This window comes from Frigoribacterium sp. CFBP 8766, assembly GCF_014841435.1.
In the GTDB taxonomy this organism is placed as follows: domain Bacteria; phylum Actinomycetota; class Actinomycetes; order Actinomycetales; family Microbacteriaceae; genus Frigoribacterium.
In genome coordinates this window covers 1-57,139 of record NZ_JACYTX010000009.1, presented here as the reverse complement: position 1 = coordinate 57,139, position 57,139 = coordinate 1, and the positions used below count along the sequence as shown (strand labels likewise).

Here is a 57,139-nt window from a genome sequence, read left to right as displayed (position 1 = left end):
TCTGAGCCACTCCCCCACGCACCCTCGTCGTCCGCGGTCAGGGCAGGGGACGGGGAGGCGCGAGGAGCGTTCCGCGTATGACGCTGCCGTGGAAGGTGCGCACGGCGACCGTGACCCAGGCCCCGACGAGCCCGATGTAGAACACGACCGCCAGTACCTGCAGCGCGACGAGTCCCGTGTGCAGGGCCAGACCGTTCAGGCCTGTCACGCAGGTGCCGACGGGGAAGGTGAACGACCACCAGGTGAGTGAGAACGGGAGCCCCTGGCGGATGGTGCGGCGGGTGATGGCCGATGCCAGTGCCGCCCACATCAGGGCGAATCCCAGAGTGGGCACACCGTAGACGAGCCCGAAGACGAACAGGGCGTGCGAGGTTCCCTGGTCGACGGCGAGGTGGGCGTTGCCACCGAGCAGGTTGGCCGCGGTGATCGACTGCCCCAGGGGGCCGAGGACGATCCAGAGGGTCGGGACCATGCCGGCCGGGCCGATCTTGTGCTGGGCCAGGCGTGACCAGATCAGCGTGATGATCACGATCGACGCCAGCAACGACAACCCGAACATCGCGTAGCACCCCCAGAGCATGTTCTGCCTGGCCTGCCCCGCGGGCAGGAAGGGCAGCAGCAGCGCACCGGTCGAGGCAGACACCATCGGGGGAACCACGGGCATGAGCCAGCCGCCGAACGCACTGTCGGGGGCCGTGTCGTGCCGGGTGAACGTCAGGTACGGGACCGCGATCGCGCTGACGAGGCCGAGCACCGTACCGATGGTCCACAACACCCAGTCGATGCCGACCGCCAGGGGCGTACCGAGGACGTCTCTGCCCAAGAGCAGGGTGCCCGCGCCGACGGTCAGCAGCGCCATGGGCGGTGCCCCGTAGAAGTGCGCCATCACCGGATTGAGTCGATGCCCCCGCGCGGTGGCTCGGTAACGCACCCAGTGCATGACGGTCGCCGTGCTGAGAGCGACCAACAACACGCTGGCCAGTGCCCAGACGATGGTCGCGGCAGGGCGCAGCCCCGGGAACTGCAACGGCAGGGTCGCCGCGGCGTTGGCGACGATGCCGGTCCCCATGATCGACGCGAACCAGTTCGGGGTCAGGTTCGACACGATCTGCCCGCGGTGCTCGAGCTGGCGGAACAGACCGTGCGTGCGGGGAGGGGCGACAGTCGGTGTGATCGCGGCAGGCATGCCTCGATCTTCGTACGTGCGTCCGGCTGCCGATACGGGCGGATGCTTGTGGTGTCACAATCGATCCTTGTGACCGGACTCCCTGTTGATCTCGAGACGCTCCGACTGCTGGAGGCGATCTCGAGATCGGGCAGTCTGGGCCGGGCCGCGACATCGGTGGGCATCAGCCAGCAGGCGGCGTCGTCTCGCATCACGGGCGCCGAGCGGCGGCTGGGTCGTACGTTGCTCGTCCGCTCTCGGGCGGGCTCGGCGCTGACCGAGCACGGACTCCTGGTGTGCGAGTGGGGCCGACCCCTGCTCGAGGCGGCGACCACCTTCGAACGATCGCTGCACACCCTGATGACCGGCGCCTCCGACGCTCTCCTCGTCGCGGCGAGTCAGACGGTGTCAGAGGCGCTGATGCCACGCTGGATGACAGCGGCAGCGGATCGTGTCCGGGTACGCCTGGAATCGGGCAACAGCGACTGGGTCGTCGACGAGGTCCGTTCGGGGCGCGCGCACCTCGGGTTCACGGAGACCCCTGATGAGGCCGACGGGCTCGCCACGACCGTCCTGGGTGTCGACGAACTGCTCGTCGTCGTCTCGCCGAGGCACGCATGGGCATCGAAGTCCGAACCCGTGACGGCAGCGGATCTCGCATCCACACCGCTCGTGTCTCGGGAGTCGGGCTCGGGCACCCGCCGGACCCTCGAGCTCGCCCTGGGGATCGACCCTGCCCTGATGGCAGAACCCGCTGCGCAGTTGTCGTCGACGGGCGCCATCCGGGCGGCCATCGCCGGCGGTGTGGGTCCGGGAGTCATCAGCTCGTTGCTGGTCGAGGACGACCTCCGTGCCGGGCGCCTCGTCACCGTCCCGGCAGCCGTCGACCTGAGGCGCCCGTTCCGCGCCGTGTGGTCGGCCGGTCTGAGCGCCGGGGCGCAGGATCTCCTGGCCGTGATCGCCGCGTCGCAGCACAGCCCCGACTCCTCGCCGAGATGATCAGAGAAGCGAAGCGTGCCGTAGGGCCGTGACGGCCCGCAGGTGCTTCTCGCCGGCGCGGGTGGCGTTCGCCGGCGACAGATGGGGTGCCGCGAGCACGGGCACGACCCTCGCACGCGGTTCCAGGGTGAAGTACCTCATCACGCCCGTCAGGGCCGGAGTGCCGAAGGTCACGATCGCCCGCAGCTGCGGCAGAGAAACGAGCAGCTGAGCCAGGGCAGGGCGTGCCTCGTCGAGATCGGTGACGGTCGGCGCCCGACCAAGGGCCCACGGGACGATGTTCCATCGCAGGTAGACGTTCCTGCCCAGACCCGACTCGATCCGTGCTCGCCTGAACGCAGACGCCGTCGGCCCCGGGTTGTCCTCACTGCTGATCGCGTCCTCGCCCTGCTTGATCGTGGCAGGACCGGGTGATTCCATCAGCACGAGAACTGTCGCCGCTGCTCCTCCACCTGATGGGTCGAAGCCCGGCACGAAGCGCGCACGTCCTGGTCCGGAGCTCCGCCATTCCGATACGAGCTGATCGAGGCCCCTGGGCTGCTGCATCCCTAGACGCTACGACGTTAGGGACCGTTTCCGCCCACGCTCACCGACGACACGGAACGACCACGACGGCGTCCTCTCCGAGTGCGCTCGCCCCACAGCAAGTGATCCAGTGGGGGATCCCCTACTGAGACGATGCGTACAGCATCTCTGCGTGCTCTCGCGGCATGAACTCCTGGGCGAAGTCGCGTTCATTCGGAGCCCAGACGTCGGTCCACAACGCCTCGTGGCGTCGGCCTAGTTCCCTGTCGCGGGCCATGCCGCGGCTGACGGCGACGTCGAGCTCGACATCGCACCAGACCGTGACGTCGAGGGAAGGCAGGGCCTCAGGGTGGAAAAGGCCGATGAGATCGACGACGAGGATCTCGGCGCGAGGAACCGGCTCCGGAGCGCCGAGGGCCCCTACCGCCCAGTCATACCGTCGGAACTCGCCCTGCAGCTCGCCGCGGAAGGGCTCCAAGACACTCGAAACAAGACGTTGCCGATCCACTCCGTCCCAGTCTGCAGAGCGAAGGTGAGAGCGTGCGGGATCGAGAAAGTCGTCACCGCGCATCCTCACTGCGCCAGGCAGAGCCTCGACCATCCGGCGCGCAAGCGTGGACTTCCCCGACCCGCAGAAGCCCGAGATACCGACCACAACCGGGCGGCCTGCCGACCGGGCCCTAAGCGCGACATGCTCGACAACTTCGCCCTGATCCATGCAACGACCCTACGAGGTCGCCCCCGGTGGCCGATGGGCTAATGGACCAGTGTTGGGTCCTACAGGCCGTCGAACACGAAGCGTAGGAAGCGTTCAAAGAACCGCAGGACGGGCCGGACAAACCACCTCCACAGCCACAATGACGATCGAGGCCACCAGGCAGGAGCTCCACTGTTGGCGCGAGCCCGTCGCCACTCGTCTCGTTCAGCGCGTGTCCGCGGTGGCGCTGGACGGCGGCGGCCGTTCCTCAGCCGCTCTCGGCGGGGCGGTTCCGTTCTTCCGGGTGCCATCTAGGCCTGCTCTGCTCTTTGGATCGCTCGATAGACCGTCGACCGGGCAACGCCGAACAACTCGGCAATGTCGCTCGTGGTGTGCGCACCGGTGCGGTGCAGCTGCACGAGGTGCTTCTCCTGCGAGGCGGTGAGCTTGGGCTTGCGACCACGGAGCTTGCCGGCGGCCTTGGCGATCGCCATGCCCTCGCGGGTGCGGGCGCGGATGAGGTCGGCTTCGAACTCGGCCACCATGCCGAGGACGTTGAACAGGAGCCGACCGACGGGGTCGGTGGGGTCATAGACCGCTCCCCCGAGGTTCAGGGCGACGCCTTTTTTCGTCAGCTCGTCCGCAATGTCCGTCGCGTCGCGCAGCGACCGGGCAAGTCGATCAAGCTTGGTGACGACCAAGACGTCGCCGGCACGGCATGCCGCCAGCGCTTCCCGGAGGCCCGGGCGGGCTCGAGTTGTTCCCGACAGCCCGTGGTCCACATGCACGTGTTGATCGTCAACACCCAGTGCTGCAAGACCGTCACGTTGTGCTGCGAGATCTTGTCCCGAGGTCGACACACGCGCGTATCCGATGAGCATTCAAGGACTGTAGCGTTTGTACCCCCTTCACCGGGCATTTTTGCGGGACAGGCATACGCGAATCCGCAGGCCAGGCACCACTTGGCCTCAGCCGGCCGAACATGGTCGCGCAAAGTGTCCCGATGAACGACCGGCTGCCGGGCACTCCGGGCAGCGTCATGCCCCGGCAGGCCAGCGCACCGGGACGGGGAGGCGACGCTGTGCGCGCTCCGTGCCCGCGCCTCCTCGGCCGTCGACCAGGTCGAGCAGCAGGCCCGTCGCGACGCGGCCCAGCTCGTCGCCGTCGACGTCGATCGCCGGGACCCCGACGAGGCCGAGCGAGTCGACGACCATGCGCTCCGAGCTGACGACGACCCGGGAGGAGGCGGGCCGGTCTCCCAGCGCGAACATCAGCCCCAGCCCGATCGCGGTCGCGTAGGGCACGACGGCCGTCGCTCGCGCCTCGAGCACCGCGGGCAGCACCGAGACCCCCGCCGCGAACGTGGAGGGGAACGGCCCGAGCCGCACGAGCGACGCGCGTCCGTGCGCGGCACGGGTGACGGCCTCGGTGCGCTGGGCGTCCTGCCACGAGCCCTCCGGTCCGCCGACGTAGACGATGCGATCGTGGCCGTCGTCGATCAGGCGCGTGACGAGCGAGCCGAACGCCGCGGCGGTGTCGGCCACGACCGACGAGAGCCCGGCGACCTCGCGGTCGACGAGCACGGTCGGCTTCGAGGAGGCGGCGGCCGCGACGACCTCGTCGGGCCCGCGGGGCGCCACCACGATGAACCCGTCGACCTGGGCCGAGAGCCGCTCGAACGCGACGAGCTCGTCCGGGTGCGCCAGCGGGTGCACGGCGACGGTCAGCTGCACGTCGTGCTCGCCGGCCAGCGCCTGCGCGCCCGCGATCACGGGCGTGAAGTACGAGTTCTCGAGCGTCGGCACGACCAGGGCGATCAGCCCGCTGCGACCCCGGGCGAGCTGGCGCGCAGCGCGGTTCGCGACGAAGCCGAGCTGCTCGGCGGCGGCGAGCACACGGCCCGCGGTCTCGGGCAGCACCAGCTCGGGACGGCTGAGGGCGCGGGAGGCGGTCGCCTTGGAGACCCCCGCGAGCGCGGCGACGTCGGCCAGTGTCGACATGCGCGTCCCCTCCGTCTTCGTGCCTGCAGCGAGCCTAGGGGCACGGCCAGACCACGTTTCACATGATCGTTACACGCGGTGGTCGTGCTGCCCCCAGGGGGACCCTATGGTTGATGAGACCGGTTGCACAACCGGTTGCACCGCCTCCTCGACTCCCCTGTCGCCGCCCCCCTCGGCGACCTGGGCGCCGACGAGGCGGCCCCGTACGAACGTCGTACCCCGACCGCCACGAAAGGCTCGTCGTGACCACTCGCAAGACCGCCCTGCTGCTGTTGCTGCCCGGGCTCGCCTTCCTGCTCGTCGGATTCCTCGTCCCGTCGCTGGCGATGCTCGTCGCCCCTCCCGGCGTGGGCACGGGCGAGGTGCTGGGCCGCGTCGGCCAGATGCTCACCGACCCGTACGACCTGAGGATCATCGGCCGCACCGTCGGCCTCGGGCTGATCGTCACCGTGGTCTGCGTCGTGCTCGGGTTCCCGATCGCGTACCTGCTGGCCCGCTCCACGTCGCGCTGGTCGAGCGTGCTGCTCGCCCTCGCGATCTTCCCGCTGCTGCTCAGCAACGTCGTCCGCACCTTCGGGTGGCTCGTCGTGCTCGGCTCCCAGGGCGCGATCGGCCAGCTGCTCGTCGGGCTCGGCCTCGTCGACCGCGCCCCTCAGCTGCTCTACACCGAGCTCGCGATCGTCCTCGGCCTCACGCAGCTGTTCCTGCCGCTCGCGATCATCTCGTGCTACTCGGCCGTCGCCCAGGTCGACGCCGGCCTCGACGACGCCGCCCGCGGCCTCGGCGCCAGCCGGTCGCGGACCTTCTGGGGCATCGTCGTCCCGCTCTCGAGCCCGGGCATCGTCGTCGCGGCGACGCTCGTCTTCGCCGGCTCGGTCACCGCGTACACGACCCCCTACCTGCTCGGCGGGTCGAGCCAGCGCATGCTCAGCACCCAGCTCTTCTCGTACTCGAGCGTCACGATCGACTGGGCAGGCGCCTCCGCCACAGCCCTGATCATGACCGTGCTCGTCTTCGTCGTCTCGGGCCTCTCGTCGCTCGTCGCTCGCAAGGGAGCCACCCAGTGACCCGCACCAGCACGCCCCGCACCAGCACGACCGCCGACAGCAGCGCGACCGTCGGCGCCGATGCCGTCCGCGACAGCAAGCCGGCCCGCAGCAGCAAGACCCCGGGCACCGGCCGTCCCGTCGCCGGCACCCTCGCCGTCGCGGGCTACGTCGTCATGATCGTGCCCATCCTGTTCGTCGTCGCGACGGCCTTCACGGGCGGCCGGACCCTGACGTTCCCGCCGCAGGGCTTCTCGCTGCAGTGGTTCGAGAAGGCCGTCACGTACGCGCCCTTCACCGGCGCCCTCGTCTCGAGCCTGCAGCTCGCCGTGCTCGCCACGGTCATCGCGCTGGCGGTCGGCGTGCCGGTCACCCTCGCGATCCACCGCGGACGCCTGCCCGGCAAGGGCCTGATCGAGGGCATGTTCCTCTCGCCGCTGATCGTGCCCGAGCTCGTGGTCGGCCTCGCGCTCTACCAGCAGCTGATGATCGGCTTCGGGCTCGCGAACTTCCCCACGCTGCTGATCGGCCACACCGCGCTGATGATGCCGTACGCGGTCCGGGTGACGGGCGCCTCCCTCGCCCTCGCCGACCCGTCGCTCGAGGAGGCGGCCCGCGGACTCGGCGCCAGCCCGGTCCGCGCCTTCTTCACCGTGACGCTGCCGCTGCTGCGGCCCGGCATCTTCTCGGCGGCGCTGCTCAGCTTCGTCACCTCGTTCAACAACGTCCCCCTGTCGCTGCTGCTGCAGAGCCGCGACTTCCGCACCCTGCCGGTCACGATGCTCGACTACGTGCAGCAGAGCTACGACCCCATGGTCGCGGCGATGGCCACGCTGATCCTCGCGGCCACCGTCGTCGTCGCCGTGGTCGCCGAGCGCACCGTCGGCTTCGCCAAGATCTTCGGAGGCATCAACAAGTGAGCACCCCAGACCCCGCCGGCACCCGCCCCGTCACCGAGCACGCCAGCGCCGAGCACGCCGCCGCCGAGCGCCCCGCCGCCGAGCTGCGCGGCGTCAGCCAGGTCTTCGGCGACTTCACCGCCGTCGACGGCATCGACCTCTCGATCCGCCGCGGAGCCCTGACGACCCTGCTCGGCCCCTCGGGCTGCGGCAAGACGACGACGCTGCGCATGCTCGCGGGCTACTCGGCCCCGACGAACGGCACGATCCTGATCGACGGCGACGACATGACCCGCACGCCGCCCGAGAAGCGCGGGCTCGGCATGGTGTTCCAGTCGTACGCGCTGTTCCCGCACCTCTCGGTCGCCGAGAACGTCGGCTACGGCCTGAAGCTGCGCCGGGTGCCCGCCGACGAGCGCACCCGTCGGGTCGCCGAGACCCTCGACCTCGTCGGCCTCGGGCACCTCGCGGCGAGCAAGCCGAAGAAGCTCTCCGGCGGCCAGCAGCAGCGCGTCGCCCTGGCCCGGGCCATCGCGATCCGGCCGAAGCTGCTGCTGCTCGACGAGCCGCTCTCGAACCTCGACGCCCGCCTCCGGGTCCAGATGCGCGCCGAGATCCGCCGCATCCAGGGCGAGACCGGGCTCACCGTCGTCCTCGTCACGCACGACCAGGACGAGGCCCTCGAGATGAGCGACGACATGGTCCTCATGCGCGCCGGACGCATCATGCAGCAGGGCGCCCCGCAGAGCGTGTTCCCTGCCCCCGCGAACCGCTTCGTCGCCGACTTCCTCGGCTACGAGAACTTCGTCGCCGCCGCCGACGGCACCTCGCTGACGGTGCGGCCCGAGCACCTGGTGGTCGAGCCGACCGCAGGAGGCGCGGGTCGGGCGGCGGCACCGGCCGCGGCCGGCCTGCACCTCCCCGGCACCGTCACCGACGTCGCGTACCGCGGCGTCGACCTGCTCGTCACCGTCGCCGCGATCGACGCCTCGGGCGCTCGCGTGCGGCTCGTCTCCGACGTCCGGGCCACAGGAACGTCGTCGCTCGCGCCCGGCGACGACGTCGTCGTGACCGCGCCGGTGTCCCGGCTCGTCGCGCTGGCCGACTGAGCCGGCCCGCGCCTCCTTCACCTGGCCCCTCCGCTCCGCCCCTCTCCCCTGGACCGCTCCCGCGCCTCCGGCCCTCCGCGCCTCCCGCACCTCCTCTGCCCTTCCTCGAAAGGACCACCATGACCCGCACCTCCCGCACACGGCCCCTGGCCCTCGCCGCCGGCCTCGCCGTCTCCGCCGTCGTGCTCGCCGGCTGCTCGTCGGGCGACGCCTCGTCGTCGGACGCCGAGAGCATCGTCGTCAGCACGTTCCCGTTCGGCGTCGAGGAGTTCCAGGAGGCGGTGGTCGACCCGTTCACCGAGGCCACCGGCATCGAGGTCGAGATCGAGACCGGCTCGAACGCCGACCGGCTGTCGAAGCTGCAGCTCGCCGACGGCGACCCCGGCATCGACGTCATGCTGATCAGCGACTACTACGCGGCCCTCGGCCAGGAGGACGACCTGTTCCAGCAGGTCGAGGCGGCCGACGTGCCGAACCTGGAGGCCATCGCCGACTTCGCCACCGAGGACGCCTACGTCGGCCCCGCCTACAGCTACCAGCTCAACGGCACCCTCTACTCGACCGACGAGCTCGACGCCGACGAGGCCGCCGACTGGTCGCTGTACGGCGACTCCGACCTCGAGGGCCGCGTGGCCCTGCCCGACATCTCGGTGACCGCCGGCCAGCTGATGGTCTCGGGCGTCGCCTCCGAGTTCGGCGACGGCCCCTACGACATCGACGCCGCGCTCGAGCAGCTCGGCGAGTGGTCGCCCAACGTGCTGCAGTTCTACAGCTCGTCGACCGAGGTCACGAACCTGCTGACGCAGGGCGAGATCGTCGCCGCCGACGCGCTGAGCGGCTTCGCCACCGACCTGGTCGCCTCGGGCGAGCCCGTCGCCTGGACGCCGCCCGCGACCGGCAAGTACATGGCCACCAACCGCGCCATGATCCCGACGGGCGCCGAGAACGTCGACGGCGCCTCGCAGTTCATCGACTACCTGCTGTCGGCCGAGGCGCAGTCGTCGTCCGCCGAGATCGTCGGCGACCTGCCCGTGAACCCCGACGCGACCGTCCCCTCGACCATCCAGGACGTCGTGGGCGACATCGCCGCCGACCCGATCGCCGCCGGCTACGCCACGCTCGACCCGACCGAGCTCGTCCCGACGCGCGCCGAGTGGGTCGACCGCTTCGCTCGTGAAGTGACGTCGCGCTGATGGGTGCCGACGCACGCCTCCTGACCTCCGACCCGGTGCCCTCCGGCTCGCGGACCGCTGGTTCGCCTGCCGCCGGCTCGCCGACCGCTGGCTCCTCGACCGCCTCCTCGCTGCCGGGGTGGTACCTCGACCGGATGCCGAAGACCGACCTGCACTGCCACCTGATCGGCACCGTGCGGGCGTCCACCTTCGCCGAGCTCGCCCGGCGGGAGGGCCTCGCGCTGCCCGCCGAGCCCGAGCGGATCTTCGCCGACATCAACTCCCTGCCGCCCGACCCGGCGCTCTACCGCGACACGCGGATCCCCGTGCCGCAGGGCCGCAGCGAGGGCGAGCCCGACGTGTCGTACTCGCTGTTCCAGGCGTCGGAGTGGGTCGTCGAGGTGCTCCGCGACGCGGACGACCTGACGCGCATCACGTACGAGGCCTTCGAGGAGGCGCACCGCAGCAGCGGGACCCGTCACCTCGAGCTGTTCTTCGACGCCGTGCCGCCGCACCTCGAGTCGCTCGGCTACGCCGGCTCCGTCGAGGCGTACGCGGAGGGCATCCGCATGGCGGAGCGCGACTTCGGGATGACGGGCCGGATGATCCAGGGCATCGACCGCAGCCAGTCGGGCGAGCACGCGCTCGCCCTCGTGCAGCAGGTGGTGGACCACCCGCACGAGTACGTCGCCGGCATCGGGCTCGACAACCTCGAGACCGCAGGCCCGCCCGAGCGCTTCGTCGACGCCTACCGACTCGCCGGGGAGGCCGGCCTCGGCCGCACCGCGCACTCGTCGGAGCACTCGCCGACCGCGGTGAACACGATCACCTGCCTCGACCAGCTCGGCTGCGACCGCATCGACCACGGGTACTACGTGCTCGAGGACGACGACGTCGTGGCGCGGATGCGCGACGAGCAGGTCGCCTTCACGGTCGTGTCGACGACGTCGCGTCGCTCGTGGCGGCCGTGGCGCCGCGCGTCGATCGCCGCGATGCTCGACGCCGGGCTGAACGTCGTCCCGGCGTCGGACGACCCGGGCATGTTCCCTACCTCGCTCGCCCAGGAGTACCGCATCGTCGCGGAGCAGATCGGCGCGAGCGCCGACCAGGTGCGCGGCATGGCCCTCGCCGGCGTCGACGCGTCGTGGCTGCCCGCGGCGGAGAAGGCGGCGCTGCGCGAGCGGTTCGTCGCCGAGCTCGCGGCGCTCGACTCGCAGCTGGGGTCGGAGCTCGGCGCCAGCGCTCGCTGAACGTCGGCGGCCGGGGCCTCGGTAGCGTCGGGGGATGTTCCTGCTCTTCGGCACCTCCGTCCGCCAGGCCCTGCTGACCGTCGTCGTCTTCGCCTGCCGGTTCTGCGGACGCACCGTCGACCAGCAGGTCGCCCGCCGCTCGACGCGCTTCACGCTGTTCTTCGTGCCGCTGTTCACGGTGTCGAAGCGGTACCACGTGCAGTGCACGAACTGCGGCGGCGTCACCGACCTCACGCGGGAGCAGGCCGAGCACTCGCAGGAGTGGGCGGCGCGGCAGGGCTGACGGGCACCTCCTCGGGGGCTCGCGCCGCGCCTCCCCGGGGCCCGCGTCGCGCCTCTTCCTGGCCTGGCCGGCGCATTCCGTGCCGTCTGCGGGACCGCCGCGTGGCACCCGGGTTGGGGGCGCGGAGGGGGTGGTCGGGACCGGCTGCCTGCTCCAAGCTGGGGACACGGACGACAGGCGGGGACTCACCCACCCGCCGCGGCCGCCAGCCACCGAGGAGACCGCGTGAGCACCATCACCGCGCACCACGAACCGAGCGCGTTCGAGACGAGCGTCGCGGACCGCAAGCGCATCGTCGCCGCCACCGTCGAGACGCTCGACGCCGTCGGCTGGGACGCGACCGACGTCTCCGCCGTGGCCCGGACCGCGGGCATGTCGCCTGCCTGCGTCGAGCGGCACTTCCCGTCGTGGGAGGGGCTCGTGCTCGCCGCCGTCGACCGGTGGAACCTCGACCGCTTCGAGCAGGTCGCCCGCGAGACGGCGGGCGCGGCGACGCTCGGCTTCGTGCGCGGACTCGTCGCGCACAGCAACGTGCACCGCGGGCTGTCGCGCTCGCTCATGACGCTCTCGATCGGCTCGGCCGACGCGGGCGACCTCTCGGGACGGTTCGTCCGCGACAGCTACCGCGACTTCCACGCGATGGTGTTCCAGGGGCTCGCGTTCGACCTCAGCCAGGGCGAGGTGCCCGCGGGCACCGACGTCGCCGCGCTGTCGACGAGCGTCGTCGCGCTGTACATGGGGCTGCAGCTGCAGATGCTGCTCCAGCCCGACCACGACGTCGTCGTCGCGTTCGACCTCGGGCTCGAGGGCCTCACCCGCGGCTGGTGACCGCCGGCTGCCCCACGGTTCTCTCCTCATTCAGGAAGATCTGTCCTGCGTTGCGCGGCGGGGGGAGCGTGGGTCCTGAGTCGTGCACGGATCAGGAGTCCGCGATGCCCGCCTCCTGAGTTGCGCTGCGGCGCGGCCGACGCGGCGTGCGCGACCGACGCGGCGCGCGCGTCGACCTCAGCCTGCCGAGCGAGCTCGACGAGCGAGACGAGCTCGGCGTGGAGACGAGCGCGGCTGCGGCACGACGTGTCGAGGACTCAGGCGTGCCTGTCGTCGAGACGCCGCCTGCCCGGCAGCGGTCACGCGTCACGACGCCGACACCTGATCCTCGACACGAGGAGGCCCGGGCGAGCGCCGAGGACCCCGGACGTGACAGGCTCGGTGCATGCGCATCGACGAATGGTGGTCCGAGCTCGTCCCCTCGACCCGACAGTGGCTGATCGACAACGCGGGCGAGGTCGTCCCCGCCTGGGTGCTCGAGCAGATCACCGCCGTCACGGGCGAGCCGACGGCCGACGACGACTGGGCCGCCGACGTCGACGCCGAGGAGTTCTACCTCTCGGACCACGCGACCGACTGGATCGAGGCGGCCGGCAACGACGAGCTCGACGACACGGACGAGAGCGAGCTCGTCACGGACGACGAGGAGGCGGCGGGCACGTCCGCCAGCTGACTCGCGACCGTGTCGGCGACCGCGTCGCTGAGAGCAGCAGGAGCTCAGAGGGCGGGGACCTGCGCGTCGTCCGCCGAGTCGAGCAGCACCCGCGGCGCGGCGCTGACGCCGAGCGCCTCGCCGAGGTGGTCCGCCGTGCGGCGGGCGAACGAGCGACGGGCCGAAGCGGCGAGCGCACGCCGCTCGGCGGCCGCCTCCCACACGCCGGGGTCGGTGACGTCGTCGACGAACAGCGGTCGGCGTCGTTCCTGCTCGGTCATCGTGGCCTCCTCGGGGTCGCGTCGGGTCTGCACGATGTTCGCAGCCCGAGGCCCCGGGGAGGGAATCGAGGACGCCCCCAGTTCTGGTGCTTCGTTCGACGGCCAGGCAGCCGTCCGGGGTCGAGGTACGGCGAGGCGGGGCGCGAGCCGAGCGGGACGCGACCGGTCAGGGGGTCGTGCGCGCCGCCTCCTGCGCGACCACCTCGTCGAGGTCGTCGAGCCGGCGGAGACCCTGGAGCGGACGCATCATGCGGGGGTTGCCCTGCAGCGCCGGCTCGACCCGGTCGAGGAACGCCCAGTAGCCCGCCGTGAACGGACACGCCTTCGGCCCGACCCGGACGGTCGGTGAGAACGGGCACGAGCCGCAGTGGTCGCTCATCGAGTGGATGTAGCGGCCCCCGGCGGCGTAGGGCTTGGTCGCCACCACTCCCCCGTCGGCGTGCTGGGACATGCCGACGATGTTCGCCGGCATCACCCACTCGGTACCGTCGACGAAGACGTCCGTGAACCAGTCGGTGAGCTCGGCCGGCCGGTAGCCGCGCTGCAGCGCCCAGTTGCCGAGGATCATCAGCCGCTGGATGTGGTGCGTCCAGCCGTGCTGGTGCACCGTGTCGAGGGTGCTGCGCAGGCACTCGGCCTGGACCTCGGTCGCGTCGACCTCCCGCCACCACCGGGGCAGCGGCTCGGTCGCGCCGAGGGCGTTGTTGTCGGTCGTGTACGACTCGCCCAGGTGCCAGTACAGGTGCCAGACGTAGTCGCGCCAGCCGGCGATCTGCCGGACGAAGCCCTCGACGCTCGTGAGGGGCGCGCCTCCTGAGGCATGGGCCTCGAGCACGCGCTCGATCACGTTGCGGGGGTCGAGCACGCCGAGGTTCATCGGCACGCTGAGCAGGGAGTGCGACATCGTCCAGTCGTTCGAGAGCATCGCGTCCTCGAAGGGGCCGAAGTCGCCGAGGCGGGTCTCGACGAAGTCGTCGAGGGCGGCCTCGGCCTCGGCCGGCGTGACCGCGAACCGGCGCCGGTCGTCGGCCCCGACGAACACGACGCTGCCGTCGGCTGCCCACGCGTCGAGGTCGGCGCGGACCGCGTCGTCGATCTCGTCCTCGTCGGGCCAGACCGGGTCGGGCAGGCCGAGCGTCGTCGCGCCCTTCGGCGGCGGGTTGCGGTTCTGCTCGTCGAGGCTGAACTTGCCGCCTGCCGGCCCGTCGCCCTCGATCAGCCAGTCCTCTCGACGACGGACGGTCTCGTAGTGGTTCTCCATCAGGAGGCGCCCCTTGCGGGAGGCCGCCCAGGTCGCGAACTCCTCCTCGCTCGTCACGAACCCGCGGCTCGGCAGCACGCGGACGTCGCGGCCCTCTCGGCGGACGGCCGCGCGGAGCTGGCGGTCGGGCGGGTCGACGACCTCGAACGGGCCGAGCCCGGCAGCGTCGTCGAGCACCTCGTCGAGGGTCTCGACCTGCACGTGGGTCGCCCGGTCGCCGAGCGCGGCGACCCGGTGCCGCAGCGCGGAGAGCCAGAGGTGCGCCTTCGCGCGGTGCATCGGCCGACGGGTGAAGGCGTCGCGCGCCTCGACCACGACGACGGGGCCGCCGTCGTCGAACTCGTCGCCGTACTGCCCGGGCAGGATCAGCCGTGCGCGGGCGGGGACGTCGGCAGCAGGCGTCTCGGACATGCTCGGAACCTACGCCCCGCCTCCGACAACGCCCTCGGCTGTGCGTCGTCTGACGCCGCCGCCTCGCCGGGTGGTCAGGAACTGTCGTCCAGACGGCCGACAGGGCCCGATGCGGACCACTCGCCAGCCGCCGCCGGGCGTCTCGACGCCCAGCCCGGCCGAGTGGTCAGGAATGGTCGTCCAGACCACCAGCAGGGCCGAATTCGGACCACTCGGTGGTGACAGGGGCGGGAGGAGCGACGGGAGGGGGAAGAGGAGGCCTGGTGGCAGGAGGCGCGGCGGCAGGAGGGAGGGCACGGCGGCGGCAGGAGGGACAGGGGCTAGCGCTGGCGGGCGGCGCGGCCGCGCCAGAGGAGCCAGACGAAGTACGGCGTCCCGATCAGCGCCGTGAGCAGCCCCGCGCCGAGCTGGGCCGGGGCGATGACGGTGCGGCCGAGGACGTCCGCGAGGCCGACGAGCGCCGCGCCGAGCACGACGGCGACGGGCAGCACGCGGGCGTGTCGGGCTCCCACGAGCGAGCGGGCGGCGTGCGGGGCGACGAGCCCGACGAACCCGACCCCCCCGACGGCGGCGACCGCGGCGGCGGTCAGCAGCACCGCGAGCGACAGGAAGAGCAGGCGCGACCTCGACAGCGAGACGCCGAGCAGCCGGGGGGTGTCGTCGTCGAGGGCGACGAGGTCGAGGGCCCGGTGGCTCGTCCCCGCGACGACGAGGCCGACGACCAGCGCGAGGGCGACCGGCACCGAGTCGGCGAACGAGCGACCGTAGGTCGACCCCGACAGCCAGGTCAGGGCCTTCGCGCCGTTGAAGGGGTCGGTCAGGACGATCAGCAGGCTGATGGCGGCGGCGGCCGCGGCGGCCACCCCGACGCCGATCAGCACGAGCCTGTTCTGCGGGAACCCGCCGCGTGCGGCCAGGCCGAAGACGACCACCGCCGCGACGACGGCCCCGGCGAACGCGGCCCCGGCGACGCCCCAGCCCGAGATCGCGGGCACGCTCGTCACCGCGACGACGGCGCCGAGCCCGGCTCCCCCGGAGACGCCGAGGATGCTCGGCTCCGCCAGCGGGTTCCGCGTCACCGACTGCACGAGCCCCCCGGCGAGGGCCAGCGCCGCGCCGGCCAGCAGGGCGGCGACGACCCGCGGCACCCGGGTGTCCAGCACGTAGCCGACGACCGGCCCGGCGCGCCCGGTCGCCCAGTTGGCGACGTCGCCGAGCAGCAGCACGGCGTCGCCGAGCAGCACGCCCGCGACGGCCACGCCGACCAGCACGACCACGAGCGCGGCGAGCACGAGCGCGAAGCGACGCCGCGAGACCACACGGTGCTGCTCGGTCGGGGTCGACCCGCCGTGGTCCGCCGCCCGGAAGGCCAGCACGACGAGCACGAGCGCGCCGACGATCGACGTGACGATGCCGGTCGGCACCTGGACCGACGCCTCCGCCCCCACCACGGCGCGCAGCAGCACGTCCGAGGCGAGCACCACGACGGCGCCGGCGAGCCCGGCGAGCGACACGAAGACCCAGGTGCGGCGGACGCTCGGCACGAGCCGCCGCAGCGGCCGCACGAACGCAGGGGCGCAGAGCCCGACGAAGCCGATCGGCCCGGCGACGGTGACCGCCCCGGCCGAGAGCAGCACCGACGCGACGACGGTGACGACGCGGGTGGTGCGCACGTCGACCCCGACGCTGCGGGCCGCGTCGTCGCCGAGGCCGAGAGCGTCCAGCCGGCGCGTCATGAGCAGCACGACGACGAGGCCGACGAGCACGACCGGGGCCATCTGGGCGACCGACGAGAAGCCGTTCTGCCCGACGCTGCCCTGTCCCCACTGGTAGAGCCCCGCGGTCTCGCGGGGGAAGAGCAGCAGCAGCGCGCTCGTCACGCTGGCGAGCCCCAGCGCGAGGGCGCTGCCCGCGAGCACGAGCCGGACCGACCCCGAGCCGAGGCCCGACAGGGCGAGGACGACGCCCGCGGCGAGCAGCCCGCCGACGAACGCGATGCCCGAGGAGGCGACCAGCGGCAGCGAGAGGCCGGTCACCGACGCGACCGCGAGGGCCGCGTACGCGCCGGCGTTCACCGCGAGGGTGTCCGGCGACGCGAGGACGTTGCGGCTGACGGTCTGCAACGCCGCCCCTGCGGCGCCCAGGGCGACTCCGACGAGGATCGCCGCCGCCATCCGCGGCAGGCGCGACGCCACGACGACGGAGGCGTCGCCCGCGGTCGCGGAGCCGGTCAGGGCCCGCCACACCTCGCGCGGCCCGACCGCCGCGGTGCCCTGCGTGACGTCGACGAGGGCGAGGAGCACGACGACCGCCGCCAGCACGACGACGACCGCCACGGCGCCGAGGCCGGCACGGGGCAGGGTCGTGACCCGCACCTCCTGCCGGTCCGCAGCGACGGGTGCCGCGTCGGCGACGGGCGCCGGCTCCGTGACGGTCACCGGATCAGGCCGTCAGCGTCTCGACGAGCGCGTTCACGTAGGCCGTCATCGAGGCAGGTCCGCCGAAGACCCAGACGCCGTCGGGCAGGCGGTGCACGTCGCCCGACTGCACGAACGGCAGCGACTGCCACACGGCGTTCGACGAGAGCGTGTCGGCGAACGGGTCGCCGTCCACGGCGTTCGAGAAGTAGAGGAACTGGGTGTCGGCGGGCAGCTGCGTCAGCCCCTCGACGTCGGTCGAGGCGAGGCCGTAGGCCGGGTCGCCCTCGAGCGTCCAGGCGTTGAGCAGCCCGAGAGTGGTCGTGACCTCGCTGATCAGCGAGCCCGGCGCGTAGGGACGGATGCTCACCTGGCCGGCGTCGACGTAGCCGTCCGCGAACGCGAAGCTCGTCCCCGCGAAGCCGGCGTCGGCCAGGGCCCGCTCGCCGTCGAGCACCGCCTTCGTGTAGGCGTCGAGCACCTGGTCGGCCCGTTCTCCGGTGCCGGTCGCCGTGGCGATCATCCCGAAGTTCGTCTCCATCTGGCCGATCTGGTCGGAGGCGTCGGCCGAGACGACCTGCAGCACCGGCGCGATGTCGCGCAGCTGCTCGACGGCGTCCGCGGGCAGGTCGGTGGTCGCGACGATCAGGTCGGGAGCCAGGGAGGCGACGGTCTCGACGCTGGGCTCGCCGCGGGTCCCGATGTCGGTCGGGTCCCCGGTGAGCGGCACGGCCGACGACCACGCCTCGTAGCCCTCGACGTCGGCGACGCCCACGGGCTCGACGCCGAGCGAGACGAGGTCGCCGACGACGTTCCACTCGGTGCCGACGACCTTCGTCGCCGGGCCGTCGAGCGTGATCTCGGTGCCGGTGCCGTCGGTGAGCGTGATCTGCTCGCCCGAGCCCGAGCCGGTGGTCGAGCCGCCGGCCGCCTCCTCGGTGGTGCCGCAGCCGGCGAGCGCGAGGGCGGCCGAGGCGGCGAGGGCGGTGACGGCGAGGACGCGTCGTCTGCTGGTCATGGGTGGAGCCTCTCGGTTCTGGTGTGGTGACGGGCGACCGCACGGGTGCGGAGCCGGCCGGTGGAGGGATCGGTGTCGACCTCGATGTCGATGCCCCAGACCTCGGAGAGGAGGTCGGGGGTCAGCACGTCGGCGGGCGTGCCCGTGGCTCGGACGCGGCCCTCGTGCAGCAGCACGACCGTGTCGGCGAGCGCCGCGGCCTGGTCGAGGTCGTGCAGCACGACGCCGACGGCGATCTGCGACTCGTCGGCGAGGTCGCGCACCAGGTCGAGCAGCTCGACCTGGTAGCGCAGGTCGAGGTAGGTGGTGGGCTCGTCGAGCAGCAGCACCCCGGTCTGCTGCGCGAGGCAGCTGGCGAGCCAGACCCGCTGCAGCTGCCCGCCGGAGAGCTGGTCGACGCCGCGCTCGGCCAAGCCCTCCACACCCGTGAGCTGCAGGGCCCGGTCGACGGCCGCCGCGCCTCCCGGGTCGGCCCTGCCCCAGCGCCCGCGGTGCGGGTAGCGGCCGAACTGGACGACGTCGCGCACGCTGAGGCCGCTCGGCACCGGGCGTCCCTGCGTGAGGAGGGCCACGTGCCGGGCGAAGTCGCGGACCGAGAGCGCCAGGCCGTCGGTGGACGCGGCGGCGTCGGGCTGAGTCGTCTCGAGCGACAGCGTCCCCGCCCGCGCCCGCTGCAGCCGGGCGGCGGTGCGGAGCAGCGTCGACTTGCCGCTGCCGTTGGGGCCGACGAGCGCCGTGACCCGGCCGGGACGCAGCTCGAGCCGGGCGTCGNCGGTCGCCTCGGGTCGCCCGACCGTGGCCGGCAAGACGTCCGCCGACGCTTCGGCGGACGGGGCCGAGGAGGCGGGCGGCACGAGGGCCGTGTCGGTCGGGGTCACGAGGACTGAGGTTAGCCTACCCTTAGCGATCGCTCTCAACCCGGTGCCTCGACGCCGAGACAGCCGGTCGTCAGCCGGTCGTCAGCCAGGGTCGGCCTGCAGCGCGACCACCATGCTGCGCAGCAGGCGGCGAGCCTCGGGCCGGTCGGCCTCGCTCATCCCCGAGAGCATCCGCAGCTCGACGCCGCGCACCGCCGCGGTCGCCGCCGCGAGGCGTCGCCGCCCCGCGGGAGTCAGGCGGGCGGGCAGCGCCTTGCCGACCGGTGCCTCCGCGGGCCGGGTCACCGACCCGTCGCGCTCGAGCGCCTGGAGCAGGACGTTCATCGACTGCCGGGTCACGAAGGCCCCGCGGGCGAGCTCGGAGTTCGACAGCCCCGGTCGCTGCGCGAGCAGCTCGAGGCACGAGTAATGCGTGACCGTCATGCCGAGCGGCCGGAGCACCTCCTCCATCGCCGCCCGCAGGGCGCTCGACGCCTTCTTGAGGAGGTAGCCCAGCGACGTCTCGAGGTCGATGCCTTGACTCATGTCAGCATTCTGACATAGGTTCACGTGTGTCAGCAGACTGACACAAGCGATACCGCCACCTCACCTCGATCAGCACAGGAGCACCAATGCCCGTCACCGGCCCCGACTTCGTCTCCCTCCAGGTCCGCGACCTCGACGCCTCCCGGGCGTTCTACGAGACCCACCTCGGACTCGTCCGCTCGCCCGCCGGCCCGCCGCACGCCGTCGTCTTCACGACGACGCCGATCGCCTTCGCCCTGCGGGGCCTCCTGCCCGGCACCGACCTCGACGCCGTCGCCCAGCCCGGCCTCGGCGTCGCGCTCTGGCTGCACGCCACCGACGTGCAGGCGATCCACGACGCCCTCGTCGAGGCCGGCGTGACCGTCGTCGCCGAGCCGATCGACGGCCCGTTCGGCCGCACCTTCACCTTCGCCGACCCCGACGGCTACCACGTGACCCTGCACGACCGGGCCTGACGCGCCCCTCGCGGTCAACGCACGACCCGACACCAGGCCGAGCCGAGGAGGCGCGCCCCGCGACGTGCAGAGCGTGCACCTCGCGCACGTTCGAGGTGATCTCCCGGCCTGCGTCGCCAGACTTCCCGCATGGACACGGACACCCTGCTCAACATCGGCCTCGTCGTTCTCTTCGTGCTGATCGGCGGGGTGTTCGCGGGCACCGAGATGGCGATCGTCACCCTGCGCGACAGCCAGGTCAGGGCGATCGAGGCCAGCGGCGACCGCGGCCGCAAGATCGGCCAGCTCGTCCGCAACCCGAACACGTTCCTCTCGGCCGTGCAGATCGGCGTCACGCTCGCCGGCTTCTTCTCGTCGGCCTACGGCGCCTCGACGATCGCGCCCGACCTCGTGCCGGGGCTGACGACCCTCGGGCTGAGCGAGAGCGTGGCGTCGACCGTCGCGCTGATCGGCATGACGCTCGTGGTCGCGTACCTCTCCCTCGTGTTCGGCGAGCTGGTGCCGAAGCGGCTCGCGATGCAGAAGTCCGTCGCGTTCACGAAGGCGCTCGCACCGCCGCTCAACGCCCTCGCCCGGCTGATGCGGCCGGTCATCTGGCTGCTGTCGGTGTCCACCAACGCCGTGGGGCGCCTCCTCGGGCTCGACCCCGACCAGAAGGAGGACGAGGTCTCGGCCGACGAGGTCCGCGACATCATCTCGAACACGAGCGAGATCGACCGCGACAGCCGCAGCATCCTCGCCGACGTCCTCGACGCCGACGACCGCCGGGTGGCCGAGGTGATGAGGCCGCGCCCGGACGTGTCGTTCCTCGGCGGCGACTCGTCCGTCAGCGACGGCTACCGCGCCGTGCTGGCTCTGCCGCACTCGCGCTACCCCGTGGTCGGTGTCAGCCGCGACGACGTGCTCGGCTTCGTGCACGTGCGAGACCTGATGGCGTCGGTGCCCGCGGCGGGCGGCGACCAGGCGACGACCGTCGCCGACATCACCCGGCCGATCCTCGCCCTGCCCGGCACGACCAAGGTGCTGGCGGCGCTGAGCACGATGCGCGACGACGGCCACCAGATCGCGGTGGTCATCGACGAGTACGGCGGCACCGACGGCATCGTCACCCTGGAGGACCTGCTCGAGGAGCTCGTCGGCGAGATCTACGACGAGTACGACACCGGCGACCGCGGCGAGGGCGCGCTGGAGGCAGGCGAGAGCCGCGAGGTCGAGGGCGGCCTGATCGTCGAGGAGCTCGAGGAGCAGACCGGCGTCTCGCTGCCCGACGGCCCGTACGAGACGGTCGGCGGCTGGGTCTTCGACGCTCTCGGACGACTGGCGGTCGTCGGCGACACCCTCGCCGTCGACGGCGCCACGCTGGAGGTGGTCCGCATGGAGGGCTACCGGATCGCGACGGTGCGCGTGACGCCCCTGGAGCACCACGCCGAGCCGCCTGCCGAGCCGGCCACGACGGCGGGGCCGGCCGCTCCGACGGGCCCGTAGACGGCGCGTCGAGGTCTCTCGTCATCGAGCCATGTCCGTTCTGCGAACTCTCTCGCCCATCTAGTTAGAGTGACTAGCGAGTCTGTGTAACCATTCGTACGTACCGATTCACGGCGGTACGAGGCCGAGGAACAGGGCCTCACGAACACATGCACCTCGAGGTCAGCGCAGGGCTGGCAGGAACGAGCAGGACATGACCACCACGCACCACTCCCCCTTCTCCGAGATCCGGGACGCCGACCGGCAGCTGACGCTCTTCGTCGTCGCGACCTCGGCCCTCGCCGCCTGCGGCACGCTGATCGCCGGCATGCTGTTCGCGATGGGCGCTGGCGCATGAGCGCCTCGACCTCCGCGACCGCAGCCGTGACGGACGCCGGCCACCACCTCCTGGCCGAGACCCAGCCGCTCGACCTCGCCGAGCTCTTCGACTCGGAGGCGCTCCGATGAGCGTCGACCTCCGTCGCCTCACGCACGAGGGCCTCGTCGCCGCCGTCAGCGGTCGAGTGGGCGCTGCCGTGCGCCCCACGGCGACCGAACTCGACAGCTTCTACGTGCGCGAGCGGTCGGTCCCCGCGGCCCGCATCGAGACCTACCCGCGTCGCCGCCGCGTCCGCGACGTCGTGGCCTCGATGGCCGAGTCGGTCGAGACCGGCGCCCGCTCCCTCGACGCCGTTCGGCCCCTCGAGGTCAGCTACGCCAGCTTCTTCGTCGACCCCGAGGCCGTGTCGGCCCGCGACGACCGCGAGATGGCTGTCGCCTCGTGACCTTCGCCGACCGCATCCTCGGCTCCGCGCCGGACGACCACGTCGCCTACTTCGACACCTCGATCGACGACGACGACCTCGACTGACCGCGACGACAGCCTCTTCCTGCCCCTCCTGACCCCGACGACCTGACCACTCAGAGGACACGACCCCCGCATGCCGCACAAGATCCAGGCAGCCCGCCTGCACGCCGCCCTCGAGGCCTGGCGCATCACCGAGCAGCGACTCGACCGCCGTGGCTCGGCGGGTGCGCTGCCACGGACCGAGCGTGACGCACTGGCCCTGGTGCTGGCAGCGGAGCAGACCGACGAGCCGATGACGCCCAGCACGCTGGCCGCGACCCTGGGGTTCTCGACGCCTGCGGTCTCGAACCTGCTGCACCGCCTCCAGGACGCCGAGCTGATCACCTGCACCCCCGACCCTGCCGACGGCCGCCGCAAGATCGTGACGACCACCGAGACCGGGCGCGACGCCTGCGACACGGTGACGAGTGCGCCCCACGTGCGGAAATTCCTGATGGGCGTGCCCGCCGAGCAGGCGGAGGCGGTCAGCGCGTTCCTGGACGAGCTCAGCTCGGTCATCGCCCAGCAGCAGACCACGGCTCCCGTCTCGGCCCGCTAGGCGCCGCTCGCCGGTCTGGCTGCGGCCCGGCCCCGTCGTCGACGTCGGGCACCTGTCCCGTCCCGCCGGGTAGCCTCGGGGTCATGGACGACCGGGACGACGACGCGACCGCGGACGACCGGGACGCACCGCGCCTCCTCGCCGGCCGCTACCTCCTCGGCGACGTCCTCGGGCGAGGCGGCATGTCGACGGTGCACCGCGCCGACGACCAGCTGCTCGGGCGGACCATCGCCGTCAAGCTGCTCAGCGCGCAGGGCTCCGACCCGGCCGACGCCCAGCGGGCCCAGAACGAGGTCGCCGTGCTCGCCTCGCTCAGCCACCACGCCCTCGTCACCTTGTACGACGCCGACGTCGCGCCGACGAGCGGCCCGGGCTGGCTCGCGATGGAGCTCGTCGACGGCCCGTCGCTCTCGTCGCGCCTGGCCGAGGGCCCGCTCGACACCACCGACGCGGCGCAGCTGCTGGTCGACCTCGCGGGCGCGCTGCACGTCGTGCAGACGGCCGGCATCGTGCACCGGGACGTCAAGCCGAGCAACGTGCTGCTCGCGCCCTCCCCCGTGCCCGGTCGCCGCTGGTCGCCCAAGCTCGCCGACTTCGGCATCGCCTCGCTCGTCGACTCGACGCGCGTGACCGCGACCGGCGCCGTGCTGGGGACGGCCGCGTACCTCAGCCCCGAGCAGGCCCTGGGAACGCGGGTCGGGCCGGCCTCCGACGTCTACTCGCTCGGACTCGTGGTGCTCGAGGCGCTGACCGGGGAGCGGGCGTTCCCCGGCTCGATGATGGAGTCGCTGACCGGGCGCCTGCACCGTGACCCCGTCGTCCCCGACGCGCTCGGCCCGGAGTGGGCCTCGCTGCTGCGCGCGATGACCGCGCGCGAGGCGGAGGCACGGCCGACCGCCCTCGAGGTGCACGCCCGGGCGGACGCACTGGTCGCGGGAGGGTCACGCGCCGACGACGCCCGGACCGGCGCCGCCACGGCACTGATGCCGAGCGCGGACGGGGACGCCGCGACGAGGCGCCTGCCGGCGGGTGCGGCAGCCGGGCTCGGAGCCGCCGGCCTCGGAGCCGGTGCCGCGGGCGCCCTCGCAGGGTCGGGCGCCGCCGACGCCGCCACCGAGCGCTTCGGCGCCGTGGACGGCGGCACGGGACGCCCCGCGGGGTCCGGTGCCGGCGCCGCCGCTGGTGCCGGCACGGGAACGAGCCCCGACGGCTCCGCGGCCGCGCCCGAGCGACGCAGCCGTCGCGGTGCGGTGATCGCCGGCCTCGTCGCGCTCGCCCTCGGCGCCGCCGCCCTGATCGGCTTCGCCGTCACCCAGGGCGACGACGAGCCCGTCGCCCCGGCGACCAGCGACTCGCCTGCTCCGTCCGAGACGACTCCGGCCGAGACCGAGACCGAGCCTGCCGACACGCCCTCGCCCTCCACCGAGGACGAGGAGCCGGCACCCGAGCCGTCGACGGCCGAGCCGACCGACGAGACGAGCTCGGAGGCCCCCGCGCCCGAGCCCAGCACCCCGGTCGAGGAGCCTGCACCCAGCCAGCCGAGCCAGCCGACCGCGCCGGGCAACAGCGGGAACAACGGCAACGGCAACGGCAACGGCAACGGCAACAGTGGACCGGGGGCGAACAACGGCACCGGCAACGGCGCCGGGGTCGGGACCGGCAACGGCAAAGGCCTCGGCGGCACGGCCGTCGACCTGGGCGGCGTCGGAGGACCCGCCGCCCCCTGACCACCCGGGGCGGCTCGCCGGACGGTCTCCGGCCGTCCGTCGACCGCCCGTCCTCCCGACCGTCCGCTGGCCGCTGAGCGAAGCGCCCCGGACGGGGTGGGTGCGCGGACGCCACGACAGGTCCATGCTGGGCGCGCCCGGGACGATCCGGGCCTGACCGGAGGGAGCCCCCGTGACGTACCCCGAACCGCACCGCTCCTCCTCCGTCCGGCCCGTCGGCGACCGTGAGCGGCGGGTGACGCTGCTCGTCATCGTCGGCTCGGCCCTCGCGGCGGGCGCGACGGCCACGGCGGGCCTGCTCACGGTGCTCGGCCTCCTCTAGCCGCCCGAGACCCGATTGCCGCCGGAGGCCCACGGCACCGGCACGCGATCGTGAGACGAGGACGGCCGCCCCGAACTGGGGAGTCCTCATTTCTGTGGACATCGATAGCGTTGCATCGACCGGTGGGGGATCAGTCGTCACCGTCGTGCGGCGCCGCTGGGAATCGGCTCGTCACGACCGCGCCGGTCGCGACCGTGACCGACCGACCCGACCGAAAGACCGATCACATGGCCTCCTCGTCCCACCGCGCCCGCGCGCGCCTCCGCACCACACCCCTCGCCGTCGTCACCGGCCTCGTCGCCGCCGTGCTGATGGCCCTGACGATGTCGGGGACGCTCTCCGCGTTCACCGCGAGCATCGCGAACGCGAACAACACCGCCACCACGGGCACGCTCCTCATGCGGGAGGTCGGCACGCCCGGCGCCACCTGCTACAGCAACGGCGCCGACAAGGCCTCGGCGTCGACCGGCGGCAACTCCGCCACCTGCACGTCGAACAACAAGTTCGGCGGCGGCACGCTCAGGCCGGGCACGGCGCGCAACGTGAACGTCAGCGTCTTCAACGACGGCACCCTGGAGGCGAGCACCTTCACCCTCGCGAGCACCGGCGCCTGCGTGGCGGGCAAGACCGGGGACACGAGCGGCACGGCCACCGACATCTGCAGCAAGGTCTCGCTCGTGCTCACCCAGGGCACCACGACGGTGTTCACGGGCACGCTCGCGGATCTCGGCGCCCGTACGACGCCCTTCACGCTGCCCGTGGTCCCCGCCGGTCAGAAGGCGGACTTCGTCTTCGCCGTCACGCTCGACGGTGCCGCCGGCAACGACTACCAGGGCCTCACGGCCACGGTGCCGCTCAAGTGGACCTTCACCGCCTGAGCCGGTCGACGACCGCGTCCGAGCCGACCACGGCCGCGACGCCGTCGTCGGCCCGGCGCCCGGCCCGCCGACGTGACGTGCTGCTCGCCGTCGGCGTCGCCCTGGCCCTCGGCCTGCTCGTCGCGCTGGCCGTGCTGCACCTGGCCGGCGCCCGCACGTTCGTCGTGCGCACCGCCTCGATGGGCACGGCCGCGCCCGTCGGCACGCTCGTGGTGACGACGCCCGTCACGGTCGACGAGCTCCGGGCGGGCGACGTCGTCACCTTCACCCCGCCCGGACGCACCGGCACGACGTTCACCCACCGGGTCGTCGACGTCAGCTCGACAGGCGTCGCGACCCGCGGCGACGCGAGCCAGGCCGACGACCCGTGGCGGCTGACCGACGCCGACCTCGTGGGCCGCGCCTCGGTGCTGCTGCCCGGCGTCGGCTGGCTCGCCCGGGCCCTGCCGTGGCTCGTCGCCGGCGGCGTCGCCCTGCGGGCGGTCACCCTCCTCGTGCCCTCGCGGACGCACCGCTCCGCCCTGCGGGTCGTCGGGTCGACCGTCGTCGTCGCGGCGGTCTCGGCCGTCCTCCGCCCCTTCACCGCCGCGACGGTGCTCTGGACCACCGCCTCCGACGACGGGCTCGGCGGCACGGCGACCGTCGCCTCGACGGGCATGCTGCCGTCGCGGCTCGCGACCGAGCACGGCTCGGCGGTCGTGCTCGCGTCGGGCGAGCTGGGCACCCTCGACCTGCCCGCGCTCTCGGCCGACGCCCCCGCCGGCGGCGGGGTCCTCGTCTCGATCGCGCCGCACCTGCCGCCCCTCGGCTGGCTCGTGTTCGGGCTTGTCTGCTGCCTCCCGCTGCTCTGGTGCCTCGTCGTCGGGCTCGCCCCGCAGACCGTCGGCCGACGATCGGGCGCCTCGTGAGGGGCCGGGTCGTGCGCGGTCCGGTCACGGGCCGGCGCCTCCTCGTCGTCGTCCTGCTGCTCGCCGCCCTCGTGGCCGGGCTCTGCACCGCCAGCCCCACCTCCGGCGCCTGGACGGCCGCGGTGCGCGACACGGGGAACACCGCGACGACGGCCTCGTCGTTCGCGCGCACCACGAACGCCCTGCCGTACCGGTCGAGCTTCGCGGGCGGCGCCTCGGACTGGACCACCTACGGCGGCTGCTGGCAGACGATGACGCCGAACGACTTCGGCATGTACTACGAGACCTGCGGGAACGACCAGGCAGGCGCCGCCCCCAAGGCCGTCACCGGCAGCGCCGACTGGACGAACTACACCGTGCAGGCCGACGTCAAGCTCGACAGCGGCAAGCAGGTCGGCCTGCTGGCGCGGGTGAGCTCGCCGTCGGCGGGGCTCGACGAGCACAACGGGTACTGGGCCTACGTCAGCTCGACGGGCAAGCTCGAGCTCGGGCGCATGACGAAGGGGTCGTACGAGTTCCTCCGCACCGTCGACGTGCCGGGCGGCATCGCGTACAACACCTGGTACCACCTCGTCGTGCAGGTGCGAGGGTGCAACGTCACGGTCTCGCAGAGCACCGTCGGGGCGACCGGTCCCGGCGCCGTCACCGCGTTCCGCCACTTCGACTCGGGCTGCGGCACGGTGCACCAGAAGGGCATGGTCGGGCTGCGCACGTTCGAGGCGACGGGGGCCTGGCGCTTCGTGACGGTGACCGAGGGATCGCTCGCCGTGTCGCCTCCTCCCGCCACATGGAACGCCCCGTGGAAGACCGGCAGCGCGCCCTCGTTCACGACCTACGGAGGCAGCTGGGCCGCCGACGCGACGACGGAGACCTACTCGAACAGGCAGTCGGGCAAGGGCGACAAGTCGGTCGACACGTCGCAGAGCTGGGGGGACCTCTCGCTGACCGGCGAGGTGCGCTTCGACGCCCAGTCGGCGACCTACCTCGACGCGGGCTTCAACGTCCGGGTGCGGGACCCGGGCACGGGCACCGACCAGCTCGACGGCTACTACGGCGGCATCTCGAGCACGTCGCTGATCGTCGGCAAGCACGTCGGAGGCACCTGGCGGCAGTTCGCCCGCACCCCCCTCGCTGCCACGGTGCCGCAGGGCCAGTGGCAGCACCTCACCGTCGAGATGGTCGGCTGCACGATCACGGTGACGGCCCAGGCGTCGTCGGGCGGGCCGCAGACCACCGTGTCGCACACCGACACGGGCTGCGACACGACCCCGGGCAACGTCGGGGTCCGCACGCTCGCGATCCCGGCGTCGTTCCGCAGCACGGCGGTCACGCCGCGCTAGGCGGGCCCCGAGGAGGCGCGGGCCGGCCGGGCGAGTACGCTGCCGGCCCGCAGCGGGTGCCGGGGGACGCCACGTCACCCGGCACCTGACCATCGCCCCTGCACGTGGACGGGGCCGGCCCGCGCCTCCTACCGTTCACGTCGGCGGGCACGGCCTCGGACGAGGTCGCCCACCAGTGCCGGCCCCTCCGGGGTCGGCCCCCGGGGCTCGCCCGCCCCACGACATCACGACAAGAGGAGAACACCATGGCACAGGCCATCGAGACGATCGACGTCGAGGTCCCCGTCCGCACCGCGTACGACCAGTGGACCCAGTTCGAGGAGTTCCCGAAGTTCCTCGACGAGGTCGAGTCGATCACGCAGACGACCCCCACCCTCACGGTGTGGAAGGTCAAGGTCGGACCGGTCGAGAAGACCTTCGAGGCGGAGATCACCGAGCAGCACCCCGACGAGCGCGTCGCCTGGACGAGCACCGGCGGCGAGGTCGACCACGCCGGCGTCGTCACGTTCCACAAGCTGAGCGACACCGAGACGCGCGTCACCGTGCAGATCGACTGGACCACCGAGGGCATCCTCGAGAAGCTCGGCGCGGCCATCGGCTCCGACGGCCGGGCCATCAAGAAGGACCTCGCCAACTTCAAGCAGTACATCGAGTCGAAGGGCCAGGCCGACGGGTCCTGGCGCGGCGACGTGAAGGCGTAGTCCGCACGGCCGGGCCTCGGCCCGCAGACGACGACGGCCCCGTTCCTCCCTCGCGGAGGGGCGGGGCCGTCGCCGTGCGCGGCGGGGCGCTGCTGCTGTCGCCGCTACTTCTTCGCCTTCGTCGCCTTCTCCGGGTCGTTGCCCCAGTTCATCAGCGAGAAGCGCCACTTCGAGTCGTGCGCGTCGCCCTCCGGACCCTGCGCGGAGTGCCGGTGCACGTAGCCCGTGACCTTCTTCATGTGGGCGTAGTCGTCGTCGCCCAGGTCGGCCACCTTCGTACGGAGGATCGTCACGATCCGGCGTCCGCTGTCGTGCCCCACCGACTCGGCGCCGTCGGAGGACTTCTGTCCCACCTCCTTCGCCTCGTCGGTCTCGAGCCACTGCTCGAGCTCGTGCGGGGTCATGTTCACCGCGTCGTGGAAGTCGTCGCGGATGCCCTTCTTCTCGTCGTCGTCCATCGGCCCAGCATGCCCCCGGCCCTCGCGGCACGGCCTCCTCACCGACGGCTCTCGGCGAGCTCGGAGGCGCGGGGGTTGCGCGGTAAGGGTGACCTAAGTACGGTTCAAGGACGGGTGGTCGACCGACCGCCCGATCCGAGCATCGGAGTCACCCGTGGCCCACGACGTCGTCCCCTTCTCGGAGCTGCTGCGGGCCCGGACGACCAGCCGGCACGGCACCAGCAGCGGCGCCGACTTCATGACCGACCTGCTGCGCGGCACCTGCGACGTCGACGACTACGCCCAGCTCGTGGCGCAGTACTGGTTCGTGTACCGGGCGCTCGAGGGCGCCTCCGGGTCCATGTCCGGGCACCCGGTCGCGGCGCCGTTCGTGACGGCCGGCATGAGCCGGCTGCCCGCCCTCGAGTCCGACCTCGAGTTCCTGCTCGGCGACGCCTGGCGCGACCGCGTCACGGCGTTGCCCGCGACGCGCGAGTACGTCGAGCGGCTCGAGACCGTGGCCGCGACCTCGGCCGGGGCGTTCATCGCCCACCACTACACGCGCTACCTCGGCGACCTGTCGTGCGGGCGCTTCATCAGCACGCTGCTGCAGAAGCACTACGGCTTCGACGTCAACGGCGTGGGCTTCTACGTCTTCGCCGAGGTCGCCGACCCGGCGTGCTTCCGCGCCACCTACCGCGAGCAGCTCGACGCCGCCCCGTGGACCGACGCCGACAAGGAGGCGGTGGTCGCCGAGGTCGCGCTCGCCCACTCGCTGGACACCCGCCTCCTCGACGGCCTCGAGGCCGACCGCCGGGCGCGCCGCGCCGCCGCGTCCGCCGCCTGACGGCGCGCCGGGTCAGGGCAGGATCGAGTCCACGTACCCGCCGTCGACCCTGACGGCGCCCCCGGTCGTCGCCGACGCGAAGGTCGACGACAGGTAGACGACCATCGACGCGATCTCCTCGGGCTCGATCAGGCGCTGGAGGAGCGACTGCGGCCGGTGCTCCTTCATGAACTCGCGCTGCGCCTCCTCCCAGGGCAGGTCGCGCGAGACGAGCTCGTAGACGAAGTCCTCGACGCCGGCGGTGTGGGTCGGACCCGCGATGACGGAGTTGACGGTGACGCCGGTGCCCGCGGCGGCCTTGGCGAAGCCGCGCGACACCGCCAGCAGCGAGGTCTTCGACATGCCGTAGTGGATCATCTCCGCCGGGATGACGACGGCCGAGTCGCTGGCGATGTTCTGCACCCGGCCCCAGCCGCGCTCGGTCATGCCCGGCAGGTAGGAGCGGATCAGCCGGACCGCCGACAGCACGTTGACCTCGAAGTAGCGGCGCCACTCGTCGTCGTCGATCGAGAGCGGGTCGGCCGATCCGAAGATGCCGAGGTTGTTCGTCAGCACGTCGACCTGCGGCACGGCGGCGAGCACCTGCTGCGCGCCCTCGTCGGTCGAGACGTCGCCAGGGGCCGCGACGAAGGAGGCGCCGGGCGCGTCACCCAGGAGGCTCGCCATCGCCTCGTCCACGCGGGAGGCGGTGCGCCCGTTCACGGCGACCGTCGCGCCTGCCCTGGCCAGGCCGAGCGCGATCGCGCGGCCGATGCCCTGGGTCGAGCCGGTCACGAGGGCGGTCTTGCCGGTGAGGTCGATGTGCACGGGGAATCCTTCCGTCGGTGCGCGGAGAGCGACTCCCCGCGCTCGTTCAGCATGCCTCAGGCGGGCGCGCACCGACGAAGCGAGGCGGCGGGCGGAGGAGGCGGCGGCGGACCGCCACGGGACACGGTGTCAGCGGCCCGGCGTAGGGTCGCGGCATCGAGCGAGAGGGACCACGTGACGACACGCGACATCAGCACCTTCGGGGCGACGACGACGGCGGCCGAGACCCTCGAGGGCGTCGACCTGGGCGGGCGGACGGCCCTCGTGACGGGCGCCTCCTCGGGGATCGGGGTCGAGACGGCCCGCGCCCTGGCCGGGGCCGGCGCCCGGGTGACGCTGGCCGTGCGCGACGTGGCCGCGGGGCGTGCGGTGGCCGACGACATCGCGCGCACGACGGGCGGGCCCGCGCCCGACGTGGTCGAGCTGCACCTCGACCGGCCGGCCTCCGTCGGGGGCGTCGCCGCAGCGTGGACCGGGCCGCTCGACATCCTCGTCGCCAACGCCGGCGTCATGGACTCCCCCGAGACGTACACGGCCGCGGGGTGGGAGCTCCAGTTCGCGACGAACCACCTCGGCCACTTCGCGCTCGCGCTCGGCCTGCACGGCGCCCTGGCCGCGGCTGGCGGTGCCCGCGTCGTCTCCGTCTCGTCGAGCGGCAACGGCGGGTCGCCCGTCGTGTTCGACGACCTGTTCTTCCGGCGTCGGCGCTACGAGCCGGGCCTCGCCTACGCGCAGTCGAAGACGGCCAACGCGCTCTTCGCCGTCGGGGCGAGCGCCCGCTGGGCCGACGACGGCATCGTCGCGAACTCGTGCATGCCCGGCGGCATCTGGACGGGCCTGCAGAAGCACTGGGACCCGGACGTGCTCGCCGCCACCAAGGTCGCGGCGGCCGACGCGGTCAAGACGCCCGAGCAGGGCGCGGCCACCTCCGTGCTGCTCGCCACCGCGCCAGAGCTGGCGGAGGTGCGGGGCCGCTACTACGAGGACTGCCACGAGGCCGAGGTGGTCGACGAGATCGTCGACGGGCTGCACGGCGTCCGCGCCTGGGCGCTCGACCCTGCCCAGGCCGACCGCCTGTGGGACGTCTCGCTCGCCCTCGTCGACACGGAGGCGCGCTCGCGCGCCTCAGGCACGCCCGCACCACACGAAGGAGCACCCTCATGACCGACAGCCACGTCTGGTTCGTCACCGGAGCGAGCCGCGGGCTCGGCACCGACATCGTCCGCTCGGCCCTCGCCGCCGGCCACTCGGTGGTCGCGACCGGCCGCGACGTCGCGGCCGTCGAGTCGGCGGTGGGAGCCCACGACCGCCTCCTCGTCGTCGCCCTCGACGTCACCGACCCGGCCGCGTCCGACCGCGCGGTGGCCCAGGCCGTCGACCGGTTCGGACGCGTCGACGTGCTCGTCAACAACGCCGGGAACTTCTTCGCGGGGTACTTCGAGACGCTGAGCGCCGACCAGTTCCGCTCGCAGATGGAGACGAACTTCTTCGGCCCCCTCGCAGTGACCCGCGCCGTGCTGCCGGTGATGCGCGAGAAGCGTTCTGGCCAGGTGATCACCGTCACGTCGACCGCCGGCTTCGTCGGCGCCGAGTTCACCTCGGCCTACGCCGCGTCGAAGTTCGCGCTCGAGGGCTGGTCCGACTCGCTGGCCGCCGAGGTCGCCCGCTTCGGCATCTCGGTGATGGCCGTCGAGCCCGGCTTCTTCCGCACCGAGCTGCTCGTCGAGGGCTCGTCGACCACCTGGCCCGAGCTGCACGTCGAGGACTACGCCGAGGGCACGGCCAGCACGATCGAGGCCTGGAAGGGCATGAACGGCACGCAGGGAGGCGACCCCGCGAAGCTGGCGGAGGCGATGGTCCGGTTGTCGGACGGCCCCGAGCTGCCTGCCCGCTTCGTCGCCGGGGCCGACGCGATGCGCGCGATCGAGGCCAAGCAGGCGACCGTGCAGCGGCAGATCGACGCGCTGCGCGACGTGTCAGGGGCGCTCTCGCACGGCGACTGATCCGCCCTCAGGTCGGATGTCGGCGGCGTGTGGCACGATGCAGCTCTTCCTGCCCAGACCCCTGCAGAGACGAGACGATCCCCGATGTCGGACGAGTCCGTGCGCCTCGACGTGCCGGCGTACAGCCGTGCCGTCGAGCAGGGCACCGACCTGCACGAGGTGCTGCGCAGCCGCGCCGACCACCACGGCGGGCGCCGGTTCGACGCACGCCCCTCCAGCGCGCCCTTCTCGTACCGCTACGTCACGGCGGGCGACGAGCGGGTCAGCCTGCAGACGTCGCACTTCAGCGGGCACATGGAGGGCGAGATCCCCTTCCCCGACACCCACTTCGTCATGTGGTTCCGCAGCGGGTCGGCGACGGTCCGTCGCGGGTCGGAGGCGTACCGCACCGAGGGGTCGACGCCGTTCCTCATCCCCGCCGAGGACTCGTTCCAGTTCGAGTTCCGGCCGCGGCAGAGCCACCTGGTCCGGCTCGGCACCGCGTTCCTCGAGCAGACCGCGACCGAGCTGCACGGCGGGCCGGCCCAGCGCGTCGCCTTCGACACGTCGAGCGCGCCCGGCGCGGAGGCGATCGCCGACTGGCGGACGACGATGGCGGGGGCCACCGAGGCCGTCGTCGGCGAGGTCGTCCCTCCCCTCCTCCGGCTCGAGGCGCAGCTGAGCACGGCGCGGGCCGTGCTCCGCACCTGGCGCTGGCAGGTCGTCGACGTCCCCCGCTCGCTCCGTACGCCCGGCACCGTCCGCGTGCGGCACGCCCTCGAGTACCTGCACGCGCACGCGGCCGAGGCGATCAGCCCCTCCGACGTCGCGGCTGCCGTCGGCCTGCACACCCGCAGCCTGCAGCTCGCGATGAGCGAGCACCTCGGCACGTCGCCGTCGGCCTACCTGCGCCAGGTCCGACTCGATCGCGTGCGGGCCGACCTGCTCGCCGCCTCGCCGCACGAGACGACGGTCGCCGCCGTGGCACGCCGCTGGGGCTTCGGCAACCTCGGCCGCTTCTCCGCCAGCTACGCCGACCACGTCGGCGAGTACCCGCGCGACACGCTCGCGCGCTGAGGGCGCGTGGCCGGCGGGCGGCACCCGCGGCGCGAGCCCGGCGGCCGGCCGCCAGCCGCCAGCCCCTGGTGCCGCGTCCTTCTGCGTCGACACCCGCCGATCCCGCGCACACCCCCGTGCGCGCCGCAGGGCGCGCGCGGGTTCGAGGGGTGTGCGCGGTTCGACGGGCGCGCGCGGCTCGACGGCTGCGCGGGTTCGAAAGGCGCCCAGCTCGACGTGGCGGCGCGCAGCAGCAACGGCGCGGCTAACGTGGCGGCATGCCCACGACTGCGAGCTCGGCGTGACCGACGGCCCCGGACGCGCCGTCCCGATCAGCCGCGTGTTCCCGCGGTGGTACGTCGCCGGGGCAGTGTCCTCGATCGTCGTGATCGCCGTGTCGCAGGTGGGCCAGCCCGCGGTCGTCTGCTTCTGGGGCCCCGTCATCGGCCTCACGATCCGCGACCGGCTGGACGACGCCCGGAGCCGTGCCGTCGAGGGACGCGACATCTCACGAGCCGCACTGCTCGGCCCGGCGTGGCTCGAGCCGGTCCTCTCGCTGCTGCTCACCTCCTTCGCGATCGGCCTGTCGTTCCTGTTCGGGGCAGTCTTCGACGGCCTCGCGGCGCACGTCGTCTGGACCGGAGTCACCCTCTGCCTCGCCAGCACCCTCGCGTACCTGCTCATCCTGCTACGGGGCCGTCGCCGGACGCGTCGCCGCGAAACCGCAGCCGACGACGTTTCCGCCTCCGAGGTCGCGTCGAACTAGCGGCGCCCCTGCATCGGGTCGTCCGCACCCGCATCACCCGCGGGCGCCCATCGCGCGCGCCCCGGGGGCGTACGCGGATCCCGAGGGTGCGGGCGGGTGCTGAGGGCCGGGCGCAGCCCCCGCTCTGGGGCGTGACGGCACGCTGCGGAGCAGGCAAGCTCGAGTGACCCCCTCGGAAGGCCCCCATGCTCTCGATCGTGTACACCAGTGCCGCCCGCACCCCCTTCGACGACGGCGACCTCGCCACCCTGCTCATGAACAGCCGTGCGAACAACCGCCGGCTGGGGCTCTCGGGGTTCCTCATGCACAAGCAGGGGCGCTTCGTCCAGGTGCTCGAGGGTCCCGACGCCGCGGTGCAGGCCCGCTACGACGTGATCGCCGCCGACCCGAGGCACACCGACCTGGCCGTGCTGCTGAGCGAGCCGATCGAGGAGCGGCGCTTCGCGGACTGGTCGATGGGCTACCGGCCGGCGACCGACGAGCTCGCCGAGGCGATCCCGGGCTACGCCGACGTCACCGGTGCGGCACTCGACGACCAACGCAGTCGGGTCGACCTCGACCCCGCCGTGCGTGCCCTGCTCGACTGGTTCCGCGCGCCGGTGCCCGCCGGCGCCTGAGCACGCCCGCGCCCGCCGCAGCCGACGACGAGCTACACCCCCGAACCGGCGCTACACCCCCTGAACGCGAGGTGTCGTGCGGGATCGGGGGTGTAGCTCGGGGTGACGTGCCCGCGGCCGCGGCCACGGCCGAGCGACCTCGCGGGCTAGACGTCCGACTGCGCGTCGTGCTGGGCGGCGCGCTCGCGCACGTCGCCCTCGCGGCTGCCGGTGCCGCCTCCGTCGCGGTGGTCGGCGTCGGCCTGCTCGGACAGGCCGTCCGTCTTCTCCTCGGCCGTCGCCTCCTCGGCGCCGTCCATCATCGGGCTGGTCATGGTCTCGTCGGACTTGTCGTCGGTGCTCATGTCGCGGACCGTACGCCCGGCCCCCGCGAGAGCACCCCGAGCTCGCTGTGAACCACCGCACCCAGGAGGCGCGGGCCGGGCACCGCAGGAGGCGCGAGCACGGTCCGGCAGGCGCCGGCCGGCACCGCAGGAGGCGCGGGCCGGGCACCGAGGGCGCGTCCGAGACCGCCCCGGTCAGCGCGCTCAGCGCGCCAGCGTGTCGCGCGGGTACTCGCCGAACCGCGCGGAGTACGACGCCGAGAAGCGGCCGAGGTTGCCGAAGCCCCACTTGCGGGCGACGTCGGACACGAGCACCGAGCCGGGCTCGGACGAGAGCAGGTCCTGCCGGGCCCGGTCCAGGCGCACGTGCCGCACGTAGTTGGTGGGGCTCGAGCCGAGGTGCTCGCTCATCAGCAGCTGCAGGGTGCGGGTGTGCATGCCCGCCGCGGTCGCGATGTCGGCGGAGGTGATGGCCTGGTCGGCGTAGGCGTGCACGTACTCCGCGGCCTGGCGGAGGCGGCGGGTGCGCTCGGTCCGCAGGGCGTCGGGCACGTCGATCGCCCGCCAGGGGAACAGGTCGAGCATGCCCCGGACGAGCGCCTGCTGGGCGGCGTGCCGGGCCAGCGCGGGCGTCTCCTCGCCGACGATCAGCGGGGTGACCTCGCCGAGGGTCGTCCGCCACGCGGCGAGCGCCTCGTCGGTCGGCACGGCGGCGTAGTCGAAGACGATCCGCTGCGGCGGCCCCGCGTGGCGCTCGCTGGCGACCGCCTCGAGGAACGCCGCGTCGACGTGGACGATGCCGTGCCGGTGCGGCGTCATCGAGAACGCGAACGAGGTCTCGCTCGGCGTGAGGAACGGCCGCGAGCCCTCGCTCGTCAGCTGCCCGACCGGGTAGTCGACGGTCACCGAGCCCGAGCGGAACCACGACATCACGTAGTCGCGTGACCAGGGGATGACGCCCTGGAGGTGCGCGGTGAAGGTGCCGGTCTGCAGGCTGAGGCGGGAGTCGCCCGCGGAGGCGAAACGCGAGACGAACGGCTCCCCCGCGAGGCGTGCCCGGAACTGGCGGCCGTCGAGCACGCTCTCGAGGCTGCTGCGCGCCTCCTCGAGGTCGTCGGTCGCGAACTGGACCTTCTCGAAGTGCGGCTCCGCCTCGGGCTCGACGGCGGCGGAGTCCTCCATGTGCCCGGGGAGACGGGCCTCCAGGTCGCTGGCGTCGGCGGCGCTGGTGCTGGCGGTGCCGGTCGTCCCGGTGGATCCGACGGTCTCGGTGCTGGTCATGAGTGGTTCTCCTGGTCCGTTCCCGGCCTGCGCCCATCGCTGGTGAGACGGGCCCGCCTCTGTCAGGACGTCCCGGCGAGCCGGTTCGTCACAGATGCGCGGGCACGGAGGTGCAGGCACGGATGAAGCGGCTCCATCCTCTCGCACCGACGACCCCGCGTCACCACCCCCGAGCACGGGCCTGATCAGCCGCACCCGTGTCCCGTCTCGTCCCGAGCATCCCGTCTCGTCGTGGTGCGACGGGATGCTCGGAACGAGACGGGACGGCCAGAGGCCCCGCGAGGGAGGCGCGCGCGGCGACCGCGGGACGGCCCGGCCGGCCCGGTCAGCTCGCGGGCAGCAGCACGTCGGGCGCGGCGCCGTCGTCGTAGCCCGACGTGATCCCGGCCAGCAGGACGACCAGTCGGCGCGACTCGACGTCGCCGAGGCCGGCGACCTCCGCGAGGGCCCCGAGCCTGTCGCCGCCTGCGGCCGCGAGCACGGCGGCGTGCACCGCGGGCGTCAGCGCGAGCCGGATCCCCCGGCCGTCGGCCGGGTCGGGCCGGCGGACCAGGTAGCCCCGTCCCTCGAGCCGCACGACGACGGGCGACATCGCGCTCGTCGAGATGCCGAGGTGGGCGGCGACGTCGACGGGGCGGGCGTCGGCACCGCGCAGCTCGAGCCGCGCGAGGAACTGGACGGCGGCGAGCTCGCTCGCCCCGATCCCCAGCTTCTTGCGGAGCCGCGCCCGGAAGAGGGCCTCGGCGTCCTGCATCGCGTGGATGGCGGCGAGGACGCCGTTGTCGCCCTCGGTCGTCTCGTCGGTCATGGGGACCTCTCGATCGGGCCGCGAGCGTCCGTGTCGTGCGGAGGACGAGCGCAGGCGCCCATGCAAGCACACCTGCGGCTCCGCCCCGGCCGAAGCCGGTCAGCCAGGTCGCCTCAGCGAGCGACGTGCGCGCCGCGGCGGCGACGCGTGGCGGCCGTCACGACGAGCGCGACGCCCGACACCAGCGCGAGCCCGGCGAGCAGTGCGGGCACCGTGCTCTCGGCGCCGGTGTTCGCGAGGCGCCCGGCGGAGAGCTGGCCGCGGGTGCGGTCGGCGACGGGCGTGACCGGGACGACGGGCGTCACGGGCGGCGTGGTGACGGGCGGCGTCGTGACGGGCGGCACGACGACCGGCGGCACGACCGCCGCTGCGTCGACGGTGATCACGTACGTCTCGCTGTCGTCGGGCGCGTCGCCGTTCGACGCGGTGATCGTCACGGTCGTCGAGCCGGGCGTCGTGGGCGTGCCCGAGATGACGCCGGTGCCGGAGTCGAGGCTCAGCCCGGCAGGCAGGGTGCCCGCCGTCACCGTGAAGGTCGGCGAGGGCGCGCCGCTGGCCGTCACGGGGAACGTGTAGGGCCTGCCCGCCGTGGCCGTGGTGGGCGCTCCGGAGGTGATGGTCGGGTTGCTCGTCACGTCGCCGGCCGCGCAGTCCTCCGGCACGGTGATCGCGTCGTTGATCAAGGTCACGGCGCCGGTGCGGGCGAGGAGACGGCCGATCACGGTCGTGCCGTCGTTCACGCTGACGGAGGTCTGCGCGAGGACGGTGCCCCGGAACTGCGATCCCGTGCCGATGGTGGCCGAGCTGCCGACCTGCCAGAAGACGTTGCAGGCGCTCGCGCCCGGGGGCAGGATCATCGTCGTCGCCGAGCCGATGGTGAGGGAGCTCGACGCCTGGATGACCCAGACCGACTCGGCCGTGCCGGCGAAGGTCAGGGCGCCGTTGGCCGACAGCGCGACCTCGCCGCCCGAGTAGACGCCGGGGGTCAGCGACCGACCGGCCAGCTCGGTGATGCCGGACTCCTGGGGGGTCAGGGACCGCGCGACGTCGTAGGCGGTCGTGAGGTCCGCCTGCGCCTGGGCCGAGGCGGCGTCGTTGACGTGCACGACGCCTCCCGCGGCGATCACGCCGGGGCCCGTCGCGGGGTCGAACCCGGTGATCGCGCCCTCGGCGCTCACGCCGATGTCGCCGTCGACGACGCTGGCGCCGGTGTTGGTGATCGCCGAGCTCGCGAGCACGCCGTAGGTCGCCGCGGTGCCGAGCCCCACCGGGCCCGGGATCACCGTGTCGGCCTGGGCCGGCGGCGCGGCCGTGAACGTGAGGGCAGCGGCGACGCCGAGCACGACGGCCGTCCGCGAGAGAGGGAGGGTGGACGTCGTGCGGGCCATGGCGGCACCTGACTGCGGAGAGGAGGCACCAGAGCACACGTGTCGGACGTGCTGATGTTCCCCGTTGCTCGAGATATACGCCTGATCCACGACAAGCACAATGATCGCGCTGGTTCTCTCGGCTGGCGTCCGACCGGCCGTACCCCGACCGGTGGCGTCGCCCCGTACCCGGACTGGCCCCCGGTCGAGGGCCAGCCCGGGCCGGCAGTCGGGACGGCGGCCTAGGAGGCGCGCACCACCAGAGCAGGCAGGGTCGCGCCCTCGGGCCCGGTCACCTCCGCCGCGCCTCCTCGCCTCTCGACGCGGAAGACGGTCGGCTCGGCCGTCGCCTGGTCCGTGACGGTGACCTCTCGTACCCCGTCGGGACCGGGGAACACGTGCAGCGTGAGCCCGTCGAGGTAGTCGTAGTCGGGCCGGTCGTCGCGGGCGCCGACCGGGACGACCGCGCCCTCGCGCACGTACAACGGCAGGGTGTCGAAGCCGTGCCGCTCGGTGCGCCACGACCCGCCCTCGACGACCTCGCCGGTGAACCAGTTCGTCCAGCGGCCGTGCGGCAGGTACACCTCGACGGTGCCGTCGGCCGAGAACACCGGCGCGACGAGCAGGTCGGGGCCCAGCATGTACTGCGTGTCGACGTGCACGACGGCGCGGTCGCGGTCGAACTCGAGCACCATCGGGCGCATCACCGGAATGCCCTTCTCGTGCGCCTCGACGCCCGCCTGGAACAGGTACGGCATCAGTGAGAGCTTGAGCTTCGTGAACGACCGCGTGACGTCGACGGCCTCGTCGTCGAACAGCCACGGCACCCGGTACGAGCTCGACCCGTGCAGCCGCGAGTGCGACGAGAGCAGGCCGAAGGCGAGCCAGCGCTTGAAGACGCCCGCGTCGGGCAGCCCCTCGAAGCCGCCCATGTCGTGCGCCCAGAACCCGAAGCCGCCCATCGAGAGCGACAGCCCGCCGCGCAGCGTCTCGGCCATCGACACGTGGCTCGACGAGTTGTCGCCGCCCCAGTGCACGGGCATCGTCTGGCCGCCGACGGTCGCCGAGCGGGCGAAGACGACGGCGTCGCGCTCACCCCGCTCGTCGACGAGCACCTCGTGCACCGCCTGGTTGTACAGCTGCGCGTACAGGTTGTGCATCGCCTCGGGGTGGCTGCCGTCGTGCCAGACGACGTCGGTCGGGATGCGCTCGCCGAAGTCGGTCTTGAACGAGTCGACGCCCTGCGCCGTGAGCTGCCGCAGGTAGCCCTGGTACCAGGCCACCGCCTCCGGGTTGGTGAAGTCGACCAGTGCCATGCCGGCCTGCCACATGTCCCACTGCCAGACGTCGCCGTTCGCCTTCGTCACCAGGTAGCCTGCCGCGGCGCCCTCGGCGAAGAGCGGCGAGCGCTGCGCGATGTAGGGGTTGATCCAGACGCAGACGTGCAGGCCCTTGTCGTGCAGGCGGGCGAGCATCGCGTCGGGGTCGGGGAACGCGCGCGGGTCCCAGACGAAGTCGGTCCAGCTGAACTCGCGCATCCAGAAGCAGTCGAAGTGGAACGCCGACAGCGGCAGGTCGCGCTCGGCGAACCCGTCGATGAACGACGTGACCGTCGCCTCGTCGTAGTCGGTCGTGAAGCTCGTGGTCAGCCAGAGGCCGTAGCTCCAGGCCGGCACGAGGGCGGGCCGGCCGGCGAGCGCGGTGTAGCGCTCGAGCACGTCCTTGCCCGTCGGCCCGGCGATCACGAGGTACTCGAGCGACTCGCCCTCGACCGAGAACTGCACGCGCTCGACCGACTCGGTGCCGACCTCGAACGAGACCGCGCCGGGGTCGTCGACGAGTACGCCGTAGCCCTTGTTCGTCAGGTAGAACGGCACGTTCTTGTAGGCCTGCTCGCTCGAGGTGCCGCCGTCGGCGTTCCAGATCTCGACGGTCTGGCCGTTCTTGACGAGCGGCCCGAAGCGCTCCCCCAGCCCGTAGACGTGCTCGCCGACGCCGAGGTCGAGCTGCTCGTGCACGAACGACCGGCCGGAGGCGTCGGTCACGTACCCGACGGAGCGGTGCCCCGACCCCGTCAGCCGTTCGCCGCCCGAGCTGAACTCGAGCGACCAGGGGGCGCCCTCGCCCACGGTCGCGGTGAGCGCCCCCGAGGTGAGCGTGCCGACGCCGTCGACGACGCTGACTTCGCCGACCCGCGAGCCGTCGTCGCCGGGCAGGTCGAACCCGCCGCGGCCGCGCGCGCCCTGGTGGTGGTCGATGCGGACGCGGATGACGCCCTCGGCCGGCGACGACAGCGACACGGTGAGCATCGGCCGGTTGAGGGTGTCGCCGCGCCCGGCGATGCGCTTGGTCGGGGCGTAGGCGACGAGGCCGCCGTCCTGCTCCCAGACGTCGTGCGCCTCCTGGGCGTACAGCGCGGTGACGCCGGGCAGGATCTCCCAGTAGCCGTCGGTGAACTTCATGCGGTGCTGCCTTCCGGGTGCGCGGGGTGCGGGGAGGAGGTGGCCGGCGAGGCGACGGCCGAGGAGGTGCGGATCGGCTCGGTCATCAGCCCTTCAGCCCTCCCGAGATCAAGTCGAGCCGCCAGAAGCGCTGCAGGAACAGCACGAGCAGCGTGAGCGGGATGATCGACACGGCCGCCCCGGTGATGGCGAGCGAGTACAGCGCCGGGGCGCCGGACCCCTTCGACAGCAGCGTGTAGAGGCCGACGGTGAGCGGGTAGTCGGCCTGGTCGCTGAGCATCACGAACGGCAGCAGGAAGTTGTTCCAGATGCCGACGAACTGCAGCAGGAACACGGTCACCATGCCGGGCACCATGATCGGCAGCACGATGTGCCGGAAGATCCGCCACTCGCCCGCGCCGTCGATCCGCGACGCCTCGAGGATCTCCTGCGGCACCGCCGACTGGGCGAACACCCGCGAGAGGTAGATGCCGAACGGGCTGATGATGATCGGCAGCAGCACCGAGATCGGCCCGCCCGCCAGCCCGATCTCGCTGAGCAGGATGTACTGCGGGATCGCCAGGGTGATGCCCGGGATGAGCACGCCCGCCAGGATCATGAAGAAGATCAGGTCGCGCCCGCGGAACGCGAACTTCGCCAGCGCGTAGCCCGCCATCGTCGAGACGAGCGTCGACAGCACGCCGCCGACCCCCGCGTAGAGCAGCGAGTTCGCGGCCCACAGCCCGTACTGGCCGCCCTCGTAGGCGAACAGGTCGCCGAGGTTGCCGAGCAGGCCGGTGCCGGGGGCGAACGAGAACGAGGTGAAGAGCTCGCCCGGCGACTTCGACGAGGCGACGAACACCCACGCCACCGGCACGAGGCAGTAGAACGCGCCGATCAGCAGCACGATCGTGGGCAGCAGCTTGCCCCGGCGGCTCGCTCGGGGCGAGGGGCCGCCCGAGCGGGTGGTCCTGCCGGCCGTGCCCGCGCCTCCTCGGCCGGTGTCGGCCTCGGCACGGGCGCCGCGGCGCGTGTCGAGGGCGGTCACGAGACGCCCTCCTTCCGGCGGCGGTTCGCGACGCCGAGCACGATCGCCGACAGGGCGACCGTCCCGAGCGCGAGGATGGTCGAGGAGGCGGCGGCCGACGGGAGGTCGTCGGTCAGGAACGCGTCGCGGTAGATGGTCATCAGCGGTGCCCAGCTCTGGGTGATCTCGGTGGTCAGGGGACGGAGGGTGTTCGGCTCGCCGTACAGCTGCAGCGTGCCGATCAGCGCGAAGACGCCGGTGAGGACGAGCGCGGGCACGACGAGCGGCACCTTGATGCGCAGGGCGACCTGGAGCTCGCTGGCGCCGTCGAGGCGGGCCGACTCGTAGATCTCGGCCGGGATGCCGCGGAGCGACGTGTAGATGATGATCATGTTGAAGCCGACGCCGCCCCAGACGGCGATGTTGGCGAGCGACCCGAACAGGCCGCCGGCCTCGAGGAACGGGATCGGCCCCCAGCCGAGCGCGTTCGTCACGTACGAGAACGGGCTCGTGCTCGGCAGGTACATGAAGCCCCAGAGCAGCGCCGCGGTGATGCCGGGCACGGCGTAGGGGATGAAGATCGCCGTGCGCGCGAACCGCTTGGCGCGGACGGCGGGCACGTCGAGCAGCAGCGCGAAGAGCAGCGCGAGCCCGAGCGTCAACGGCACCGCGATGACGCCGTAGATCCCGAGCCTGCCGAAGCTGGCGAGCAGCTCGGCGTCCTGCAGCACGGCGACGTAGTTGTCGAGGCCGACGAAGCGGTCGACGCGGACGCCGAGCACCGACGCCCCCTCCTCGATCCGGTAGGCCCGGAGGCTCGACCAGATCGTGTAGCCGAGGGGGATCAGCATGAACACCACGAACAGCACGACGGCCGGCGCGACGAACAGGTAGGGAGCCAGCGGGCTCCGGCGGCGGCCGCGTGCCGGGCGCGGGGCCGGACTCGCGGTCACGGGGTGCGTCAGCTCGGGGCGCAGCGCGGTGTCAGCCATTCGTGGTCACCTGGTATCCCACTTCCTCCATGTCGGCCACGACGACGGCCTGGGTCGCGACGAAGGCGTCGCGCCACGGGGTGCCGGCCCTGATCGCGGCGTTGAGCTCGTCGGTGAGCGTGGTCGTCGCGAGCGCGACGTTGGGTCCCCACGTGGTGGGGAGGACGTCCTCCGAGACCTCGGCGGCGACGTCGTAGAACTCGGTCTGCTGCGGCATCAGCGAGGGCGGCGCGTTGCCGATCGCGAGCTCCTGGCCCTCGATCGACGCAGGGTAGACGCCGCGCACGTCGAGCAGCGACTGGTTGCCCTCGGTGCTCGCGTTCATCCACTTCGCGAAGGCAGCCGCCTCCTCGGGGTGCTCGCTGTTCTTCGTGACGATCAGCGCCGAGCCGCCCTGGAACGGCACCGCGGCGTCGCCGGGCGTCCACTCGGGCAGCGGCGTGATCTCCCACGATCCGGAGGTGTCAGGGGCGACGCCGCCGAGCACGCTCGGCGCCCAGATGCCCGCGGCCCAGCCGCCGATCGTGCCGTCGTTGACGCGCTTGTTGTACTCGGGCGAGAGCACGGGGTCGGTGTCGATCGAGCCGTCGGCGGCGAGCTGCTCGAAGAAGTCGGCGACCTCGAGCATCCGCTCGTCGGCGATGCCGACCGTCCAGCCGTCCTCGTCGACCGACCACCAGTCGGCGCCGGCCTGCGCCGAGACGCCGGCCCAGAAGCCGAGCTCGCCGGCCGGGACGGCCGCGAGCACCGTGTCGGGCCGCTGCTCGTGCACGGCACGGGCGACGGCGCCGAACTCCTGCCACGTCGTCGGCACGGCCTGGCCCGTCTCGGCGAGCAGGTCGGCGCGGTAGGTGAGCACCATCGGCCCGGCGTCCTGCGGCAGGGCGTAGACCTGCCCGCCGAACGTGGTCTGGGCCCAGGTGCCCTCGGTGAACGCGTCGTCCACGTCGGCCACGAGGTCGGTGATGTCGCGCGGCACGTCGGCGATCACCAGCGAGGGGATCGTCGTGTACTCGGCCAGCGCCACGTCGGGGGCGTTGCCGGCCCGGCTCGAGGTCAGGAGCTTCGCGGCCGAGTCCGTGCCGCCTCCGGCGTCGGTGTGCCGCACCTGGACGTCCGGGTTCGCGGCGTTCCAGAGGGCGACCTGCTCGGTCTGGCCGACCCCCCAGCCCCAGTACTCGAGGCGGACGACGTCGTCGCCGCCCACGGCGGAGCAGCCGCTCAGCGCGGCTCCCCCGATCAGGAGGGTCGCGAGGGCTGCGGCCCTCACGGTCTTCGGGTGTCTCATCTGCATCTCCTTCGACGCGGGTGCCGCCCTGGTGACGGGTCGGCGGAGGGTTCTCGGGTGGGGTGTCGGGGTCAGCGGGCCGGGGACTCCTCGATCACGACGACCGCGCCGGCGGGCACGGTGAACGAGCCGTCGGCGGGCTGGCCCGACACGAGGTCGATGCCGGTCGCCTCGACCTGCTGGTCGACGTCGCCGTGGTTGATCGCGAAGAGCCACGACCCGGTCGAGGAGGTGCGGCGCACCCTCTCGAGGCCGTCGTCGCCGGCCGCGGTGGGCGCGATCCCCTGCTCGGCGACGAGGTCGTCGACGAGGGCCGCGAGCGAGGCGTCGTCGAGGTGCGTGGTGAGGTAGAGCGCCGCTCCGCCGCTCGGGGCGTCGCGGCGGAAGGTCGCGGGGTGCCCGGCGAGCTGGCCGGTGACGTAGGTGCTCGTGACCGTGGCGGCTGCGCCGGCAGCGGCGTCGCCCCAGGCGCGGGGCTCGGCGAGCTCGCTCCAGACGCGACCGCGGCGGCCGTCGGACAGCTCGACCTCGGCGCCCTGCAGCAGCGGGTAGAACTCCTCGGAGCGCACCCCGAGCAGCTCGCGGAGCACGCCGGGGTAGCCGCCCTCGACGACGCGGTTGTGCCGGTCGACGATGCCGGAGAACGGGGTGACGACGACGGTGCCGCCGCGGGCGACGACCTGCTCGAGGCCGGCCACCGCCTCCTCGGGGCACAGGTAGAGGGTCGCCACGACGACGAGGTCGTAGCCGGAGAGGTCGCTCGTCGGGGCGACCACGTCGACGGCCACGCCCTTGCGCGTGAGGGCGCGGTGGAACGCGAGCGGCTGGTCGAGCGCCGTGACGTCGACGCTCGGATTGGTCCCCGAGCGGAGCGCGTTCGGGCTGATCTCGTCGAAGAGGATCGCGACGCGGGCCGGCTCGACGGTCGACCCGCGCACGGCGCCGATGCGGCGCAGGGTCGCGCCGAGCGCCTCCACCTCGCGGTAGACGCGGCTGTCGGCGCCGGCGTGCGGCACGACGGACGAGTGGTGCTGCTCGCTGCCGGCGGTCGACTGGCGCCACTGGAAGAACAGGGCGCCGTCGGCACCACGGGCGACGTGCGCCAGGCTGTTGCGGGCCAGCTCGCCGGGCGACTTGGCGCGGTTGCGCGGCTGCCAGTTGACGGCCGAGGTCGAGTGCTCGATCAGCAGCCACGGCTCGCCCTGCGACATCCCGCGCGTGCGGTCGGCGCTGAAGGCCAGCTCGCCCCAGCGCTCCGGGTCGACGCCGATCGTGTAGTGGTCGTTGGCGACGAGGTCGACCTCGCGCGCCCAGCCGGCGTAGTCGTGCACGCCCGGGTGGTTCTGGATCATGAAGTTCGTCGTGATCGGCACGTCGGGCGTGACGCGGCGCAGCACCTCGCGCTCGGCGAGGTAGTGGCCGAGCAGGGCGTCGCTGCTGAAGCGCTCGAAGTCGAGCAGCAGGCCGGGGTTGTGGCTCGTGCCGGTGAAGCGGGGTGCCTCGACCTGGTCGAACGACGTGTAGCGGTGGCCCCAGAAGGCCGAGCCCCAGTGCGCGATCAGCGCCTCGACCGTGCCGTGCCGCGCCTCCAGCCAGGTCGAGAAGGCGGCCGAGGTCTCGTCGCTGAAGCAGTGCGAGTTCTCGTTGCCGAGCTCGTTGCTCACGTGCCAGAGGCGGAGGGCCGGGTGGTCGGCGTAGCGGCCCGCCATGGTCTCGACGAGCCGCAGCGCGTAGCGGCGGAACACCGGGGAGCTCGGCGACCAACCGAGCCGGCCGCCCTGTGAGACCCGCACGCCGCGGTCGGTGACGAGGCCGATCTCGGGGTGCGCCCGGAACAGCCAGATCGGCGGCGCCGCGGTCGGCGTCGCGAGGTTGACGCCGATGCCGGCGTCGGCGAGGAGGTCCATCGCACGGTCGAGCCAGCCGAAGTCGAACTCGCCGTCGGCGACCTCGAGCAGGCCCCACGAGAAGACGGCGAGGTTGATGCTGTTCACCCCGGCGCGGCGCATGAGGGCGACGTCGTCGGCCCAGAGCTCCTCGGGCCACTGCTCGGGCGACCAGTCGCCGCCGAGGGCGAGGCCGTCGGTGATCCAGGTGAAGGTGCGGGGCTCGGGCAGGTCGCGGGAGCGGGACGTCAGCGTCGACATCGGGGGCCTCTCGGTGGTGGGTGGGTGTGATGGGTGGCGGGGCGGTGCGGGCGGGTCGTCGTGGTCGCGGGCGGCCATGCGGCGTCGAAGCGCTTCGACGACGGGCCGTCGAGCGTCAGGTGCGTCGAGGAGTCAGGAGACGGCGACCTCCGCGGTCGAGCGGCCCGCGATCCAGGTCGGCGCGATCAGCTGCACCTGATCCGTCGACCGGCCGTCGAGCTGGGCCATGGTCAGCTCGACCGCGCGGCGGCCCGACTCCTCGGCGGGCAGCGGCACGACGTCGAGCGCCGGCACGAACTCGGCCGTGTCGAAGCTCGAGCAGGCCGAGACGACGGACACGTCGTCGGGCACGCGCAGGCCGCGGGCGGCGAGCGACCGGAGCACGGCGCGGTGGGCGCCCTCGTTGCAGTTCAGGACGAGCGCGGTCAGGTCGGGCAGCGCCTCCTGCAGCACCTCGACCGCGTCGCGCGGGTCGCCGGGCGCCGGCGCGTGGGCGACGGCGCCGCGCAGCCCGCGGGGGTCGGCCTCGATCGCCGCGACGAAGGCGTCGCGGAACCGCGGCGCGAAGTTCGAGCCGTGCTCGTAGAGCGCCGCGGCGTGGCCGACCATGCCGATCGACCGGTGGCCCTGGTCGGCGAGGTGGCGGACCGACGTGCGCGCCGCCTCCTCGAAGTCGAAGTCGACGCAGACGAGGCCGGTCGTGTCGCGGGGCACTCCCACGACCGTCGCGGGCAGGTCGAGCTCGCGCAGCAGCGGGAGGCGGGCGTCGTCGGTGTCGACGTCCATCAGGACGACGCCGTCGACCAGCTGGCTCGACGCCACGCGGCGGAGTCCCTCGAGCGGGTCGGCCTCCGTCAGCAGCAGGATGTCGTAGTCGTGGCGCCGGGCCGCCGTCGCGATCGCGACGACGAACGACATGAACGCGGGCGGGTGCGTCTCGGCGTGCATCGGGGCGCTGAGGGCGAGGATGTTCGTCCGCGTGCCGGCCAGCATCCGGGCTCCGGCGTTGGCGCGGTAGCCGAGGTCGCGGACGGCGGCGTCGATCCGGAGGCGGGTGTCGGCCCGGATGGACCGCTTGCCGCTGAGCGCGTACGAGACGGTGCTGATCGAGACGCCGGCGGCCTTCGCCACGTCGTGGATCGTGGTCATCTCGGCCTCCTCGTCGAGTCGTCGTGCGTCTGGTCACTCGTCTCGGCGAAGCGCTTCGACGGCTGTGTCGGACCTGAGACTAAAACACCGTGAACGTTCACGCAAGGCTCGGGAGGACTTGCCGGGCCCCTTGCCTCTGCGCCGCCTGTGTGAATACGATGAGCCGATCCGCCCCTGGCCCCCGTTCGCGGGGTCGGCGAGGGCGGTCCTGCCTCGCGACAGCACGCGGCCACGACGACGTGGCGGCGTGGACTGTCCCGCGTCAGTTCGTGATTACAAGGGAGTAATCGTGGCCGTCGGTCCTGTCCGCACTCGTTCACCTCGCACCGCCGGCTCGTCCTCGCGGCACGCGCCCGGCACCCGGCTCCGTGGCCGTGGCCTGCTCGGCGCCGCCGCGCTGACCGCCGTCTCGGCCCTGCTGCTGAGCGGCCTGCCGGCGGTCGCCGCCTCGGCCGCGCCGGTCGACTTGGCGCGCTACGGGACGGTCGTCGCCTCGGCGACGCAGTCGGACAAGGACGGCACGTTCCCGGCCGACGCCCTGATCGACGGCGACGCGAGCACGCGCTGGGCGAGCGGCAACGGCCCCGACGAGGACGTCCCCTTCACCGCCTCCGTCACGGTCGACCTCGGCGGCGTCTCCCGCGTCGACTCGATCGGCATCGACTGGGAGGCGTCGTACGCGTCGACCTACCGGATCGAGACCACGCAGGGCGACCCTGCCCTCGAGGCGAGCTGGACCGTCGCGAAGACGGTCACGAGCGACGGAGAGCGGGACGAGGAGGCGATCGGCACGCCCGACGCGCCCGTCGAGGCCCGCTACGTGCGGCTCAGCATGCTGCAGCGCGCGTCCGCCACCTGGGACCTGCCGCGCCAGCACTGGTACGGCTACTCGGCCTTCGGCCTGCAGGTCTTCGGGGAGTCGCAGACGCGCGCGGTCACCCTCGACCGGTCGACCGCGACGGTCGCCGCCGGGCAGCCGCTCGCCGTCGGGCTCAGCCTGACGGGCGCGAGCACCGAGCCGGTCACCGCGCGCGTCCGGTCGACCGACGGCACCGCCGTCGCCGGCACGGACTTCGAGGCGGTCGACCAGGAGGTGACCTTCGCACCCGGCGAGACCACCGCCTCCGTCGTGGTCACGACCCTGTCGACGGGCGGCCTCAGCCCGCGTCGCGCCTTCACGCTGACGCTGTCCGAGCCGAGCGACCCCGTGACGCTCGGGGCGCGGTCGACGCTGGCCGTCACCGTCACGCCGACCGGAGCGCTGCCGAACGTCGGCGCCACGACCGTGATCGACGACTTCGAGGGCGACGTGCCCGCCGGGTACTTCCCGTGGGGCGCCAACGCACCGGTGACGCCGACGCTCCGCACCGTCGCGGCCGATCGTGCGGGATCGTCGGGCGCAGGCGCGAAGGTCCTCAGCGCGGCCGTCGCGGGGCCCACCACGCAGGCGGACTGGTTCGGCTTCGCGCACGACACCGCGGCCACCGACTGGAGCGACCACGACGGCTTCTCGTTCTGGTTCAAGGGGAACGCCACCGGCCTGCCGCTGCGGTACGAGCTGAAGAACGGCAACGACGCCCTCTTCGAGCAGACCGTCATCGACGACAGCGCCGACTGGAAGGAGGTCAGCGTGCTGTTCGCCGACCTCCGCTCGAAGACGGCCCCGACCAGCGACGCCCGCTTCGACCCCTCCGCCTCGACCGGCTTCGCCGTGACGCTCACGGCCCTCGGCGCCGGCACCTGGCTGTTCGACGACGTCGCCGTGTTCGACCGCGCGACGATGATCGAGGACTTCGAGGGCGACGTGGACCTCACCACCGGGGCCGACCCCGTCGGCTTCTTCACGTGGGGCTCCCCCGCGCCGCTCGAGCCGACCATCAGCCGCGAGGTGACGACCCAGGAGCGCGGTGGCGTCGCCGACAACCACGTGCTGAGCGGCACGTACTCGATCCCCGAGGGCGGCTACGGCGGGCTCAGCCACGACCTGGCCGACGCGCAGGACTGGTCGAGCTACCAGGGCCTGCGGTTCTGGTGGTACGCCTCCCAGGCGAACAACCCCGCCTCGCCCACCGCCGGCGCCGACCTCAAGGTCGAGATCAAGGACGGCGACCCCGCGGGCGGCGGCGACACCGCCGAGACCAGCGAGCTCTGGGCCGCCACCTTCAAGGACAACTGGGGCAGCAGCACCAGCCGCTGGAAGCTCGTCGAGCTGCCCTTCTCGTCGTTCACGCCGTCGGGCTACCAGCCGGGTGACGACGCGACGAAGAACGGCACCCTCGACCTGACGAGCGCCTTCGGCTACTCGATCACCTTCGCCCCCGGCACCCCGGCGCCGGTCGGCTGGGCGATCGACGACACGCAGGTCTACGGGACGCCCGCGACCGCCGCCTCCGTGACCGTCGACTCGACGCAGGACGTGTGGCTCGTCGACGCGGGCGACACCGCGGAGGTGCCGCTCACCCTGTCGACCGCGGGCGACGAGCCCCTCGCCTCCGACGTCGTCGTCGACTGGGCGACCGCCGACGGCACCGCCGTCGAGGGCGTCGACTACGACGCGGCCTCGGGCACGGCGACGTTCCCGGCCGGCTCGCCCTCGGGGACCGTGCAGACGATCAGCGTGACGACCCGCGCCTCCTCGGGGCCGGCCGAGTCGAAGGAGCTGCAGCTCACGCTCGCGTCGACCACGGCCAAGGTCGGCGAGGGCCCGCGCATCGTGATCGGCGCGCACGACCTGCCCTACCTCGACGCGTCGCTGCCGACCGCCGAGCGCGTCGCCGACTTGCTCGGCCGGATGACCCTCGAGGAGAAGGTCGGCCAGATGGCCCAGGCCGAGCGCCTCGGGCTGTCGTCCCCGAGCGACATCAGCGGACGCGCCCTCGGCTCGCTGCTCAGCGGCGGAGGCTCGGTGCCCCAGGGCAACACTGCGGTCGCCTGGGCCGACATGGTCGACGGCTACCAGCGCGAGGCCCTCTCGACCCGCCTGCAGATCCCCATGATCTACGGCGTCGACGCCGTGCACGGCCACAGCAACGTGGTCGGGGCGACGATCTTCCCGCACAACACCGGCCTCGGCGCGACCCGCGACCCGGCGCTCGTCGAGCAGATCGCCCGCGTCACGGCGCAGGAGGTGCGCGCGACCGGCGTGCCGTGGACCTTCGCCCCCTGCCTCTGCGTCTCGCGCGACGAGCGCTGGGGCCGCAGCTACGAGTCGTTCGGCGAGGACCCGGACCTGGTCCGCACCTTCGCCGCCCCCTCGGTGATCGGCCTGCAGGGCGACGACCCGACCGACATCGGCGGCGCCGACGAGGTGCTGGCCACCGCCAAGCACTGGGCCGGCGACGGCGGCACCACGTACGACGAGTCCGTCGTCGGCACCGGCGCGTACCCGATCGACCAGGGCGTCACCGAGGCCGAGTCGCTCGAGGACTTCACCCGGCTGCACGTCGACCCGTACCTGCCTGCCCTCGAGGCCGGCGTCGGCACGATCATGCCGTCGTACTCGGCGGTCGACCTCGGCGACGGGCCCGTGCGGATGCACGAGAACGCCGCGCTCAACACCGATCTGCTCAAGGGCGACCTCGGGTTCCAGGGGTTCCTCATCAGCGACTGGGAGGGCATCGACAAGCTGCCGGGCGTCAGCTACACCGACAAGGCCGTCCGCTCGGTGAACGCCGGGCTCGACATGGCGATGGCGCCCTACAACTACGGCGCGTTCATCGACAGCATCGTCGCGGCCGTCGGGTCGGGCACCGTGTCGCAGTCGCGGGTGGACGACGCCGTGCGGCGCATCCTCACGCAGAAGTTCGACCTGAACCTGTTCGAGCAGCCCTTCGCCGACCGCACCAACGTCGACGGCGTCGGCAGCGCCGCGAACCGCGCGGTGGCCCGCCAGGCCGCGGCCGAGTCGCAGGTGCTGCTGAAGGACGCAGGAGGCGCGCTGCCGCTGGCCGACGACGCCGACCTGTACGTGGCCGGCTCCAGCGCCGACGACCTCGGTCGTCAGATGGGCGGCTGGACGATCAGCTGGCAGGGCGGGTCGGGCGACACGACGACCGGCACGAGCATCGCCGAGGGCATCCGCGAGGTCGCGCCCGGCGCGGCCGTCACGGTGAGCCCCGGCGCCACCGAGCCGATCCGCGCCGACCAGACCGGCGTCGTGGTCGTCGGCGAACGGCCCTACGCGGAGGGGCAGGGCGACGTCGGCAACAACGGCTCGAGCCTGTCGCTCACGCCGGCCGACCAGGCCGTCGTCGAGAAGGTCTGCGCCGCCACCTCGTCGTGCGTCGTGCTCGTCGTGTCGGGCCGCCCGCAGCTGCTCGGCGACGTCGTCGGGCTCGCCGACGCGGTGGTCGCGTCGTCGCTGCCGGGCTCCGAGGGCGCCGGCGTGGCCGACGTGCTCTTCGGCCGCCTGCCCTTCGCCGGGCGCCTGCCCGTCACCTGGGCCGCGAGCGCCGACCAGGTGCCGATCAACGTGGGCGACGCCGACTACTCGCCGCTGTACCCGTACGGCTGGGGCCTGCGCACCGACGGCGCGCGCGACCGGCTGGAGGCGCTCGTCGCGTCGCTGCCGGCGGGCGCGGCTCGCGACGGCGTGCAGGACGTGCTCGACGGCGACGTGTGGGGCGCGGACGGGACGGCGGCAGGCGGTGACGCCGACGCCGTCGCGCGCCTCCTGCGCTCGTTGCTCGCCGCGGTGGGCCCGTTCTCGGGGACCGACCTCGACGCGATGAGCGCGGCCGACGACCTCGTGTCGGTCGCCCGGGACCTCGCGCAGGACGCGATGGTCGACGGCACGGCCGCCGCCGGGCCGGCGGGTGTCGGCGCGGCGGCGCTGACCGCCGACGCGGAGAACGCGCTGCAGCGCGGGCTGCCCGACGTGGCGCTCGCACGCCTCGCGACCGTGCTGGGCGTCGACCTCGGCGTCGTCGAACCGGCCAAGACGGTCGTGCCGGGCACGCTCTCGCCGGCCACCGCACGTCCGGGCGACACGGTGTCGATCACCGCGACCGGGTTCGTCGCGGGCGAGGAGCTCGCCGGGACGGTGTTCTCGGAGCCGCAGTCGATCGGCGACACGACCGCGACCGTCGCCGGGGTGGGCGTGCTGCGGTTCGTCGTGCCGGCCGACCTCGAGCCGGGGGCGCACGTCGTCGAGCTCGAGGGTGCGGGGCAGCTCGCTCGGGCGACGCTGACGGTGCTCGCCGCGGCAGGGCCGGGCGACCCCGGCGACCCGGGCACGCCGGGCGGCGGCACGCCGGGTGCGGGCACGCCGGGCGGCGGCACGCCGGGTGCGGGCACGCCGGGCGGCGGCGCTCCGGGCTCAGGCACGCCGGGCGCGGGCGCAGGCGTCGGCGGCGGGTCGGGCGGCGCGGTGGCCGTGGCCGGCCGCGACGGCCTCGCGTTCACCGGCTCGGACGCCTGGGTCGGCATCGCCGGCACGGCGCTCCTGCTGATCGCGGTCGGTGCGTGGCTCACGCTGCGCCGCCGCCGCCTCCTCGGCGACGCGTAGCCGGACGGGACGGCTCGGCTCGCTGCGTCTCCTCGAACCGCGTTCCGAACCATGAACCGCGTTTTGTCGCGGTTCATGGTTCGGTTCGCGGTTCATCGCCCACGGGACGACTGAGGGGGCGCGAGGGGCACGGGACCCGCGGGGCGCGGCGGGGCGGCGCGGAGCGCGCTACGCGGACTCTCGCAGCAGCAGCGTGCGCGAGACGCGGCGCCGGGGCGGCTCCGCGCCGGCGAGCATGTCGGCGACGACCTCGACCGCGACGCGCGCCAGCTCGGCCTTGTCGATCGAGAGCGTGGTCAGCTCCGGGGTGACGAGCGAGCCGAGGTCGAGCCCGTCCATGCCGACGACGGCGACGTCGTCCGGGACGACGACACCGAGCCGCGCGAGGCCCTTCAGCGCCCCGATCGCGAGCACGTCGTTGAAGGCGAGCAGGGCGTCGGCGTCCGGGTACGCCCGGAGCAGCTCCGCGACCGCCCGCACCCCGTCGGCGTGCGTCTGCTCGACCCGCACCTCGGAGGCGGGGCTCCACGCCAGGCCGTGCTCGGCGAGGTACTCGCGGTAGGCGAGGGCCCGCCCCGAGCCCTCGACGCCGGAGTCGATCATCGCGACCCGGCTGCGGCCCGCCGCCCTGAGGTGGTCGAGGGCGCTGCGCACGGCCGTCCGCGTCTCGATCTCGATGACGCCCTGCGCGCCTCCGTCGGGATCGGTGTCGACCTCGACCGTCGGGACTCCCGCGACCTGCTCGCGCAGGTCGCCGAGCGGCATGAGCGAGACGAGCACGTCGACGCGCGGCACCAGGGACGCGAGGCTCTCCCGAGCCACGGAGGCGTCGTGCCCGAGGTCGCACAGCAGCACTCCCCAGCCGCGTGCGGTCGCGGCCCGGCTGAACTCCGACGCGACCTCCGGGTAGTAGGGGTTGCGGAGGTCGTCGAGCACGAGCCCGACCGTCATCTGCCGGCCCCTCACCAGGCCCTGGGCCGCTCGGTTCGGCCGGTAGTTCAGGTCGCGGGCCGCCTGCACCACGCGCTCGCGCGTCGCCGCGCTGACGTCGGGCAGGCCGTTGAGCGAACGGGTCACGGTCTGGCGCGAGACACCGGCGACCCGGGCCACGTCGAGGATCGTGGCAGGGCGAGGGAGGCGGGGGTCGGCAGTCGTCACCCCCTGAGGTTACTGGTAGCGTCGTCGATGGCCGTGAACGTTCACGGTCGCTCGCTCGACTGCACGGCCCCGCGACCGCCCGCTCGCTCGCCGGGTGCTCGCCGACCCTGTGAAGGACACCGATGTCTCCCCTCCGCACTCCCGCCGACGCGACCGCCGCCTCCTCGGCCCGTGCCGCCTCCTCGACCGCTGCCGCCTCCTCGACCGCTGCATCCTCGGCCTCCGACCGCCTGGCCGAGCCGGGCGCCGCCGCCCGCTGGGCCGTGCTCGGCGCCGGCTCGATCGCCCGGAAGTTCGTCTCGCAGCTGCCCTCGTCGGGCGGGGTGCTCGCCGCGGTCGGCAGCACCGACGCGGGGCGCGCCGCCGAGCTCGCGGCCTTCGCTGTCGATCAGGGCGCGGCGCCCGCCGGCGAGGCGCCCCACGCGGACGGCGCCGCGGGCGCCCCGACCGCGCTCGTGCGCACCGGGACGTACGCCGAGGTCCTCGCCGACCCGACGATCGACGCCGTCTACGTGGCGACGGTGCACACCGCCCACGCCCGCCTCGTGCTCGACGCCGTCGCGGCCGGCAAGGCCGTCCTCTGCGAGAAGCCGCTGACGCCGAACGCCGGCACGACGATGGCCGTCGCCGACGAGGCCCGCCAGGCGGGGGCGACCCTCGTCGAGGCGGTCATGTACCGGTTCCACCCGCAGACGCGGGCTCTGCTCGAGCTCGTCCGGGACGGGGCGATCGGCGAGCTCGTGCACGTCGACGCCGCGTTCTCGTTCGCTGCCTCCGACCGCGAGGGCCGCCTCTTCGACGTCGACACGGCCGGCGGCGGGATCCTCGACGTGGGCGGCTACCCCGTCTCGTTGGCCCGCGCCGTCGTCGGTGCCGCTCGCGGCCGCGCGTTCGCCGAGCCCCTCGCCGTGACCGCCAAGGGCACGCTCGGCCCCACCGGCGTCGACGAGTGGACGCTGGCGCAGCTCGACTTCGGCGACGGCGTGACCGCCGCCGTCCGCTGCGGCGTGCGCGTCGACGACGCCAACATCGCGACGATCACGGGCTCGCTGGGCAGCATCGTGCTCACCGACCCCTGGTTCGGCGACGACGCGCAGCTGACCGTCCGCACCGTCGACGGCGAGACCCGCACCCTGTCGTTCCCCGGGGCACAGCCCTACGGCCTCGAGGCCGCCGCGACGATCGCCGCCCTGCGCGACGGCACCGGCGAGGCCGCCGAGATCAGCCTCGACGACAGCGTCGGCACCGCCCGCGTGCTCGACCAGTGGCGTGCCGCCATCGGCCTGCGCTACCCGTTCGAGCGCGAGGACGTCGACATCCCCACCGTCACCGGTCGGCCGCTCGCCGTCTCCCCCGACGCACCGATGGTCTACGGCGAGATCGCCGGGGTCGGCAAGAAGGTGTCGCGACTGGTCATGGGAGTCGACAACCAGCAGGACCTGGCGCACGCCTCCTCGATCTTCGACCACTTCGTCAGCCAGGGCGGCAACACGTTCGACACCGGCTGGCTCTACGGAGACGGCGAGATGGAGGCGCGGCTCGGCCGCTGGATCGCGAACCGCGGCATCCGCGACGACGTCGTCGTCATCACGAAGGGCGCGCACACCCCCTACTGCGACCCTGAGTCGCTGACCCGCCAGCTGCTCGAGAGCCTCGACCGCCAGGGCACCGACCACGCCGACATCTACATGATGCACAGGGACAACACCGACGTGCCCGTGGGCGAGTTCGTCGACGTGCTCGACGAGCACCGCCGGGCCGGGCGCATCCGCGTCTACGGCGGCTCGAACTGGACCCCGGCCCGTGTCGACGAGGCGAACGAGTGGGCCCGCGCCCACGGCCGCGCCGAGCTCTCGGTGCTGTCGAACCACTTCGGCCTGGCCGAGGCCTACGACGTGCCGTGGGCCGGGTGCGAGCACGTCACCGACCCCGAGTCGAAGCAGTGGCTCGAGCAGCGCCAGATCCCTCTGCTGCCCTGGTCCTCACAGGCCCGGGGCTTCTTCACGGGCCGGGCCCGCCCCGACGACCTCACCGACGCCGAACTCGTGCGTTGCTACTACAGCGACGACAACTTCGAGCGCCTGCGCCGTGCGGAACAGCTCGGAGCCGAGCACGGCGTCGCGGCGACGGCGATCGCCCTGGCGTACGTGCTGCACCAGCCGTTCCCGACGTTCCCGCTGTTCGGGCCCCGCACGATCTCGGAGGCCCGGTCGTCGATGCGCGGCCTCAGCGTCTCGCTCTCGGACGAGCAGGTCGCCTGGCTCGACCTGCGCTGACCCGGCTGCGTCTTTCCTCATTCAGGAACATGGGTCCTGAGTCGCGCAACTCAGGACCCATTCGTCCTGATCCGTGCACGACTCAGGACCCGTGCACGCTCGGTTCCTGAACGCTGATGCCGAGACCGTGAGCCGAGGAGGCGCCAGCCCGGTCGCGCAGATCTGCCCACCGCCCCCTCGAGGTCACGGTCAGGTAACGCACCAAACTCTTCCAGCGAGGGTGGCGAACCCCTGTCAACTCCCCACC

Annotated in this window: 52 protein-coding genes and 1 pseudogene (1 of these 53 cut by a window edge); 29 read left to right on the top strand and 24 right to left on the bottom strand. The window is 73.1% G+C overall.

Annotation, left to right across the window (positions count from 1 at the left end):
* Positions 1-5 carry the 3' portion of a hypothetical protein gene (locus tag IFT90_RS16305; protein ID WP_054145818.1) on the top strand. 439 nt of this gene lie to the left of the window's left edge, so only the last 5 of its 444 coding nucleotides appear in the window; its start codon lies beyond the left edge, outside the window; the stop codon is at positions 3-5.
* Between the two features lie 32 nt (positions 6-37).
* On the opposite strand, the gene IFT90_RS16300 is transcribed toward IFT90_RS16305, so the two are convergent.
* Positions 38-1,186 (bottom strand): TDT family transporter, encoded by a 1,149-nt coding sequence (locus tag IFT90_RS16300; RefSeq protein ID WP_043594582.1) that lies wholly within the window; start codon positions 1,184-1,186, stop codon positions 38-40.
* On the opposite strand from IFT90_RS16300, the gene IFT90_RS16295 reads away from it, so the two are divergent.
* Positions 1,118-2,164 (top strand): LysR family transcriptional regulator, encoded by a 1,047-nt coding sequence (locus tag IFT90_RS16295; RefSeq protein WP_192043261.1) that lies wholly within the window; start codon positions 1,118-1,120, stop codon positions 2,162-2,164. The two genes, IFT90_RS16300 and IFT90_RS16295, sit on opposite strands and share 69 nt — an antisense overlap.
* Here IFT90_RS16295 and IFT90_RS16290 read toward each other — a convergent pair whose 3' ends face one another.
* The 4 genes from IFT90_RS16290 to IFT90_RS16275 all read right to left on the bottom strand — a co-directional run bounded on the left by IFT90_RS16290 (position 2,165) and on the right by IFT90_RS16275 (position 5,386).
* Positions 2,165-2,710 (bottom strand): uracil-DNA glycosylase, encoded by a 546-nt coding sequence (locus IFT90_RS16290; protein ID WP_043594580.1) that lies wholly within the window; start codon positions 2,708-2,710, stop codon positions 2,165-2,167.
* A 121-nt stretch (positions 2,711-2,831) separates the two neighbouring features.
* Positions 2,832-3,407, bottom strand: a complete 576-nt coding sequence (locus IFT90_RS16285) for a uridine kinase (RefSeq protein ID WP_185233098.1) — start codon at positions 3,405-3,407, stop codon at positions 2,832-2,834.
* Positions 3,408-3,697: 290 nt separating this feature from the next.
* On the bottom strand, positions 3,698-4,267 hold the full coding sequence (locus IFT90_RS16280; RefSeq protein WP_185233100.1) for a recombinase family protein: 570 nt from the start codon (positions 4,265-4,267) through the stop codon (positions 3,698-3,700).
* Positions 4,268-4,423: 156 nt separating this feature from the next.
* Positions 4,424-5,386 carry a LacI family DNA-binding transcriptional regulator gene (locus IFT90_RS16275; protein WP_192043260.1) on the bottom strand — a complete coding sequence of 321 codons (963 nt, stop codon included), beginning with the start codon at positions 5,384-5,386 and terminating at the stop codon, positions 4,424-4,426.
* Positions 5,387-5,628: 242 nt separating this feature from the next.
* Between IFT90_RS16275 and IFT90_RS16270 the strand changes: the two genes are divergently transcribed.
* The 8 genes from IFT90_RS16270 to IFT90_RS16235 all read left to right on the top strand — a co-directional run bounded on the left by IFT90_RS16270 (position 5,629) and on the right by IFT90_RS16235 (position 12,646).
* Complete coding sequence (locus tag IFT90_RS16270; RefSeq protein ID WP_233569004.1) at positions 5,629-6,453, top strand: ABC transporter permease; 825 nt, start codon at positions 5,629-5,631, stop codon at positions 6,451-6,453.
* Entirely contained in the window at positions 6,450-7,352 is a 903-nt protein-coding gene (locus IFT90_RS16265; RefSeq protein ID WP_371741086.1) for an ABC transporter permease, read from the top strand. The genes IFT90_RS16270 and IFT90_RS16265 overlap by 4 nt, the downstream gene beginning before the upstream one ends.
* Positions 7,349-8,440 (top strand): ABC transporter ATP-binding protein, encoded by a 1,092-nt coding sequence (locus IFT90_RS16260; protein WP_371741085.1) that lies wholly within the window; start codon positions 7,349-7,351, stop codon positions 8,438-8,440. The genes IFT90_RS16265 and IFT90_RS16260 overlap by 4 nt, the downstream gene beginning before the upstream one ends.
* Positions 8,441-8,559: 119 nt before the next feature.
* The gene (locus IFT90_RS16255; RefSeq protein ID WP_192043258.1) at positions 8,560-9,633 is read left to right on the top strand and encodes an extracellular solute-binding protein; all 1,074 of its coding nucleotides are present in this window, start codon (positions 8,560-8,562) and stop codon (positions 9,631-9,633) included.
* Positions 9,633-10,862 carry a hypothetical protein gene (locus tag IFT90_RS16250; protein ID WP_244638884.1) on the top strand — a complete coding sequence of 410 codons (1,230 nt, stop codon included), beginning with the start codon at positions 9,633-9,635 and terminating at the stop codon, positions 10,860-10,862. The genes IFT90_RS16255 and IFT90_RS16250 overlap by 1 nt, the downstream gene beginning before the upstream one ends.
* Before the next feature lie 34 nt (positions 10,863-10,896).
* Positions 10,897-11,145: a zinc-ribbon domain-containing protein gene (locus IFT90_RS16245; protein WP_123546918.1), complete on the top strand. Its 249-nt coding sequence runs from the start codon at positions 10,897-10,899 to the stop codon at positions 11,143-11,145.
* 225 nt (positions 11,146-11,370) lie between these two features.
* Positions 11,371-11,973 (top strand): TetR/AcrR family transcriptional regulator, encoded by a 603-nt coding sequence (locus IFT90_RS16240; protein WP_192043257.1) that lies wholly within the window; start codon positions 11,371-11,373, stop codon positions 11,971-11,973.
* A 385-nt stretch (positions 11,974-12,358) separates the two neighbouring features.
* Positions 12,359-12,646 (top strand): hypothetical protein, encoded by a 288-nt coding sequence (locus IFT90_RS16235; RefSeq protein ID WP_192043256.1) that lies wholly within the window; start codon positions 12,359-12,361, stop codon positions 12,644-12,646.
* Between the two features lie 44 nt (positions 12,647-12,690).
* Here IFT90_RS16235 and IFT90_RS16230 read toward each other — a convergent pair whose 3' ends face one another.
* From IFT90_RS16230 to IFT90_RS16205, 6 genes and pseudogenes are all read right to left on the bottom strand, one after another.
* Entirely contained in the window at positions 12,691-12,906 is a 216-nt protein-coding gene (locus tag IFT90_RS16230) for a hypothetical protein (protein WP_192043255.1), read from the bottom strand.
* A gap of 166 nt (positions 12,907-13,072) precedes the next feature.
* Positions 13,073-14,578 (bottom strand): cryptochrome/photolyase family protein, encoded by a 1,506-nt coding sequence (locus tag IFT90_RS16225; protein WP_192043254.1) that lies wholly within the window; start codon positions 14,576-14,578, stop codon positions 13,073-13,075.
* 320 nt (positions 14,579-14,898) lie between these two features.
* The gene (locus IFT90_RS16220) at positions 14,899-17,016 is read right to left on the bottom strand and encodes a Fe(3+)-hydroxamate ABC transporter permease FhuB (protein WP_192043253.1); all 2,118 of its coding nucleotides are present in this window, start codon (positions 17,014-17,016) and stop codon (positions 14,899-14,901) included.
* Between the two features lie 4 nt (positions 17,017-17,020).
* Positions 17,021-18,013: an iron-siderophore ABC transporter substrate-binding protein gene (locus tag IFT90_RS16215; protein WP_192043252.1), complete on the bottom strand. Its 993-nt coding sequence runs from the start codon at positions 18,011-18,013 to the stop codon at positions 17,021-17,023.
* Positions 18,010-18,784 (bottom strand): annotated as a pseudogene (locus tag IFT90_RS16210) (ABC transporter ATP-binding protein); the annotation flags it as partial. The gene IFT90_RS16215 and the pseudogene IFT90_RS16210, both read right to left, overlap by 4 nt.
* A 188-nt stretch (positions 18,785-18,972) precedes the next feature.
* Positions 18,973-19,416: a MarR family winged helix-turn-helix transcriptional regulator gene (locus IFT90_RS16205; RefSeq protein ID WP_192043250.1), complete on the bottom strand. Its 444-nt coding sequence runs from the start codon at positions 19,414-19,416 to the stop codon at positions 18,973-18,975.
* An 86-nt stretch (positions 19,417-19,502) separates the two neighbouring features.
* Between IFT90_RS16205 and IFT90_RS16200 the strand changes: the two genes are divergently transcribed.
* The 11 genes from IFT90_RS16200 to IFT90_RS16150 all read left to right on the top strand — a co-directional run bounded on the left by IFT90_RS16200 (position 19,503) and on the right by IFT90_RS16150 (position 28,617).
* A complete protein-coding gene (locus IFT90_RS16200) occupies positions 19,503-19,871 on the top strand; it encodes a VOC family protein (protein WP_192043249.1) in 369 nt (122 codons plus the stop codon).
* A gap of 129 nt (positions 19,872-20,000) precedes the next feature.
* Complete coding sequence (locus tag IFT90_RS16195) at positions 20,001-21,356, top strand: hemolysin family protein (protein ID WP_192043248.1); 1,356 nt, start codon at positions 20,001-20,003, stop codon at positions 21,354-21,356.
* 193 nt (positions 21,357-21,549) lie between these two features.
* A complete protein-coding gene (locus IFT90_RS16190; protein ID WP_158614632.1) occupies positions 21,550-21,693 on the top strand; it encodes a hypothetical protein in 144 nt (47 codons plus the stop codon).
* A 106-nt stretch (positions 21,694-21,799) separates the two neighbouring features.
* A complete protein-coding gene (locus IFT90_RS16185; protein ID WP_192043247.1) occupies positions 21,800-22,120 on the top strand; it encodes a hypothetical protein in 321 nt (106 codons plus the stop codon).
* Positions 22,121-22,276: 156 nt separating this feature from the next.
* A complete protein-coding gene (locus tag IFT90_RS16180) occupies positions 22,277-22,741 on the top strand; it encodes a MarR family winged helix-turn-helix transcriptional regulator (protein WP_192043246.1) in 465 nt (154 codons plus the stop codon).
* A gap of 83 nt (positions 22,742-22,824) precedes the next feature.
* Complete coding sequence (locus IFT90_RS16175) at positions 22,825-24,468, top strand: serine/threonine-protein kinase (protein WP_192043245.1); 1,644 nt, start codon at positions 22,825-22,827, stop codon at positions 24,466-24,468.
* 172 nt (positions 24,469-24,640) lie between these two features.
* Entirely contained in the window at positions 24,641-24,790 is a 150-nt protein-coding gene (locus IFT90_RS16170; protein ID WP_192043244.1) for a hypothetical protein, read from the top strand.
* 227 nt (positions 24,791-25,017) lie between these two features.
* Positions 25,018-25,668, top strand: a complete 651-nt coding sequence (locus IFT90_RS16165; protein ID WP_192043243.1) for a hypothetical protein — start codon at positions 25,018-25,020, stop codon at positions 25,666-25,668.
* The gene (locus IFT90_RS16160; RefSeq protein WP_192043242.1) at positions 25,650-26,576 is read left to right on the top strand and encodes a signal peptidase I; all 927 of its coding nucleotides are present in this window, start codon (positions 25,650-25,652) and stop codon (positions 26,574-26,576) included. Before IFT90_RS16165 ends, IFT90_RS16160 begins: the two co-directional genes overlap by 19 nt.
* 11 nt (positions 26,577-26,587) lie before the next feature.
* Positions 26,588-27,916, top strand: coding sequence for a family 16 glycoside hydrolase (locus tag IFT90_RS16155; protein ID WP_192043241.1), 1,329 nt, complete (start codon positions 26,588-26,590; stop codon positions 27,914-27,916).
* A gap of 245 nt (positions 27,917-28,161) precedes the next feature.
* Positions 28,162-28,617 carry an SRPBCC family protein gene (locus IFT90_RS16150; protein ID WP_192043240.1) on the top strand — a complete coding sequence of 152 codons (456 nt, stop codon included), beginning with the start codon at positions 28,162-28,164 and terminating at the stop codon, positions 28,615-28,617.
* Positions 28,618-28,721: 104 nt separating this feature from the next.
* Here the strand turns inward: IFT90_RS16150 and IFT90_RS16145 are convergent, their stop codons facing one another.
* A complete protein-coding gene (locus tag IFT90_RS16145; protein ID WP_192043239.1) occupies positions 28,722-29,075 on the bottom strand; it encodes a DUF3140 domain-containing protein in 354 nt (117 codons plus the stop codon).
* A gap of 154 nt (positions 29,076-29,229) precedes the next feature.
* Here IFT90_RS16145 and IFT90_RS16140 point away from each other — a divergent pair, with 154 nt between their 5' ends.
* Positions 29,230-29,901 carry a biliverdin-producing heme oxygenase gene (locus tag IFT90_RS16140; protein WP_192043238.1) on the top strand — a complete coding sequence of 224 codons (672 nt, stop codon included), beginning with the start codon at positions 29,230-29,232 and terminating at the stop codon, positions 29,899-29,901.
* Positions 29,902-29,913: 12 nt separating this feature from the next.
* On the opposite strand, the gene IFT90_RS16135 is transcribed toward IFT90_RS16140, so the two are convergent.
* Entirely contained in the window at positions 29,914-30,708 is a 795-nt protein-coding gene (locus tag IFT90_RS16135) for an SDR family oxidoreductase (protein WP_192043237.1), read from the bottom strand.
* A 174-nt stretch (positions 30,709-30,882) separates the two neighbouring features.
* Here IFT90_RS16135 and IFT90_RS16130 point away from each other — a divergent pair, with 174 nt between their 5' ends.
* From IFT90_RS16130 to IFT90_RS16110, 5 genes are all read left to right on the top strand, one after another.
* Positions 30,883-31,872 carry an SDR family NAD(P)-dependent oxidoreductase gene (locus IFT90_RS16130; protein WP_192043236.1) on the top strand — a complete coding sequence of 330 codons (990 nt, stop codon included), beginning with the start codon at positions 30,883-30,885 and terminating at the stop codon, positions 31,870-31,872.
* Entirely contained in the window at positions 31,869-32,711 is an 843-nt protein-coding gene (locus IFT90_RS16125; protein WP_192043235.1) for an SDR family oxidoreductase, read from the top strand. The genes IFT90_RS16130 and IFT90_RS16125 overlap by 4 nt, the downstream gene beginning before the upstream one ends.
* 84 nt (positions 32,712-32,795) lie before the next feature.
* Positions 32,796-33,767, top strand: a complete 972-nt coding sequence (locus tag IFT90_RS16120) for a helix-turn-helix domain-containing protein (protein WP_192043234.1) — start codon at positions 32,796-32,798, stop codon at positions 33,765-33,767.
* A gap of 280 nt (positions 33,768-34,047) precedes the next feature.
* Positions 34,048-34,512 carry a hypothetical protein gene (locus IFT90_RS16115; protein ID WP_192043233.1) on the top strand — a complete coding sequence of 155 codons (465 nt, stop codon included), beginning with the start codon at positions 34,048-34,050 and terminating at the stop codon, positions 34,510-34,512.
* Positions 34,513-34,709: 197 nt separating this feature from the next.
* Positions 34,710-35,129 (top strand): BLUF domain-containing protein, encoded by a 420-nt coding sequence (locus IFT90_RS16110; RefSeq protein WP_192170550.1) that lies wholly within the window; start codon positions 34,710-34,712, stop codon positions 35,127-35,129.
* Between the two features lie 146 nt (positions 35,130-35,275).
* Here IFT90_RS16110 and IFT90_RS16105 read toward each other — a convergent pair whose 3' ends face one another.
* The 10 genes from IFT90_RS16105 to IFT90_RS16060 all read right to left on the bottom strand — a co-directional run bounded on the left by IFT90_RS16105 (position 35,276) and on the right by IFT90_RS16060 (position 47,952).
* The gene (locus tag IFT90_RS16105; protein ID WP_123546943.1) at positions 35,276-35,473 is read right to left on the bottom strand and encodes a hypothetical protein; all 198 of its coding nucleotides are present in this window, start codon (positions 35,471-35,473) and stop codon (positions 35,276-35,278) included.
* Between the two features lie 183 nt (positions 35,474-35,656).
* Entirely contained in the window at positions 35,657-36,733 is a 1,077-nt protein-coding gene (locus tag IFT90_RS16100) for a helix-turn-helix domain-containing protein (RefSeq protein WP_192043231.1), read from the bottom strand.
* Positions 36,734-37,058: 325 nt separating this feature from the next.
* The gene (locus IFT90_RS16095) at positions 37,059-37,541 is read right to left on the bottom strand and encodes a MarR family winged helix-turn-helix transcriptional regulator (protein ID WP_192043230.1); all 483 of its coding nucleotides are present in this window, start codon (positions 37,539-37,541) and stop codon (positions 37,059-37,061) included.
* 113 nt (positions 37,542-37,654) lie between these two features.
* Positions 37,655-38,929, bottom strand: a complete 1,275-nt coding sequence (locus IFT90_RS16090) for an ice-binding family protein (RefSeq protein ID WP_192043229.1) — start codon at positions 38,927-38,929, stop codon at positions 37,655-37,657.
* A 221-nt stretch (positions 38,930-39,150) separates the two neighbouring features.
* A complete protein-coding gene (yicI, locus tag IFT90_RS16085; RefSeq protein WP_192043228.1) occupies positions 39,151-41,370 on the bottom strand; it encodes an alpha-xylosidase in 2,220 nt (739 codons plus the stop codon).
* Positions 41,371-41,455: 85 nt separating this feature from the next.
* Positions 41,456-42,397 (bottom strand): ABC transporter permease subunit, encoded by a 942-nt coding sequence (locus IFT90_RS17720; RefSeq protein ID WP_192043227.1) that lies wholly within the window; start codon positions 42,395-42,397, stop codon positions 41,456-41,458.
* Entirely contained in the window at positions 42,394-43,368 is a 975-nt protein-coding gene (locus tag IFT90_RS16075) for a carbohydrate ABC transporter permease (protein WP_192043226.1), read from the bottom strand. Before IFT90_RS16075 ends, IFT90_RS17720 begins: the two co-directional genes overlap by 4 nt.
* On the bottom strand, positions 43,361-44,656 hold the full coding sequence (locus tag IFT90_RS16070) for an ABC transporter substrate-binding protein (protein WP_244645031.1): 1,296 nt from the start codon (positions 44,654-44,656) through the stop codon (positions 43,361-43,363). The genes IFT90_RS16075 and IFT90_RS16070 overlap by 8 nt, the downstream gene beginning before the upstream one ends.
* A gap of 71 nt (positions 44,657-44,727) precedes the next feature.
* Positions 44,728-46,803, bottom strand: coding sequence for a beta-galactosidase (locus IFT90_RS16065; RefSeq protein ID WP_192043224.1), 2,076 nt, complete (start codon positions 46,801-46,803; stop codon positions 44,728-44,730).
* 132 nt (positions 46,804-46,935) lie between these two features.
* Entirely contained in the window at positions 46,936-47,952 is a 1,017-nt protein-coding gene (locus IFT90_RS16060; protein WP_192043223.1) for a LacI family DNA-binding transcriptional regulator, read from the bottom strand.
* Between the two features lie 289 nt (positions 47,953-48,241).
* Between IFT90_RS16060 and IFT90_RS16055 the strand changes: the two genes are divergently transcribed.
* Complete coding sequence (locus tag IFT90_RS16055) at positions 48,242-53,458, top strand: glycoside hydrolase family 3 N-terminal domain-containing protein (RefSeq protein ID WP_192043222.1); 5,217 nt, start codon at positions 48,242-48,244, stop codon at positions 53,456-53,458.
* 168 nt (positions 53,459-53,626) lie between these two features.
* On the opposite strand, the gene IFT90_RS16050 is transcribed toward IFT90_RS16055, so the two are convergent.
* The gene (locus tag IFT90_RS16050) at positions 53,627-54,616 is read right to left on the bottom strand and encodes a LacI family DNA-binding transcriptional regulator (RefSeq protein WP_192043221.1); all 990 of its coding nucleotides are present in this window, start codon (positions 54,614-54,616) and stop codon (positions 53,627-53,629) included.
* 122 nt (positions 54,617-54,738) lie between these two features.
* On the opposite strand from IFT90_RS16050, the gene IFT90_RS16045 reads away from it, so the two are divergent.
* Positions 54,739-56,892 (top strand): aldo/keto reductase, encoded by a 2,154-nt coding sequence (locus IFT90_RS16045; protein WP_192043220.1) that lies wholly within the window; start codon positions 54,739-54,741, stop codon positions 56,890-56,892.
* Positions 56,893-57,139: the final 247 nt, after the last annotated feature.

Bases quoted from the DNA above. Each gene is read 5' to 3' on its own strand.
- IFT90_RS16300 (WP_043594582.1), bottom strand. From the start codon at position 1,186: ATGCCTGCCGCGATCACACCGACTGTCGCCCCTCCCCGCACGCACGGT.
- IFT90_RS16290 (WP_043594580.1), bottom strand. From the start codon at position 2,710: ATGCAGCAGCCCAGGGGCCTCGATCAGCTCGTATCGGAATGGCGGAGC.
- IFT90_RS16285 (WP_185233098.1), bottom strand. From the start codon at position 3,407: ATGGATCAGGGCGAAGTTGTCGAGCATGTCGCGCTTAGGGCCCGGTCG.
- IFT90_RS16280 (WP_185233100.1), bottom strand. From the start codon at position 4,267: ATGCTCATCGGATACGCGCGTGTGTCGACCTCGGGACAAGATCTCGCA.
- IFT90_RS16275 (WP_192043260.1), bottom strand. From the start codon at position 5,386: ATGTCGACACTGGCCGACGTCGCCGCGCTCGCGGGGGTCTCCAAGGCG.
- IFT90_RS16255 (WP_192043258.1), top strand. From the start codon at position 8,560: ATGACCCGCACCTCCCGCACACGGCCCCTGGCCCTCGCCGCCGGCCTC.
- IFT90_RS16250 (WP_244638884.1), top strand. From the start codon at position 9,633: ATGGGTGCCGACGCACGCCTCCTGACCTCCGACCCGGTGCCCTCCGGC.
- IFT90_RS16245 (WP_123546918.1), top strand. From the start codon at position 10,897: ATGTTCCTGCTCTTCGGCACCTCCGTCCGCCAGGCCCTGCTGACCGTC.
- IFT90_RS16235 (WP_192043256.1), top strand. From the start codon at position 12,359: ATGCGCATCGACGAATGGTGGTCCGAGCTCGTCCCCTCGACCCGACAG.
- IFT90_RS16230 (WP_192043255.1), bottom strand. From the start codon at position 12,906: ATGACCGAGCAGGAACGACGCCGACCGCTGTTCGTCGACGACGTCACC.
- IFT90_RS16225 (WP_192043254.1), bottom strand. From the start codon at position 14,578: ATGTCCGAGACGCCTGCTGCCGACGTCCCCGCCCGCGCACGGCTGATC.
- IFT90_RS16215 (WP_192043252.1), bottom strand. From the start codon at position 18,013: ATGACCAGCAGACGACGCGTCCTCGCCGTCACCGCCCTCGCCGCCTCG.
- IFT90_RS16205 (WP_192043250.1), bottom strand. From the start codon at position 19,416: ATGAGTCAAGGCATCGACCTCGAGACGTCGCTGGGCTACCTCCTCAAG.
- IFT90_RS16200 (WP_192043249.1), top strand. From the start codon at position 19,503: ATGCCCGTCACCGGCCCCGACTTCGTCTCCCTCCAGGTCCGCGACCTC.
- IFT90_RS16195 (WP_192043248.1), top strand. From the start codon at position 20,001: ATGGACACGGACACCCTGCTCAACATCGGCCTCGTCGTTCTCTTCGTG.
- IFT90_RS16190 (WP_158614632.1), top strand. From the start codon at position 21,550: ATGACCACCACGCACCACTCCCCCTTCTCCGAGATCCGGGACGCCGAC.
- IFT90_RS16185 (WP_192043247.1), top strand. From the start codon at position 21,800: ATGAGCGTCGACCTCCGTCGCCTCACGCACGAGGGCCTCGTCGCCGCC.
- IFT90_RS16180 (WP_192043246.1), top strand. From the start codon at position 22,277: ATGCCGCACAAGATCCAGGCAGCCCGCCTGCACGCCGCCCTCGAGGCC.
- IFT90_RS16175 (WP_192043245.1), top strand. From the start codon at position 22,825: ATGGACGACCGGGACGACGACGCGACCGCGGACGACCGGGACGCACCG.
- IFT90_RS16165 (WP_192043243.1), top strand. From the start codon at position 25,018: ATGGCCTCCTCGTCCCACCGCGCCCGCGCGCGCCTCCGCACCACACCC.
- IFT90_RS16150 (WP_192043240.1), top strand. From the start codon at position 28,162: ATGGCACAGGCCATCGAGACGATCGACGTCGAGGTCCCCGTCCGCACC.
- IFT90_RS16145 (WP_192043239.1), bottom strand. From the start codon at position 29,075: ATGGACGACGACGAGAAGAAGGGCATCCGCGACGACTTCCACGACGCG.
- IFT90_RS16125 (WP_192043235.1), top strand. From the start codon at position 31,869: ATGACCGACAGCCACGTCTGGTTCGTCACCGGAGCGAGCCGCGGGCTC.
- IFT90_RS16120 (WP_192043234.1), top strand. From the start codon at position 32,796: ATGTCGGACGAGTCCGTGCGCCTCGACGTGCCGGCGTACAGCCGTGCC.
- IFT90_RS16105 (WP_123546943.1), bottom strand. From the start codon at position 35,473: ATGAGCACCGACGACAAGTCCGACGAGACCATGACCAGCCCGATGATG.
- IFT90_RS16100 (WP_192043231.1), bottom strand. From the start codon at position 36,733: ATGACCAGCACCGAGACCGTCGGATCCACCGGGACGACCGGCACCGCC.
- IFT90_RS16095 (WP_192043230.1), bottom strand. From the start codon at position 37,541: ATGACCGACGAGACGACCGAGGGCGACAACGGCGTCCTCGCCGCCATC.
- IFT90_RS16090 (WP_192043229.1), bottom strand. From the start codon at position 38,929: ATGGCCCGCACGACGTCCACCCTCCCTCTCTCGCGGACGGCCGTCGTG.
- yicI (WP_192043228.1), bottom strand. From the start codon at position 41,370: ATGAAGTTCACCGACGGCTACTGGGAGATCCTGCCCGGCGTCACCGCG.
- IFT90_RS16075 (WP_192043226.1), bottom strand. From the start codon at position 43,368: ATGGCTGACACCGCGCTGCGCCCCGAGCTGACGCACCCCGTGACCGCG.
- IFT90_RS16070 (WP_244645031.1), bottom strand. From the start codon at position 44,656: ATGAGACACCCGAAGACCGTGAGGGCCGCAGCCCTCGCGACCCTCCTG.
- IFT90_RS16065 (WP_192043224.1), bottom strand. From the start codon at position 46,803: ATGTCGACGCTGACGTCCCGCTCCCGCGACCTGCCCGAGCCCCGCACC.
- IFT90_RS16060 (WP_192043223.1), bottom strand. From the start codon at position 47,952: ATGACCACGATCCACGACGTGGCGAAGGCCGCCGGCGTCTCGATCAGC.
- IFT90_RS16045 (WP_192043220.1), top strand. From the start codon at position 54,739: ATGTCTCCCCTCCGCACTCCCGCCGACGCGACCGCCGCCTCCTCGGCC.